Origin of the sequence: Actinomadura verrucosospora, assembly GCF_039540335.1 — a bacterium.
GTDB lineage: Bacteria > Actinomycetota > Actinomycetes > Streptosporangiales > Streptosporangiaceae > Spirillospora > Spirillospora verrucosospora.
The window spans coordinates 113098-169345 of record NZ_BAABEV010000013.1; the positions used below are offsets into that span (position 1 = coordinate 113098).

The 56248-nt window shown below is 72.6% G+C and carries 50 protein-coding genes and 3 pseudogenes (2 of these 53 running past the window's edge); 26 read left to right on the forward strand and 27 right to left on the reverse strand.

Translation table 11 applies throughout. From position 1 onward, the window contains the following. On the reverse strand, nucleotides 1–335 hold the 5' portion of the coding sequence (edd, locus tag ABD944_RS17000) for a phosphogluconate dehydratase (protein WP_345177481.1). 1480 nt of this gene lie to the left of the window's left edge; 335 of the gene's 1815 nt are visible here — the first part of the coding sequence; its start codon is at nucleotides 333–335; its stop codon lies beyond the left edge, outside the window. Between the two features lie 150 nt (nucleotides 336–485). On the opposite strand from edd, the gene ABD944_RS17005 reads away from it, so the two are divergent. The 6 genes from ABD944_RS17005 to ABD944_RS17030 all read left to right on the forward strand — a co-directional run bounded on the left by ABD944_RS17005 (nucleotide 486) and on the right by ABD944_RS17030 (nucleotide 10607). Then, on the forward strand, nucleotides 486–1616 hold the full coding sequence (locus ABD944_RS17005; protein ID WP_345177483.1) for an ROK family transcriptional regulator: 1131 nt from the start codon (nucleotides 486–488) through the stop codon (nucleotides 1614–1616). A 500-nt stretch (nucleotides 1617–2116) separates the two neighbouring features. Continuing rightward, a complete protein-coding gene (gene lanL, locus ABD944_RS17010) occupies nucleotides 2117–4978 on the forward strand; it encodes a class IV lanthionine synthetase LanL (protein ID WP_345177486.1) in 2862 nt (953 codons plus the stop codon). Then, nucleotides 4975–6855, forward strand: a complete 1881-nt coding sequence (locus ABD944_RS17015; RefSeq protein ID WP_345177489.1) for an alpha/beta hydrolase family protein — start codon at nucleotides 4975–4977, stop codon at nucleotides 6853–6855. Before lanL ends, ABD944_RS17015 begins: the two co-directional genes overlap by 4 nt. Before the next feature lie 5 nt (nucleotides 6856–6860). Next, complete coding sequence (locus ABD944_RS17020) at nucleotides 6861–7016, forward strand: VenA family class IV lanthipeptide (RefSeq protein WP_345177492.1); 156 nt, start codon at nucleotides 6861–6863, stop codon at nucleotides 7014–7016. Between the two features lie 148 nt (nucleotides 7017–7164). Next, the gene (locus tag ABD944_RS17025) at nucleotides 7165–8901 is read left to right on the forward strand and encodes an ABC transporter ATP-binding protein (RefSeq protein ID WP_345177495.1); all 1737 of its coding nucleotides are present in this window, start codon (nucleotides 7165–7167) and stop codon (nucleotides 8899–8901) included. Beyond that, nucleotides 8898–10607 (forward strand): ABC transporter ATP-binding protein, encoded by a 1710-nt coding sequence (locus ABD944_RS17030; RefSeq protein WP_345177498.1) that lies wholly within the window; start codon nucleotides 8898–8900, stop codon nucleotides 10605–10607. Before ABD944_RS17025 ends, ABD944_RS17030 begins: the two co-directional genes overlap by 4 nt. On the opposite strand, the gene ABD944_RS17035 is transcribed toward ABD944_RS17030, so the two are convergent. Together ABD944_RS17035 and ABD944_RS17040 are read right to left on the reverse strand one after the other, a co-directional pair. Then, the gene (locus ABD944_RS17035; protein ID WP_345177502.1) at nucleotides 10584–10904 is read right to left on the reverse strand and encodes a hypothetical protein; all 321 of its coding nucleotides are present in this window, start codon (nucleotides 10902–10904) and stop codon (nucleotides 10584–10586) included. The genes ABD944_RS17030 and ABD944_RS17035 overlap by 24 nt on opposite strands. Then, nucleotides 10897–11457 carry an RNA polymerase sigma factor gene (locus ABD944_RS17040; RefSeq protein ID WP_345177504.1) on the reverse strand — a complete coding sequence of 187 codons (561 nt, stop codon included), beginning with the start codon at nucleotides 11455–11457 and terminating at the stop codon, nucleotides 10897–10899. Before ABD944_RS17040 ends, ABD944_RS17035 begins: the two co-directional genes overlap by 8 nt. Before the next feature lie 367 nt (nucleotides 11458–11824). Between ABD944_RS17040 and ABD944_RS42430 the strand changes: the two are divergent. After that, a pseudogene (locus ABD944_RS42430) lies at nucleotides 11825–12031 on the forward strand (DUF6879 family protein); the annotation flags it as partial. A gap of 34 nt (nucleotides 12032–12065) precedes the next feature. Here the strand turns inward: ABD944_RS42430 and ABD944_RS17045 are convergent. Then, nucleotides 12066–12737, reverse strand: a complete 672-nt coding sequence (locus tag ABD944_RS17045; protein WP_345177507.1) for an alpha/beta fold hydrolase — start codon at nucleotides 12735–12737, stop codon at nucleotides 12066–12068. A 151-nt stretch (nucleotides 12738–12888) separates the two neighbouring features. Between ABD944_RS17045 and ABD944_RS17050 the strand changes: the two genes are divergently transcribed. Continuing rightward, nucleotides 12889–13743 (forward strand): NAD(P)-dependent oxidoreductase, encoded by an 855-nt coding sequence (locus tag ABD944_RS17050; protein WP_345177509.1) that lies wholly within the window; start codon nucleotides 12889–12891, stop codon nucleotides 13741–13743. Between the two features lie 51 nt (nucleotides 13744–13794). Here ABD944_RS17050 and ABD944_RS17055 read toward each other — a convergent pair whose 3' ends face one another. Next, a complete protein-coding gene (locus ABD944_RS17055; protein WP_345177511.1) occupies nucleotides 13795–14400 on the reverse strand; it encodes a TetR/AcrR family transcriptional regulator in 606 nt (201 codons plus the stop codon). 93 nt (nucleotides 14401–14493) lie between these two features. Here ABD944_RS17055 and ABD944_RS17060 point away from each other — a divergent pair, with 93 nt between their 5' ends. Then, nucleotides 14494–15696 carry an MFS transporter gene (locus tag ABD944_RS17060; RefSeq protein ID WP_345177513.1) on the forward strand — a complete coding sequence of 401 codons (1203 nt, stop codon included), beginning with the start codon at nucleotides 14494–14496 and terminating at the stop codon, nucleotides 15694–15696. A gap of 92 nt (nucleotides 15697–15788) precedes the next feature. Here the strand turns inward: ABD944_RS17060 and ABD944_RS17065 are convergent, their stop codons facing one another. After that, nucleotides 15789–16286: a MarR family winged helix-turn-helix transcriptional regulator gene (locus ABD944_RS17065; RefSeq protein ID WP_345177514.1), complete on the reverse strand. Its 498-nt coding sequence runs from the start codon at nucleotides 16284–16286 to the stop codon at nucleotides 15789–15791. Nucleotides 16287–16378: 92 nt separating this feature from the next. On the opposite strand from ABD944_RS17065, the gene ABD944_RS17070 reads away from it, so the two are divergent. Next, nucleotides 16379–17329 carry an SMP-30/gluconolactonase/LRE family protein gene (locus ABD944_RS17070; protein ID WP_345177516.1) on the forward strand — a complete coding sequence of 317 codons (951 nt, stop codon included), beginning with the start codon at nucleotides 16379–16381 and terminating at the stop codon, nucleotides 17327–17329. Between the two features lie 182 nt (nucleotides 17330–17511). Then, entirely contained in the window at nucleotides 17512–18984 is a 1473-nt protein-coding gene (locus ABD944_RS17075; protein ID WP_345177518.1) for a metallophosphoesterase family protein, read from the forward strand. Between the two features lie 6 nt (nucleotides 18985–18990). On the opposite strand, the gene ABD944_RS17080 is transcribed toward ABD944_RS17075, so the two are convergent. Further along, the gene (locus ABD944_RS17080) at nucleotides 18991–19554 is read right to left on the reverse strand and encodes a DUF1349 domain-containing protein (protein ID WP_345177520.1); all 564 of its coding nucleotides are present in this window, start codon (nucleotides 19552–19554) and stop codon (nucleotides 18991–18993) included. Between the two features lie 286 nt (nucleotides 19555–19840). Here ABD944_RS17080 and ABD944_RS17085 point away from each other — a divergent pair. Further along, nucleotides 19841–20374 (forward strand): annotated as a pseudogene (locus tag ABD944_RS17085) (phosphatase PAP2 family protein); the annotation flags it as partial. Nucleotides 20375–20426: 52 nt separating this feature from the next. Further along, nucleotides 20427–21188, forward strand: coding sequence for a creatininase family protein (locus ABD944_RS17090; protein WP_345177523.1), 762 nt, complete (start codon nucleotides 20427–20429; stop codon nucleotides 21186–21188). Here the strand turns inward: ABD944_RS17090 and ABD944_RS17095 are convergent. The 9 genes and pseudogenes from ABD944_RS17095 to ABD944_RS17135 form a co-directional block, all read right to left on the reverse strand. Next, nucleotides 21183–22025 (reverse strand): annotated as a pseudogene (locus tag ABD944_RS17095) (lysylphosphatidylglycerol synthase domain-containing protein); the annotation flags it as partial. The gene ABD944_RS17090 and the pseudogene ABD944_RS17095 sit on opposite strands and share 6 nt — an antisense overlap. Next, nucleotides 21953–22750, reverse strand: coding sequence for an SAM-dependent methyltransferase (locus ABD944_RS17100; RefSeq protein ID WP_345177526.1), 798 nt, complete (start codon nucleotides 22748–22750; stop codon nucleotides 21953–21955). The gene ABD944_RS17100 and the pseudogene ABD944_RS17095, both read right to left, overlap by 73 nt. 26 nt (nucleotides 22751–22776) lie before the next feature. Next, entirely contained in the window at nucleotides 22777–23850 is a 1074-nt protein-coding gene (locus ABD944_RS17105) for a glycosyltransferase family 4 protein (RefSeq protein WP_345177528.1), read from the reverse strand. Further along, nucleotides 23847–24245, reverse strand: a complete 399-nt coding sequence (locus ABD944_RS17110) for a 6-pyruvoyl trahydropterin synthase family protein (RefSeq protein ID WP_345177530.1) — start codon at nucleotides 24243–24245, stop codon at nucleotides 23847–23849. Before ABD944_RS17110 ends, ABD944_RS17105 begins: the two co-directional genes overlap by 4 nt. Before the next feature lie 43 nt (nucleotides 24246–24288). Continuing rightward, nucleotides 24289–25260 (reverse strand): zinc-dependent alcohol dehydrogenase, encoded by a 972-nt coding sequence (locus ABD944_RS17115; protein ID WP_345177531.1) that lies wholly within the window; start codon nucleotides 25258–25260, stop codon nucleotides 24289–24291. After that, on the reverse strand, nucleotides 25217–26062 hold the full coding sequence (locus tag ABD944_RS17120) for a CDP-alcohol phosphatidyltransferase family protein (protein ID WP_345177533.1): 846 nt from the start codon (nucleotides 26060–26062) through the stop codon (nucleotides 25217–25219). Before ABD944_RS17120 ends, ABD944_RS17115 begins: the two co-directional genes overlap by 44 nt. Further along, on the reverse strand, nucleotides 26059–26706 hold the full coding sequence (gene ribA / locus ABD944_RS17125; RefSeq protein ID WP_345177536.1) for a GTP cyclohydrolase II: 648 nt from the start codon (nucleotides 26704–26706) through the stop codon (nucleotides 26059–26061). The genes ABD944_RS17120 and ribA overlap by 4 nt, the downstream gene beginning before the upstream one ends. Nucleotides 26707–26819: 113 nt before the next feature. Then, nucleotides 26820–27566: a nucleotidyltransferase domain-containing protein gene (locus ABD944_RS17130; protein WP_345177538.1), complete on the reverse strand. Its 747-nt coding sequence runs from the start codon at nucleotides 27564–27566 to the stop codon at nucleotides 26820–26822. Continuing rightward, nucleotides 27563–28264 (reverse strand): nucleotidyltransferase domain-containing protein, encoded by a 702-nt coding sequence (locus ABD944_RS17135; protein ID WP_345177540.1) that lies wholly within the window; start codon nucleotides 28262–28264, stop codon nucleotides 27563–27565. Before ABD944_RS17135 ends, ABD944_RS17130 begins: the two co-directional genes overlap by 4 nt. Nucleotides 28265–28473: 209 nt before the next feature. Between ABD944_RS17135 and ABD944_RS17140 the strand changes: the two genes are divergently transcribed. The 11 genes from ABD944_RS17140 to ABD944_RS17190 all read left to right on the forward strand — a co-directional run bounded on the left by ABD944_RS17140 (nucleotide 28474) and on the right by ABD944_RS17190 (nucleotide 40834). Next, nucleotides 28474–29775, forward strand: a complete 1302-nt coding sequence (locus ABD944_RS17140) for an ABC transporter substrate-binding protein (RefSeq protein ID WP_345177541.1) — start codon at nucleotides 28474–28476, stop codon at nucleotides 29773–29775. Continuing rightward, nucleotides 29772–30797: a carbohydrate ABC transporter permease gene (locus ABD944_RS17145; RefSeq protein ID WP_345177544.1), complete on the forward strand. Its 1026-nt coding sequence runs from the start codon at nucleotides 29772–29774 to the stop codon at nucleotides 30795–30797. Before ABD944_RS17140 ends, ABD944_RS17145 begins: the two co-directional genes overlap by 4 nt. Then, nucleotides 30794–31624: a carbohydrate ABC transporter permease gene (locus ABD944_RS17150; protein ID WP_345177546.1), complete on the forward strand. Its 831-nt coding sequence runs from the start codon at nucleotides 30794–30796 to the stop codon at nucleotides 31622–31624. The genes ABD944_RS17145 and ABD944_RS17150 overlap by 4 nt, the downstream gene beginning before the upstream one ends. 31 nt (nucleotides 31625–31655) lie before the next feature. Then, entirely contained in the window at nucleotides 31656–33302 is a 1647-nt protein-coding gene (locus ABD944_RS17155) for a glycoside hydrolase family 13 protein (protein ID WP_345177550.1), read from the forward strand. A 10-nt stretch (nucleotides 33303–33312) separates the two neighbouring features. After that, nucleotides 33313–34359 carry a LacI family DNA-binding transcriptional regulator gene (locus tag ABD944_RS17160; RefSeq protein WP_345177553.1) on the forward strand — a complete coding sequence of 349 codons (1047 nt, stop codon included), beginning with the start codon at nucleotides 33313–33315 and terminating at the stop codon, nucleotides 34357–34359. Nucleotides 34360–34536: 177 nt separating this feature from the next. Beyond that, on the forward strand, nucleotides 34537–35835 hold the full coding sequence (locus ABD944_RS17165; RefSeq protein WP_345177556.1) for an ABC transporter substrate-binding protein: 1299 nt from the start codon (nucleotides 34537–34539) through the stop codon (nucleotides 35833–35835). Between the two features lie 108 nt (nucleotides 35836–35943). Next, nucleotides 35944–36933: a carbohydrate ABC transporter permease gene (locus tag ABD944_RS17170; RefSeq protein WP_378188956.1), complete on the forward strand. Its 990-nt coding sequence runs from the start codon at nucleotides 35944–35946 to the stop codon at nucleotides 36931–36933. Further along, nucleotides 36930–37832: a carbohydrate ABC transporter permease gene (locus ABD944_RS17175; protein ID WP_345177558.1), complete on the forward strand. Its 903-nt coding sequence runs from the start codon at nucleotides 36930–36932 to the stop codon at nucleotides 37830–37832. The genes ABD944_RS17170 and ABD944_RS17175 overlap by 4 nt, the downstream gene beginning before the upstream one ends. Then, entirely contained in the window at nucleotides 37829–39253 is a 1425-nt protein-coding gene (locus ABD944_RS17180; RefSeq protein WP_345177562.1) for a GH1 family beta-glucosidase, read from the forward strand. Before ABD944_RS17175 ends, ABD944_RS17180 begins: the two co-directional genes overlap by 4 nt. Before the next feature lie 31 nt (nucleotides 39254–39284). Further along, complete coding sequence (locus ABD944_RS17185) at nucleotides 39285–40295, forward strand: LacI family DNA-binding transcriptional regulator (RefSeq protein ID WP_345177565.1); 1011 nt, start codon at nucleotides 39285–39287, stop codon at nucleotides 40293–40295. Nucleotides 40296–40351: 56 nt separating this feature from the next. Beyond that, on the forward strand, nucleotides 40352–40834 hold the full coding sequence (locus tag ABD944_RS17190) for a nucleoside deaminase (RefSeq protein ID WP_345177568.1): 483 nt from the start codon (nucleotides 40352–40354) through the stop codon (nucleotides 40832–40834). Nucleotides 40835–40852: 18 nt separating this feature from the next. Here ABD944_RS17190 and ABD944_RS17195 read toward each other — a convergent pair whose 3' ends face one another. Both ABD944_RS17195 and ABD944_RS17200 read right to left on the reverse strand, forming a co-directional pair. Then, complete coding sequence (locus ABD944_RS17195; RefSeq protein ID WP_345177571.1) at nucleotides 40853–41176, reverse strand: hypothetical protein; 324 nt, start codon at nucleotides 41174–41176, stop codon at nucleotides 40853–40855. A gap of 70 nt (nucleotides 41177–41246) precedes the next feature. Further along, on the reverse strand, nucleotides 41247–41639 hold the full coding sequence (locus ABD944_RS17200) for an SSI family serine proteinase inhibitor (protein WP_345177573.1): 393 nt from the start codon (nucleotides 41637–41639) through the stop codon (nucleotides 41247–41249). 281 nt (nucleotides 41640–41920) lie between these two features. On the opposite strand from ABD944_RS17200, the gene ABD944_RS17205 reads away from it, so the two are divergent. After that, nucleotides 41921–42400: a nuclear transport factor 2 family protein gene (locus ABD944_RS17205; RefSeq protein ID WP_345177574.1), complete on the forward strand. Its 480-nt coding sequence runs from the start codon at nucleotides 41921–41923 to the stop codon at nucleotides 42398–42400. Here the strand turns inward: ABD944_RS17205 and ABD944_RS17210 are convergent. Next, entirely contained in the window at nucleotides 42388–43113 is a 726-nt protein-coding gene (locus ABD944_RS17210) for an SDR family oxidoreductase (protein WP_345177577.1), read from the reverse strand. The two genes, ABD944_RS17205 and ABD944_RS17210, sit on opposite strands and share 13 nt — an antisense overlap. A 104-nt stretch (nucleotides 43114–43217) precedes the next feature. Between ABD944_RS17210 and ABD944_RS17215 the strand changes: the two genes are divergently transcribed. Then, nucleotides 43218–44048, forward strand: a complete 831-nt coding sequence (locus ABD944_RS17215) for a helix-turn-helix transcriptional regulator (protein ID WP_345177578.1) — start codon at nucleotides 43218–43220, stop codon at nucleotides 44046–44048. Nucleotides 44049–44075: 27 nt separating this feature from the next. Here the strand turns inward: ABD944_RS17215 and ABD944_RS17220 are convergent, their stop codons facing one another. The 8 genes from ABD944_RS17220 to ABD944_RS17255 all read right to left on the reverse strand — a co-directional run. Next, on the reverse strand, nucleotides 44076–47063 hold the full coding sequence (locus ABD944_RS17220; RefSeq protein ID WP_345177580.1) for a glycoside hydrolase family 3 C-terminal domain-containing protein: 2988 nt from the start codon (nucleotides 47061–47063) through the stop codon (nucleotides 44076–44078). A gap of 106 nt (nucleotides 47064–47169) precedes the next feature. Continuing rightward, nucleotides 47170–48177 carry a LacI family DNA-binding transcriptional regulator gene (locus tag ABD944_RS17225; protein WP_345177581.1) on the reverse strand — a complete coding sequence of 336 codons (1008 nt, stop codon included), beginning with the start codon at nucleotides 48175–48177 and terminating at the stop codon, nucleotides 47170–47172. Nucleotides 48178–48240: 63 nt separating this feature from the next. Continuing rightward, nucleotides 48241–49605, reverse strand: coding sequence for a GH1 family beta-glucosidase (locus tag ABD944_RS17230; protein WP_345177583.1), 1365 nt, complete (start codon nucleotides 49603–49605; stop codon nucleotides 48241–48243). After that, the gene (gene yicI / locus ABD944_RS17235) at nucleotides 49605–51896 is read right to left on the reverse strand and encodes an alpha-xylosidase (protein WP_345177585.1); all 2292 of its coding nucleotides are present in this window, start codon (nucleotides 51894–51896) and stop codon (nucleotides 49605–49607) included. The genes ABD944_RS17230 and yicI overlap by 1 nt, the downstream gene beginning before the upstream one ends. Further along, nucleotides 51896–52789, reverse strand: a complete 894-nt coding sequence (locus tag ABD944_RS17240) for a carbohydrate ABC transporter permease (protein ID WP_345177588.1) — start codon at nucleotides 52787–52789, stop codon at nucleotides 51896–51898. Before ABD944_RS17240 ends, yicI begins: the two co-directional genes overlap by 1 nt. Beyond that, entirely contained in the window at nucleotides 52786–53700 is a 915-nt protein-coding gene (locus ABD944_RS17245) for a carbohydrate ABC transporter permease (RefSeq protein ID WP_345177591.1), read from the reverse strand. Before ABD944_RS17245 ends, ABD944_RS17240 begins: the two co-directional genes overlap by 4 nt. Then, nucleotides 53697–54980 carry an ABC transporter substrate-binding protein gene (locus tag ABD944_RS17250; protein WP_345177594.1) on the reverse strand — a complete coding sequence of 428 codons (1284 nt, stop codon included), beginning with the start codon at nucleotides 54978–54980 and terminating at the stop codon, nucleotides 53697–53699. The genes ABD944_RS17245 and ABD944_RS17250 overlap by 4 nt, the downstream gene beginning before the upstream one ends. A gap of 162 nt (nucleotides 54981–55142) precedes the next feature. Further along, nucleotides 55143–56248: the 3' portion of a protein kinase domain-containing protein gene (locus ABD944_RS17255; RefSeq protein WP_345177596.1), read on the reverse strand. 241 nt of this gene lie beyond the right edge of the window; 1106 of the gene's 1347 nt are visible here — the last part of the coding sequence; its start codon lies beyond the right edge, outside the window; the stop codon is at nucleotides 55143–55145.

The window sequence follows — 56248 nt, forward strand, 5'->3', positions numbered from 1 at the left end:
GCGGGGACGCCCCCGGCGAACTGGGCCGTGCCGCCCCCCGCGCGGATCGCGGACTTCAGGATGTCGGGGTAGTCCTGGAGCGGCTGGTGCGCGGACAGCATGTCGTTGTACGCCGACACGATCGCGATGTTCGGCGTGGCGTCGCCGCGCAGCCACAGCTTGTCCTGGACGCCGCAGGCGGCGAAGCCGTGCGCGAGGTTCGCGCACCCCATCCCGCTGCGCACCGGGCCCTGGGAACGGGCCTCGCCGATCCGCTTCAGGTACGCGCCGCGGGGTCCGGCGCTCCGCTCGACGACGCGCCGGGTCACTGCCGCCAGCACGGGATGCACAGCCATCAGATGCTCCAAGACCAGGGGGGATCGCTCGATCACCAAACTAGCGAGACATCGGTCACCTGTTCAACCGTACTTATGAACTTCAGATGACAAAAGTTCGGATGTTCGTCGAACTGGACGCACGAAAGCCCCGGGTGCTTGACTGGCCGGATGCCCCGCCCCGTCACCCGCCCGGCCACCGGCGGCGACATGCTGCGCCTGATCCGCGAGGACGGCGTGGCCACCCGCGCCGAGCTCGGCCGCATCACCGGGCTCTCCCGGCCCGCCGTGGCGTCCCGCGTCGCGGCCCTGATCCGGCGCGGCCTGGTGGTCGAGCGCGCCGACGGGCCCTCCACGGGCGGGCGCCCCCCGGCCCGGCTGGAGTTCAACGCGGCGGGAGGCTCCGTCCTGCTCGCCAACCTCGGCCAGTCCCGGGGCCAGCTCGCCGTCTGCGACCTCGCCGGCACGACCCTCGCCCGCGCCGACGGGCCCCCGGCGGAGGTGAGCCCGGGCAGGACGCTCCCGCGCCTGTTCGAGCAGTGGGAGGCCCTCCTCGCCGAGTCCGGCGCCGACGCGTCGAGCATCCGCGGGGTCGGGCTCGGCGTCCCCGACGCCGTCGAGCACGTGGCCGGGAGCTGGGACGCGATGGAGATCGGCGCCCCCATCTCCGAGCGCTTCGGCGTCCCCGCCTACCTCGACAACGAGGTCAACGCCGCCGCCCTCGGCGAGCACCAGGCCCACCCCGGCGTCGGCGACCTCCTGTTCGTGAAGGTCTCGACCGGGATCGGCGCGGGCATCATCGCGGGCGGCCGCATCCAGCGCGGCGCCCTCGGCGCGGCCGGGGAGATCGGCCACATCCCCGTGCCCGTCCCCGGCGAGGCCCCCTGCCGCTGCGGCAACGTGAACTGCGTCGAGGCCGTCGCCGGCGGCACCGCCCTGCTGGCCCGCTCCCCCGCCGAGGACCTGCCCGCCCTGGCGGCGCTGGCCCGCTCCGGCGACCCGGCGACCGTCGCCCTGCTCCGCGACGCCGGCCGCCGCATCGGCGAGGTCGTCGCCACCGCCGTGAACCTCCTCAACCCCGCGGTCGTCGTCCTGGGCGGCGACCTCGCGGGCGCGGACGAGCCCCTGATCGCGGGCGTGCGCGAGATCGTCTACCAGCGCGCCACGGCGCTGGCGACCCGGGACCTGCGCATCGAACCGAGCCGCCTGGGCGAGAGCGCGGGCCTGACCGGCTGCGCCGCCATGGTCCTGGATCGCATCCTGTCCCCCGACGCCGTCGACGCGGCCGCCGCCGGCGCCTGAGAAGCACCAGGCCTGAAGCACGGGCCTGAAGCACGGGCCTGAGAAGCGCGGGCCGTGCGGGAAGGGCGCCCGCGCTTTCGTGCGCGACGCGGCGTTAGCACACCCGGGCGACGGGTCGCCACCGGGCGACGTGGCAGCCATCGGACATGACACGCCAAACCACGCCCTTGACCCAATGGGCAAAGCGATCATGTTTTCTAGTGACGACAAACTCGACATTTCCCCAGATTGTGGAATGACGAGCGGCGATCATTGTCACTCTCCGCACAGGGACGACGCGTACATCCCCCGCCAGGTAAGACTTTTCTACCGGCCGCGAATAGGTCCGACTAAAGAGATTGACTGGCGTTTCCGGGGGATTCGTGGTTACCGTGTCCTTGCTCAATGAAAGCAACATCCGATCGTTCTTTGACTTTTGACCCCAAAAGACAAAAACGATCAATAACTCCGCCCGGGCGGTCCAGGCGGTCCGGGGCGGAAAAGGGAGAGTGCGAGCGGGGATGGCGGACTTCCATTTCAGTGTCCTGTCCGGGGCGGCCGCCGCGGAGAGCGACGACACCCGCCTGCTCGACGTCCTCGACCGGGCGCTCGGCGCGGCGGCCGGCCCGCTCCGCTGGAAGTCGCTGCGCAGCGGGATGTGGGCCCACGTCCGCCCCGAGAACGGCGAGTGTCCCCAGCAGGGCTGGAAGCTGCACGTCTCCGCGACGCCGGCTTCGGCCCAGGACGTGCTGGCCCGCTCGCTGCCCGTGCTGCTGGCGGGCCGTTCCATGTTCAAGTTCGCCGCCACCCGCGACCATGTCGCGGCCATGAACGCGCGCAACACCTCGCGCGGCCATTCCGGGAAGTTCATCACCGTCTACCCGGTCGACGACGACGAGGCCGTCCGCCTCGCGGCGGAACTGCACGTGGCGACCGCGGGCCTGCCCGGGCCGCGCATTCTGTCCGACCGCCCCTACGGGCCGGGCAGCCTCGTGCATTACCGCTATGGAGCGTTCGTCGAGGTGCGCCGCATCACCAACGACGGATTCTACGCGTGGATGATTCTCGACCCGGACGGCAATCCCGTGGAAGACCGCCGCGGTGCGACGTACACGCCGCCGCCCTGGGCCGCCTGCCCATTCCCCCAGGACGTCCCGCCGACGGAAAAGCAGAACGACACAGACGCGGGCGATAGCACCGAAAGCACCCGGAAGAGCACCACCGAGAATGGCGCCGTCCGAAACGGAAAAGGCGTTCGGATCGGGTCGCGGTTCACCGTCCACGAGGCGATCCGCCACACCAACAAGGGCGGCGTGTACCGGGCGACGGACACCGAGACCGGCGAGGCGATCGTCATCAAGGAGGGCCGCCCGCACGTGGACGTCGACGCCAAGGGGCGCGACACCCGCGACCGGCTGCGGACGGAGGCCCGCGTGCTGGAGGCTGTCGACGCCCTGGGCATCGCCCCGCGCCCGGTGGCGCTCTTCGCCCAGGCGGGCCACCTCTTCCTGGCGGAGGAGATGATCCCGGGCACCTCCCTGCGGCAGTGGATCGCCGACGTGATCGGCGACGCCGGGTGGGGCCCGCACGTGCCCCCCGTCCTGGAGATGTGCGGGCGCCTGGCCGATCTGATGGCGAAGGCGCACGAGGCCGGGCTCATCGTGCGCGACTTCAACCCGAGCAACATCATGGTGCGCCCGGACGGCGCCCCGGTGATGATCGACCTGGAGCTGGCCCTCACCGCCGACGACGGCGAGCGGGAGGGGATGCGGGTGGGCACCCCCGGCTACAGCGCGCCGGAGCAGATGTCCGGCGCCGCACCGGACCCGGCGGCGGACTACTTCGCCCTCGGCGCGACGCTCTGCCACGTCCTCACCGGCGGGCCGCCCTACTTCCTGGACGAGAGCCCCGCGGCCAGGCCGCTGAGCGAGCGCCTGGCGGAATGGCTGGCCGCCCGCACCCTGGACCTCGACCTGCCCGGCTCGCTGGCCCCGCTCCTGCTCGGCCTGATGGCCGACGAGCCCGGCCGTCGCTGGACCCCGCACCGGGCACGGGAGGCCCTGGCCCGGATGCGCCCGGATCACGCGGCGGGGAGCCCCGGGACGCAGCGCGGCCCGGTGGAGCCGGACGGCGGCGCATCGCGGGCCGCCCGCCCCCCGTCGCTGCGGCAGCAGTGCCGGCTGTCCGTCGCCGGGATCGTCGACCAGCTGATCACCACCATGGACCCGGAGTCGGCCGAGACGCTCTGGCCCGCCTCGTGCGTCCACGGCGCGCCCGACCCGTGCTGCCTCCAGCACGGGGCCGCGGGAACCCTGGGCGCCCTGACCCGGTGCTACGAGGTCGAGGCCGAACCGCGCCTGGCCGAGGCCATCGCCGGCGCCGGCCACTGGATCCTGCGGCGGCTGGACGAGGACGGCGGCCGTCCCCCCGGGCTGTACTTCGGCACGGCGGGCGCCACGTGGGCGGTGCTGGACGCCGGCCTCGCCCTGGCCGACGCCGACCTCGTCGAGGGCGCTCTCGCCGTCGCCGACCGGCTTCCGGAGGCGGTCCCCAGCCCGGACGTGACGCACGGGACGGCGGGCCTCGGGTTCACGGCCCTGCACCTGTGGTCCCGCACCGGGCGGGCGCGGTTCGCCGAGCGCGCCCGCGCCGCCGCCGACGCCCTCGCCGAGACCGTCCAGGAGCAGGAGGGCGGGCTCGACTGGAGCACGCCCGCCGAGATCGAGTCCAAGCTCGCCGGCCGGCGCTACTACGGGTTCGCGCACGGCGTCTCGGGCGTCGGATCCTTCCTGCTCGCCTGCGCCGGGTCGGTCGGCGGCGACGCCCACCGGGCGCTCGCCTCCCGGGTCGGGGAGACGCTGCTCGACACCATGATCGACACTGGGCGGTCGGCGATGTGGGCGGCCAGCTCCGGCGACATCGCCACCGCGCCGTACTGGTGCCACGGCTCGGCCGGCATCGGCGGCTTCCTCGGCCGCCTCGGCCGGGCGACCGGTGACGGGCGCTTCCTGCGGGCCGCCGAGATGTCCGCCCGCGCGGTCATGGACAACCGCTGGCGCGCGATCCTCGGGCAGTGCCACGGCCTGGCCGGCAACGGCGACTTCCTGCTCGACATGGCCGCGCTCACCGGCGCCGAGCGGTACCGGGACGACGCGTGGCGGCTGGCCCAGGTCATCCTGGCCAACCGGGCGCACCGCGGCGGACGGGTGGTGTTCCCCGACGAGCAGGGCGGCGTCTCGACCTCCTGGGGAGACGGCCTGGGCGGCATCCTCGGCTTCCTGGTGCGCCTCCAGCACGGGACGTCGCGGCTGTGGACGGCCGACGACGCCGCCGCGCACCCCGCCGATGGCGCCGAACCGTCGATCGCGGGGCGGGTGTCATGACCGAGACCCTTCCGGATCTTCCGCCCGTGCCGAGCCGCTTCGGCTTCGCCTTCTCCGCCGACGGCCGCTGGGCCACCTGCCTGCGGTCCGCGCAGGACAGCGTCGTCCTGGAGCGCTGGGACCTGACCTGGCCGCGGCCGTCCCTTCGGACGCTCGACGACGCCGCCCTCCCGGGCCGGACCGAGGAACGGATCATCGATCGCGGCACCGGGGCGCTGCCGCTGAACGACGGCCGCGTCCTGGTCGTGCGGCCCGCGGTCGGCGAGCACGGGGAGCCCGCGGGCCACGGAACCCTCGCCGCCGCCGAGCCGACCCCCGCCGGACTCCGGATCACCCGGTCGTGGCCGGTGCCGCGGATGCTCGCCGGGTTCCTGCTGGCCGCCCCGGGGCAGGCGCAGGTCGCGGTGCTCGTGGTCGTCGAGAACGAGCGGCACTCGCGGATCTGGCGGGTCTCGCCCGCGTCCCCCGTCCTGGAGCCGGTGCTGCGGATCCCCGGCGTGCTGTCGGGGGGCGTCTGGGCCGACGAGGGCCGCGTCCTCGCCCTCGACCGCGACGGCGCCGGCCAACGCACCGAGGGCATCCTGGTCGACCTGCGCGAACGCGGCTGGCGGCCCTTCTGGTCGGTCTCCGACACCACCGCCGACCGGATCGCGGCCTACAGCCCGCGCTCGGGCGTCCTCGCGGTGACCACCACCCTGCCGGGCGCGCAGCAGCGGGGCGCGCCGCAGATCGGGCTGCGGCTGCCCGGCGGCGGGCCCGTCCGCTTCCCCGAGGCCCTCAACCGGTCGGCCGCCCACCGGACGCCCCTGGCCTTCGACGCCTCCGGCGAGCGGCTGCTCGTCCGGGAGATCGCCGGCGCGACCGCCCGCCTGGCCGTGTACGCCACCGGCAGCGACCGGATCACCCCGGTCCCCGGCCCGCCCGGCATGCTCTGGCCGCCCGCCCACTGGGCCGGGGACGGCCGGATCCACGTCCGCTTCTCGGCCCCGCACCAGCCGCCGACCCTCGCGACGGTGCGGAGTCCCGCGCGCTCCGGCTGGGACATGGCCGCGCACCCCTCCGACGGCGCGGCGGCCTGGCGGCACGCCGAGCTCGTCGAGCTGCCCGGCCCGGTGGGGCCCGTCGAGGCGATCGTCTACGGCGGCCCCGGCTGGCGCGACCGCCCCCGGCTGGTGCTGGCCCTGCACGGCGGGCCGCTGTCGGCGTGGCGGTACGAGTTCGAGCCGCTCTTCCAGTACCTGGCCGCCGCTGGCGCCTCCGTCGTGGCCCCCAACTACCGGGGCAGCACCGGATACGGCGACGACCACCTGCGTCCCGTCCTCGGCGACTGGGGCGGCCCCGACCTGGACGACGTCGTCCACCTCGGGCACGCGATCGCGCACGGCCGCGGCACCGCGCTGCCGCGCCCCGTCGTGCTCGGCGCCAGCTACGGCGGGTTCCTCGCGCTGCTCGCGGCCTGCCGCGCCCCGGACCTGTGGACCGGGTGCGTCGCGCTCGCGCCGTTCACCTCGGCCTCCGGCCTCCACCGCACCACCACCGGGATGGTCAGAGACCGCGTGTCGCGGCTCGGCCTCGCCGCTGCCGGCGACGACGAGGACGCCCGGCGCGACGTCCTGCGGGCGTGCGAGACGCTGACGGCGCCGCTGCTGGTGGCGCACGGCGTCCGGGACGAGGCCGTCCCGGTCGAGCAGTCCAGGGCGCTGCGCCGGCGCCTCCTCGAACTCGGCAGGACCGAAGGAGTCGACTTCGACTACCTGGAGACCGCCGACGACCACAACGGGGTCGTCCAGGCATGGTCCCCGGTCCTCCGCCAAGCGGTGGTCCGCTTCTGCCTCACGGCGGGGCGGACCTTGGCCCTCGACAACGAAAGGAGGTGAATCGCATGAACACGTTCGACGGTGACCTCGTGGCCGCTCTGCAGGAGCTGCCCGAGACCGACCCCGTGGAGATCGACGGCATCCAGCTCGGCGGTACCTGCGCCTGCGTCGGTCTGCTCACGCTGCTGAACACCGTGTGCATCGGCATCTCCTGCGCCTGATGCCGCGCATCCCATGCGGTACCCGGGACCCCTGAGAAGAACCCCGGCCCGCAGAACCCCGGTCACGGACCGGCCACGAGCCGGTCCGTGACCGGACCCACTCGCGAGTGTAGAAGACTTCCCCCGAGCGTGAACGGAGTCGTGGCGCGTGGCCCTCACCGGCACCCCGGGCGACTCCGCGGCGCTGCGCGCCGGCGGCCGGCGGCTGCTGCGCGGCGCCATGGCCCGCTTCCGGCCGGCCATGGGCGTGCTCGTCCTGCTCACGATCGTCCGCGTCGCCGCGACGCTGGCGACGCCGGTCATGCTGGCCCGCGCGGTCGACGCGGCCCGCGCCCAGCAGGACGCCGGCGCCGCCGCCGCGTGGCTCGCGCTCGTCCTGGCCGCGGCGGCCGCCGCCACCACGGCCGAGGACGTCCTCGGCTCCTACTGCGGCAGCGACATCACCGCCTGGCTCCGGCACCGGCTCCTCGGGCACGTGCTGGCCCTCGGCCCGGAGGGGCGGCGGCGCTTCCCCGCGGGGGACGTGCTGTCGCGGCTCACCGAGTCCGCGGCGGGCCCGGCGGCGTTCCCCGTCCTGCTGCTGTCGGCCGCCGCCACGCTGGCCACCACCGTGGGCGCGCTGGCCGGCCTGGCGCTGATCGACTGGTGGCTCGCCGCCGCGTTCGCGGCCGGGATGCCGCCGCTGCTGGTCGCGCTGCGCGTGTTCGTCGTCCGGGCCACCGATCCGTTCGCCCGCTACCAGGCGTGCCAGGCGGCGATCGCGACGCGGCTGCTCGACGCCCGGCAGGGCATCCGGACGATCCGGGCGAGCGGGACCGCTGCCGCCGAGGTGCGCCGCATCCTCGCGCCGCTTCCCGGCCTCGGCCGGGCGGGCCGGGAGACCTGGGCCGTGCAGGGCAGGGTCAGCCGGCGGCTCGCGCTGCTGGCCCCCCTCACCCAGGTCCTGGTCGTCGGCGTCGCGGGCGTCCGCCTGGCCGCCGGCGAGATCACCACCGGCCAGCTCGTGGGCGCGCTGTCCTACGCCGCCATGGCCGCCGCGTCGGCGTCGGTGTTCGACACCGTCGTCGCGCTCCTCAACTGCCAGGTCGGCGCCGGGCGGATCGGCGAGATCCTCACGGCCGTCCCGGCGGTGCGGCCCCCCGCGCGGCCGTCGCGGCTGCCGGACGGGCCCGGCGAGCTGCGGCTGCGCGGCGTCACCGTCCGGCTCGGCGGCCGCGCCGTCCTCGACGGGCTCGACCTCGACGTGCCGCCCGGGACGACCGTCGCGGTCGTCGGCACGTCCGGCACGGGCAAGAGCGTGCTGATGTCGACCGTCGGGCGGCTCCTCGACCCCGACGAGGGGGTCGTCGAACTCGACGGCGTCCCCGTCACCGAGGTCCCGCTCGCGGAGCTGCGCCGCGCCGTCGCCTACGCCTTCGAACGCCCCGCGCTGCTCGGCGCGACCGTCCGCGAGACGATCGCCTACGCCCGCCCCGCCGCGACGCGCGCCGAGGTGCACCGCGCCGCCCGCGACGCCGTCGCCGACGCCTTCATCCGGGCCTTGCCGGACGGCTACGACACCCCGCTCGACCGCGCCCCGCTGTCCGGCGGCGAGCTGCAGCGGCTCGGCCTGGCCCGCGCCGCGCTCGCCGACGCCCGGATCGTCCTCCTCGACGACGCCACCAGCAGCCTCGACACCGCCACGGAGCTGAAGGTGACCCAGGCCCTCCGGCAGATCCTGGCCGGACGGACCAGCCTGGTGGTGGCGCGGCGCCCGGCCACGGCCGCCCGCGCCGACCTCGTCGCCTGGCTGGACGCCGGACGCGTGCGGGCGCTCGCCCCCCACGCGGACCTGTGGGCGGACCCGGCCTACCGCGCCGTGTTCTCCACCCGGGCGGCCTCATGACGGCGCCGCCGGCCGCGCGCCTGCTGCACCGCCACCTGCGCGGCCAGTGGCCCGCGATGCGCCGCCTCTCCGCCTGGTCGGCCGTGGAGTCCCTGCCGATGTTCGCGTCCGGCCTGCTCCTGGCCCGCGCCGTCGACCACGGGTTCCTCGCGGGCCGCACCCTGACGGGCCTCGGCTGGCTCGCCGTCCTCGCCGCCCTGTACGCCGTCGGCGCGGTCGCGACCGGGCGGGTCTACCCATGGCTGGCCGCGACCGTCGAACCGCTGCGCGACTCCCTGGTCACCGAGGTCGTCGCGGCGGCCCTCCGCCGGATGGCCGACCGGACCCCGGACGCGGCCGGCGCGGGCGTCTCCCAGGTCACCGAGCAGGCCGAGGCCGTCCGGGCCCTGGTGGGGACCGCGCTGCGCAACGTCCGCCAGCTGGTCTCCGCCGGCGCCGCCGCCCTCGTGGGCCTGGCGCTGCTGTCGCCCCTCCTGGCCCTCGTCATCTGCCTGTCGGTGGCGCTCGCCCTGGGGGTGTACGCGGCGTTCGTGGGCTTGCAGATCCGCCGCTACCGAGCGGTCATCCGCCAGGCCGAGCGCATCGGGGAGGCCGCCGCCACCGTCGTGCACGGCGTCCGCGACGTCGCCGCCTGCGGCGCCGAGGACCGCGCCGCCGCCGCGGTGGGCGAGGTCGTGGACACGCAGGCGGAGGCCCTGCGCGCCTACGCCCGCACCCGCTGGGTCCGCCTCCCCGTCCTGGCCCTGGGGGTGCACCTCCCCCTGCTCGCCCTGCTCGTGCTGTCGCCTTACCTCACCGCCCACCACGGGCTCACCGCCGGGCAGATCGCGGGCGGCGCGGGCTACCTGGTGACCGGACTCCAGCCGGGCATCACCGTCCTGGTCGACGCGGGCGGCACCCTCCTGCTCAGCCTCGCGGTGGTCCTGGGCCGCCTCGCCGAGGTCTGCGCCGTCCCCGAGGCCCCGCCGCCCGGCACGGCGACGGCCGAGTCGTCCGGCATCGAGGCCGACCACGTCACCTTCGCCTACTCCCCGCACGCCGCCCCCGTCATCGAGGACCTCTCGCTCCCCCTCCCCGAGGGCACGCACCTGGCCGTCGTCGGCCCCAGCGGCACCGGCAAGTCCACTCTCGCGAACCTGCTCACCGGCCTCCTGGAACCCCAGAAGGGCAAGATCACCCTGGGCAAGGTCCCCCTCCCCCACCTGGACCCGGCGGACCTGCGCTCCTCGATCACGCTGATCCCGCAGGAGAGCTACGTCTTCGCGGGCAGCCTCCGCGACAACCTGACCTACCTGAACCCGGAGGCCGGCACCCGCGACCTGGACGAGGCCGCGGCCGCCGTCGGGCTCCCGGACCTCGTCGAACGCCTGGGCGGCTACGAGACCGACATCCCGCCCGGCGGCGGTGACCTCTCCCAGGGCGAACGCCAGCTCATCACCCTGGCCCGCGCCTACCTGTCCCCGGCCAGAGTGATCGTCCTGGACGAGGCCACCAGCCACCTGGACCCCGCGGCCGAGGCCCGTGCCGAACAGGCCCTGGCGACCCGCGGCGGCACGCTGATCGTCATAGCCCACCGCATGACCTCGGCCGAACGGGCCCAGCAGGTCCTCCTCCTGGACGGCCCCGTCCCCCTCCTGGGCACCCACGAGACCCTCCAGGCCCGCAGCCAAACCTACGCAGCCCTAGTGGGCCACTGGCACACCTGAGTCACCGGGCCGGCTTTCGCTGTGCTGATGCGACGCAGGTCGGGCGACGGTCAGTTCGCACACGCCGTCCTTGCAGGAGCGCTGCAACCGGCCCATGGAGACGGTCTGCACCAGCCCGATCGCCCAGCAGGCCGGACACCCGCGCAGCGCGAGGAGGCCGATCGGCGCGAGCAGGAGGCTGCCGGGTCCGAGCACCGGCAGCAGCGCGAACGCCCCGATCAACGCCCCGAAGCCCGTCGCACCGCGGAGAAGGTGCCGGGGAAGCGACGTGCTCGCGAAACTCTGCTTGTCAGTCATCGCCGTCTCCTGAAACCGAGTGGGGTGCGCCCCGCAGCGTCTGATGGACCGACGCGCGGGCGCGATGCAGCCGCGACTTCATCGCGGGCAGGCTCAGACCGAGAGCATCGGCGACCATGCGCCCGCTGTATCCCTGGATGTCGCGCATGATGAGGACGCGTCGCTGGTCCGCCGGCAGATCGGCGATCGCCGCCGCGATCCGGCCGGCCTCCAGGCGTCGCAGGACCTCGTCCTCGGCCGAGACCACGCTGACGTCCGGAACCTCGTCGTAGTGCGGCGGCCTCAGTCGCGCCCGCCGCAGGCACTCGTTGCGGACGATGCGGAACATCCACGACGCCAGCGCGCCGGACGCCCGCAGCGTACCGATCTTGCGGTACAGGATGATCAACGCTTCCTGCGCGGCGTCCTCGGCGTCCTCGGGTGACGCGCACAGGGTCCGGGCGAACCGGCGCACGTGCGGGTGGGAGCCGGACACCAGCGCGGCGATCGACTCCAGATCACCGCCCTGCGCGGCGGCGACCATCCGCTCCCCGGGCCAGGTCCGCTCAGCCACGCGAGCGCCCCCGCCTGCGCAGCACGGTGACACTGCACGCGCACACGAGCACGGCCACACCGATCACGGCAGCACCAACGATCATGACAACCTCCCGGTCGAGTTCCCTGTCGGCGCTCCGGCCGACACCCCTAAGAGAGGCAGGAACCCACCCAAAGGATTCACCCCACCCCCGGTCTGAAGACCCGCATCCAGTCTCCGCACGTCAGAAAACGAGCCGCCAGCCTGCCGCCAGGCAGCGAGCCGCCGTCCACCCCACCCCAGCGGAGTCAGGCAAACCCGCCCTCACCTGGCCGCCACAAGCACGCCATGTCCCCGCCACCGGCGCCTACCGTGACCGCCTGCCTCCGGGTGTGAGCGTCGGCAGGCGTTCAGTGCTGGCGACCGGCGACGCGCCCTCGACCTGCTGGAAGAAGAACGCATGGCCGTCCGGACCGAGGCCGACGACAACCGTCGGCAAGGCTTGAAGATCAGACGGGTTCGCGTCGTCGAGCGCCCCTTGAACCGCAGGGGCGAGCCATTGCTCCGCTTCTTCGAACGGGAAGTAGCCCCGCTACCCGCACCGGCTGTCTGAACTATCGGTCGCCCGCCCACTCATCGCGTCATGATCATTCGCCCAGCAGCAGGATCTCCAGGAACTCCTGCGGCGCGTCCCTCCAGACGTCGTGGCCGCTGTCCAGCGTGTGAACCCGCCAGGCCGGGTCGTCTGCCAGCCGGTCGCGGACGGCGGTGAACGGCGTGCCGTCCCACCCGGACAGGTACACGTAGTCCCGGGTCTTGACGTCGCGCAGGCCGGCCGCGTCCAGCCGGATTCGCTGGAGGAAGGAGGCCAGCGGATGCGCTGTCACGCGCGGGTCGCGGCCCGGGGGCGGCTGGACCGCGTACCCGTCCCCCGCCGCGCCTTCCAGGAACAGGCTGCGGTAGGCATCGGTGGTCAGGTCCCAGCAGGACTGGCCGTCCTCGGGTACGTAGGCGTCGCAGTAGACCAGGCGGCGCACCACGCCGGCGGGGGCGCGGTCGGCGGCACCGGTGATGACCATGCCGCCGTAGCTGTGCCCGACGAGAACGGCGTCGCCGACCTCCTCGGCGGCGAGCAGGGCGAGCACGTCGTCGACATGGGTGTCCAGGTTGACGGTCGCGGAGTTCAGGTGGGCGCGCTCTCCGACGCCGGTGGGTGTCACGGTCAGCGCCCGGTGTCCGGCGGCGCGGAGTCGTTCGGCCAGGTCGGAGAAGTACCATCCCCCGCGCCAACCGCCGGGAACGAGGACGAAAGCTGTCATGCGGGGCTCAACGATGCCTTGATCGCAGTGATTCCTTCCCCGGTCATGGGTGGTCCTCTGCTTGACCTCGTGTTTGGTTGAGGTTTTAGCGTGGCGGCTCCTGGTGTTTTCGGAAGGGGGCGTTGTGGGTTCTGGTGATGGGGCCGTTGGCGTGGCGGTGCTCGGGCTCGGGGAGATGGGGGGCGCGCTGGCGGGAGCGATTCTGGACGGCGGGCATCCGACCACCGTGTGGAATCGCACTGCGGGGCGGGGTGACGCGCTGGTCGCCAAGGGGGCGCGGCAGGCCGACGGCGTCCGCGATGCCGTCGCCGCCGGGCAGGTCGTGGTGGTGAACGTGAAGGGGAACTCCGTCGCTCGTGAGCTGCTGGAGGCGGCGGGGGACGTCCTGCGCGGGCGGGCCGTCGTCAACCTGACGGACGGGACGTCGAGCGAGGTCAGGGAGGTGGCCGCGGTGGTCGCCGAGCGCGGCGGGGAGTACCTGCACGGGCAGATCATGACCATCGCGCCGGGCGTCGGGCATCCGGACGCGACGGTCTTCTACGGCGGGTCCGCGGACGTCCACGAGCGTCACCGGAAGGTGCTGGGGCTTCTCAGCGGGCAGGCACCGCTGGTGTCCGAGGATCCCGGCGTCGCGGTGCTCTACGGCATGGCCGTCCACGGGACGATGTGGGGGCTCCTCAACGGGTTCCTGCACGCGGCCGCGGCGCTCTCGGGCGCGGGGGTCGAGGTCGGGCGGTTCCTGGAGGAGGCCAAGGGTCCCCTCGCGTCGCTGTCGGCCTTCCTGCCGTCGATCGCCGAGGAGGTCGACCGGGGCCGTTTCGCGACGCCGTACGGGGCGCTGCGCCACCATCTGCCCTCGATCGAGGATCTCGCGCGGGAGAGCCGGGAGCGGGGCATCGACGACGAGTTCCCCGAGTACTCCCGGGCACTCGTGGCGGCGGCGGTCGAGCGGGGGCACGGCGACGACAGCTACTCCAGGCTCGTCGAGCACTTCCGCAAGGCGTAGAAGTACCAAGGTGGTCTGAAAGGCGATGCCTCGGCTCGACACCTTCCCGCGTCAGGCGGATTGCGCGGATGCGGCGCCAAGAGCTCGGATCGCGAGATCGATCGCGGTGGTCAGGCGCTCCAGATCGTGACCAGCGCGCTCTCGTACCCGTAGGCCGAGCACCGTCGTGAACAGCGACTCCACGGCTCCGTCGATGTCGAGGTCGGCGGACAGCTCGCCTCGCTCCCGCCCCTCGGCCAGCACCGCCTGCAGGGCCTGCCGGGTGACCGTGAACGCGGCCTCGATCCGCTCAAGGACCTGGTCATCAGTGGTGCCGAGTTCGGTGGCGGTGTTGACCACGAAGCATCCGCGGCCGGTCGTGCCGCCGGCCGGGCAGGTCACCAGCCACAGCATCCATTCCCGCAGCACCTCGCGAACCGGGCGGTCACTCGCATCCAGACGCCGGCGGGCCTGCGTCGACTCGGTGGCCCGGTAGTGGTCGAGCGCGCGCAGAAAGAGCGTGTGCTTGTCCGTGAACGTCCGGTACAGGCTGCTGGGCGTGAGCTTCAGCTCGTCGCCCAGGTCGCGCACCGAAGTGGCGTGGTAACCGCGTCGCCAGAACAGCTCGGTCGCCGAGGTGACCGCTTTCTTCTCGTCGAACTGCCGGGGTCGTGCCATGGGTTCACCGTACCCAACTTGTGGAGCGATCGCTCCCATACTAGGGTCCCCAATTCGGGAGCGATCGCTCCCGAATTGCTGGAGGAGGATCCGTTGACGACCGCTGAGCAGACCCCCACCCAGAGACAGGAGCCAGGGACCCCGGACAAGAGTCGCTGGCCGGCGGTCTGCGTGGTGGCTCTGGGCACCTTCCTGCTGGTGACCGCCGAGCAGCTGCCGATCGGGCTGCTGACCTCCGTGGAGTCCGCGCTGTCGGTCTCCGAGGGGACGGCGGGACTGATGGTGACGGTGCCCAGCATCGTCGCCGGGTTCGCGGCACCGCTGGTCCCGATGGTCGTCAGGTCGCTGGACCGCCGCATCCTGCTGGTCGGGCTGATGACCCTGATGACCGTCGCGAACCTGGGCTCCGCCCTGGCGCCGACCTTCGCGGTGCTGGTGGGCTCCCGGGTGCTGGTCGGCATAGCGATCGGCGGCTTCTGGGCGGTCGCCGCCGGCCTGGCGGTCCGGCTCGCCGCCCCCGCGGACGTGCCTCGCGCCACAGCGGTCATTTTCGGTGGCGTCGGGGCCGCGAACGTTTTCGGCGTCCCCCTCGGCACCCTGGTCGGCGACCTCACCGGCTGGCGCATCGCCTTCTCTTCGCTCAGCGCCCTGGCGCTCGTGACCCTGATCGCCCTGCCGGCGGTACTGCCGAGGCTGGTCGCCTCCCAGGCCGTCCGGCCCGAGCTGCTGATGGAGCAGCTCCGCAACCCAGGCGTACGCGTCGGCATCATCGCGACGATGCTCCTTGTGTTCGGCGACTTCGCCGCTTACACGTTCGTGAGCCCGGCGCTGCAGAAGCTGTCGGGGATCGACGAGCGCTATGTCGGTCCGCTGCTGTTCGGGTTCGGTGCGGCCGGCATGATCGGCAACTTCGTCGCCGGTTCGGCGCTCTCCCGCCGCGTGCACCGCAGCGTGCTGACGATCGCAGTAGCCATGACGGCCGCGATGCCGCTTTTCCTGCTGCTGGGTCGGACCGCGGTCGGCGGCGCCCTCCTGCTGATCGTCTGGGGTCTGGCCTTCGGCGGTGTGTCCGTGGGCCTCCAGACTTGGATGATCAAGACCGCTCCGCAGGCCGTGGAAGCCGCCTCCTCTCTGTGGGTGGCGGTGTTCAACCTGTCCATCGGTTTTGGCGCGCTGGCAGGCGGCGTCATCGTCGACACGCTCACGCTTCAGGGCGTGCTCTGGCTCGGTGGCGCCTGCGCCTTGCTCGCCGCCCTGGCGATCTGGACCGCCCGTGGCAACCGAGCCCTGCGATAACCGAGATCCACTCGGGTCGCCTGGGCACCGGAGAAGGACCTCCAGTGCCCAGGCAGCCGTACTTCCAGAACAACAAGCCGAACAGGCGCCGGCTACGGCTGGTCGCCGAGGCTGAGAAGGAGGGTGCGGAGGGTTTCGGCCAGGGCGTCTTGTTCGTGCTGGTCCAGGGCGGCGAGGAGGCGGCGTTCGTTGTCGAGGTGGGCGGCGACGGCGCGGTCGATGAGGTCGCGGCCGGCGGGGGTGAGGGCGACGAGGACGGTGCGGCGGTTGGCGGGGTCGAGGTCGCGCGTGACGTAGCCCTTGGCGACGAGCCGGTCCAGGCGGTTCGTGACGGCGCCCGAGGTCACCATGGAGGAGCGGGCCAGCACGCCCGCGGTGACGCCTTGGGGAGCGTCCGCGCGGCGGAGGGTGGCCAGGACGTCGAACTCGCCCCGTTCCAGCCCGAACTCGGCGAACAGGGCCTTGAGCTCGCGCTCGGCGATGCGGGTCAGCCGGGAGAGGCGGCCCAGGACCCGCATGGGGGACGCGTCGAGGTCGGGCCGGGCGCGAGCCCACTGCTCGACGATGAGGTCGACGGCGTCACGCTCCACGATTACCTCTCAACGTTGAACTGTTTGACATCAAGGTAGCATCCGGCCTACCGTCCTCAACGTTAAACACTTCAACGTTGAGAGGTTGCTTCATGCGACGTCGGACGATCTCTGCCGTGCTGGTGTTCGGGCTGGCCGCCGCGACCAGCGCGCCTGCCCAGGCGGCGGACGCCGGGGGCGGGACGGTGTACCCGACCACGATCCGGCTGCCGGACGGGTTCCAGCCCGAAGGCATCGCGATCGGCCCCGGGCCGGTCGCCTATGTCGGCTCCATGGCCGATGGGTCGGTCTACCGCGCCGACCTGCGCACGGGGGCCGGGGCCGTCCTCGGCCGGGGGCCGGGCACGCAGGCCCTCGGGCTCAAGAGCGACGGGCGCGGACGGCTGTTCGTGGCGGGCGGCACGGGTGGCGACGCCCGCGTCCTCGACGCCCGGACCGGACGGGTGCTGGCGTCCTACCGGCTGGCCACCGGCCCGTCGTTCGTCAACGACGTCATCATCACGCAGGGCGCCGCGTGGTTCACCGACTCCACCGACCCGGTGCTCTACAAGCTGCCGCTCGACGGTGGACGGCTCCCCGCCGCCGCGGTCCGGATCCCCCTGACCGGCGACCTGGTGTACCAGGGCAGTCCCGACAGTCCCGGCAGCGCGGGGTTCAACGCCAACGGCATCACCCCTACACCGGACGGGCGGGGACTGCTGGTGGTGCAGTCGAACACCGGCGGGCTGTTCCGCGTCGAGCCGACGGGCGAGACCCGCCGGGTGAACCTGCACGGCGAGTCGCTGCCGGAAGGCGACGGGCTGCTGCTGCGGGGCCGGACGCTGTACGCGGTGCAGAACCGGCTCAACACCGTGGCCGTCGTGCGACTGGACGCGGACGGGACCGACGGCCGCGTCGTTCGGCGGGTGACGGATGCCCGGCTCGCCCTGCCGACGACCGTGGCCGCCTTCGGCTCGCGGCTGTACCTCCCCAACATCCGGTTCTTCGCCACGGGACCGACGCCGGACGTCTCGTACAACGCGGTCGCCATCCCCCGTCCGTAGCCCGATTCGCGTTTTACCCGGAGGCGCGGGCGGGGTTGGAATGAGCCGGGCATAACTTGAACAACACCGCACGCGGCGGCGGACATGGCGGCGGACAACCAGGGCAGATCGACCGGCGTCGGGCACTAATGGAAAGGCGTCCGAATAGTCCATTTCTCTTGATCTGATGGGATACCTGGTTAATGTCGCGAATAGCTGCGGCGGTGGCGGCCGTCGTGGGCCTGCTGGTCGCCGTGATGTCCGGGCTCGCGCAGTCCGCTCCGAGCCCGTCTCCGAAGCCCACGCCTCCCGGTGCCGGGAAGAACGGCGAGGCGTGGGCCTGGACGCAGTTGGTGAACGGGACGAGCCACACGACCGAGGTCCGGTTCGCCACCACCGAGAAGCCCGCCGGGAACTGCCCCACCCTCCAGTACACCCTGGGAGGCAAGACGCAGACGGCGGTGCTGAGGAAGGTCAGCGATCCTTTCGTCACCGGCGGCGGGCTCCAGCAGTTCCCGACGACCTTCTGCGTGGCGCCGGTCCCCGACGGGGCGAGCAACGCGCTGATCGAGCCGTCCACGACCAATGCGGCCACCGTGCATCCGGGGAACCTCCAGCTTCCGCTGCCCGAGTGGCCCGTGAACGGGCGTCCCCGGAGCGTCGCGGTGATCGGTGACGCGGGGTGCGAGGTCGTCTCGCCCACGGTCGGCGCCCCGAAGAACCAGGACTGCCAGAAGAACTGGCCGCTGGAGCCGCTCTCGGTGCACGCGGCGGCGCAGTCCCGGCCGGACCTGGTCGTCCACGTCGGCGACTACATGTACCGGGAGACGCCGGAAGGCGCGAACGACGCCACGCCGGGGTGCGACACGCAGGGGCAGGCCGCCGACTGGAGCTGCCTTATCAAGGACTTCCTGCGGCCCGCGCAGGCCCTGCTCGCCGAGGCGCCGTTCATCTTCGCGCGGGGCAACCACGAGGTCTGCACGCCTCCGAAAGTGGGGCGGGGCGCCGAATGGTTCCGCTATTTCGCCGCGGTTCCGCAGAAGGACAACGAGTGCTTCTCCCTGCCGCAGACGCAGGCCGAGCCCGTCCAGATCAATGCGGGCACGCTGCATTTCATCCTGTTCGACTCCAGCTCGGCGAGTGAGAGGAACAAGCCGGACCAGGCCCAGGCCGCCCAATACGCGAAATGGTTCGACGAGGTGAACGCCCTGGCCGCCAACCATCCGACGCACGACTACTTCCTGATCACCCACAAGCCGCTGTGGATGGTCAAGCAGGCCTCGTCCACCGCCGTGACGTGGATCAACCCGACGCTGGCTAACGCGGTCGGGCAGACGGCGAAGGGGGCGCTGGCCGGCAACATCGACCTGGTGATGTCCGGGCACGTGCACCTCTACCAGATGCTCGACTTCCTCAACAGCTCGCGTCCGCCGCAGCTGACCGTGGGCTCGTCCGGGACGACGCTCGACACGCCGCCGGACGACAGCAAGGTGATGGGCAAGACCGTCGACGGCGAGACCGTGCAGCACTCGGTCTCACGGGGCGTTCACGGCTACGCGCTGCTGCGCGACACGGGCGGCCGGTGGCATCTCACCTTCCACGGGGTCTCCGGTCAGGCGTGGCCGCTGGACTGCGCTCTGAGCACCGGGGCCACCAAGGAATTCGACTGCAAATAGGCGGCTTCATGGATGCAGGGCCGCGTCGGGCCGAGTTTCGGCGACGCGGGTGAAGCGGACGGTCAGGCCGTCGCGTTCGGGGGCGCAGCAGTAGGGGCCCGCGGCGGCCATGACGCCGGGAGGGAAGGGCGCCAGGCGGATCATCCTCCAGGGCTCGTCGCCGGCGCGGGCGCGGACGGTCACGGCGTCGCCCGAGCGGCTGGCGCGGATGGTCACCTCGCGGCCCTGCCACGGCACGGGCGCCGAGGACCAGTCGGACACGCCGTGGGTGACCACCGCGCCCAACTGGAGGGCGCCGTCGCAGTACTCGGCGCCCGCCTTGATCCAGGTCGTCGCGGAGAGGCGGACGAGGAGGCCGGCCTGGTCGAACTGGTGGTCGTAGGCGGCGACGAAGGAGACCTCGATCGCGGCCTCGGGGCCGAACGGGGACAGCAGGGCGTGCCCGCTGTCGCGGTCGTAGCCGTAGGACGTCGTGCGCCAGAAGTCGCCGCCCCGCGCCGCGGTGACGACGAGGGCGGGGCCGTCGGGCGTCGCGGACGGCGGCGGGTTGAGCCATTCACCGGTGATCATAGGTCGGAAATCTACGTCAGGGGGTGGAGTCAACCCCACCACCAGGGGTGGGTTTTACCTCCCATGATCGGGTAGCTGAACCCAGTGTCTCCGGAAATGTCAGACGCGAGGGTTGAGATGGACGGGGACGACCGGGCTGGGAGGCACGATGGTGAGCGGAGCGGCAGTAGGCGGGGCGGTGCGCGGCCGGATGCGGCCGCTGCTCACCGAGGTGGGGCTGCTGGCGGTCCTGTTCGCCTTCTACAAGTGGGGCCGGACGCTGATCGAGGGCGGCCCCGGGCAGGCGATGGCGAACGCGCACGGGCTGTGGCGGTTCGAGCGGGAATGGCTGCCGAGCGAGGTCGGATTCCAGCATTGGGCGCTCGGATGGGACCACGCGGCCTTCCTCGCCAATGTCTATTACGTGAGCGTCCATTTTCCCGGAACGGCGTTGCTGCTGATCTGGCTTTATGTGCGGCACAGGTCCGCCTATGCCAGGGTCCGCAACGAACTGGTGGCGCTGACGGCGGCCGGCCTCGTGGTGCACACGATGTTCCCGCTGGCGCCGCCCCGGCTGGCGGGGATCGGGGCCGTCGACACGATGCTGACCGTGGGGCCGTCGGCCTATCCGGCGGCGGCCGACGGGATCGCCAACCAGTACGCGGCCATGCCGTCCCTGCACATCGGGTGGGCGATCCTGGTGGCCGTGGCGGTACTGCGGGTGTCGCGGAGCCGGTGGCGGTGGGTCGTCGCGCTGCACGCGCCGCTCACGGTCCTCGTGGTGGTGGTGACGGCCAACCACTACTGGACGGACGGGATCGTCGCCGCGCTCCTGCTGGCCGGCGCCATGGCGCTGGTTTCCCTGGCCGGACGGATGCGGCAAGCTGTGGGTCATGCTGCCGACGCACACGAGTCCCGAGGTCCCGGACGTCCCCGTGGCTGTCCTGCCGATCGGGAGCCACGAGCAGCACGGCCCGTTCCTTCCCCTCGCGACGGACACGGTGATCGCGTGCACGATCGCGGCGGAGATCGCGAAGGCGTACCCGGTGCGGACGCTCCCGCCAGTGACGATCTCGTGCTCGCATGAGCACGCGGACTGGCCCGGGACGGTGAGCATCTCGGCGGCGACCCTGTACGCGGTGGTCAGGGACGTCGCCGAGTCGCTGCGCCGGGCCGGCGTCCCCAAGCTCGTGCTGGTCAACGGGCACGGGGGCAACTACGTGCTCGGCAACGTCGTGCAGGAGGCGCACGGCGACATGGCCCTGTTCCCCGCGATGGAGCACTGGGAGGCGGCGGAGAGGGCGTCCGGCGCGGAGACGTCCGCGGTCAGCGACATGCACGCCGGGGAGCTGGAGACCTCCATCCTGCTGCACGCCCATCCGGAGCTGGTCCGGGACGGGTACCGGACCGCCGACCATCTGGCCGACGACCGGCGGCACCTCCTGACGACGGGGATGGCGGCCTACACGACGTCGGGCGTGGTCGGGCGGCCGTCACTGGCCAGCGCCGACAAGGGCCGGGAGACGCTGCGGAGCTTCGTCGCGTCGTTCGGGGACGTCCTCGCGGTGCTTCAGCAGCAGGGCGGCCGCGCCGGGCAGGGACGCGACGAAGGTGAGAACCCCGTACACGACGGCGACGGTCAGGCCCTGCGCTGAGCCGAGCCCGGCCGCGCCGAACGCCAGGGCGAGCACGGCCTCGCGCGGTCCCCAGCCGCCGACGTTCACCGGCAGCACCATCACCAGGAGCGCCAGCAGGAGCAGCGGCAGGAGGGTGAGCAGCGGGGCCGTCGCGCCGGCGAGGCGGGCGGCGACCACGAACAGGGCCAGGTGACCGGCCAGCGCCGCGGCCGACAGGCCCACGATCGCGGGCCAGGCGCGCAGGGCGGCGCGCACGTCCGCGAACGCCGGCGCCAGCGCGCGGCGCCGCCACCGTGCGAGGACCAGCACCGCGGCCAGGACGGCTCCCGCCGGGACCAGGGCGGGCGCCAGCGCCGACACGAGCGCGGGGTGGGCGAGCAGCGCGGCGGCGCCCGCGGCGATCGCGACGCCCTGACCGGCGACGCGTTCGAGGAACACGGCCCGCACGCCGCGCGCGACATCGCCCGACCGGTTCCCGTGGCTCACCGCGCGGTGCACGTCCCCGAGCACGCCCGCGGGCAGCACGGCGTTGAGGAACTGGGACCGGTAGTAGTCCGCGACGGCTCCGCCCAGCGGCAGGTGGAGGCCGAGCCGAAGCGCGACCAGCCGCCAGCGGGCCGCGCTGAGCACGGTGGTCAGCAGGCCCAGAGCGAGCGCCGCCGCCACGGCCCCGGCGTTCACGGCGTGGAGCGCGTCCACGAACGCGTCCGTGCTGTGCCACCACAGGAGCGCGGCGAGGATGCCCAGCCCGGCGAGCGGGCGCAGCCAGGGCAGGAACTTCGTCACGGGGCGCTCCCGGGGAGGACGAGGAGGTCGACGTGGTGGACCTCGGCGGTGAGGCGCCCGGCGGCGCACTCGGTGAGGCGGCGGCCGAGGTAGTCCTCGGTGAAGGGGGCCAGGTCGGGCCGCTGCTCGACGGCGGCGGCGACCCAGCCGCGCAGCCACTGAGCGGTCAGCGCGGCCTGGCCGGGGCCGAGCCGCCACGGGCTCGGGCGCGCCTGGACCGACGCGCCGCGGCGGCCGAACGCCCGGGTCGCGGCGGCGACGGCGTCGGGCCCGAGTCGGCCGCCGCCGCGCTGGTGGGCGTCGAAGGCGGCGGCGAACTCAGCGTCGAGCGGCTCGGGCGGGGAGAGGCGGACGCGCCCGACGACCGACAGGGTGAGCAGCGCCGGGCAGGCGACCGCGGCGGCGATCGCCTCGACCTCGGCGGCGGTGAGCACGTCCAGCAGCGCGGACGCGGTGACCAGCGACGCGCCCACCAGGTCGGACGCGCGGAGCGCGCCGATGCCGCCCGCGCGCGTCTCGACCGTCGCGGGCGTCCCGTCGGCGGTCGCGTACTCGCTCGCGCGGGCGCGGTCGAGCAGGCGCGGATCGGCGTCGTGCAGGATCCAGTGCTGAGGGCCGCGCAGCCGCCCGGACAGCCAGCGCCCCTGGGAGCCGGTGCCGCACCCGAGGTCCCAGATGACCAGCGGCCCGTCCGCCGGGAGCGCGGCGCGGAGCGGGTCGAGCAGCTCCGTGGCCCGCGCCGTCGCGTCCGCGCCCTCGCGCAGCTCCAGCCAGGATGGATCGAACTCCGTCACAGCGCCTCCTCGCGCCTCGACCCCCGTCATGGCGCCTCCCTTCGCAGCTTCGACAAGACGGTTCCCATGCGGCGGGCGGTGTCGTCCCAGCCGGGCAGCGTGCCGCGCCGCAGCCGGGCGGAGGCGCGCAGCCGGTCGCGCAGCTCCGGTTCGACGAGCCAGCGGCGCAGCGCCGCGCCCAGCGCGACGGGGTCGTCCGGCGGCACGAGCATGCCGGGGACGGCCCCGGACGGATCCCAGCCCAGCGTGTCCGGGACCCCGTCCACCGAGGTCGCGAGCACCGGGACGCCGCGCGCCAGCGCCTCGGTCACCACCATCCCGAACGTCTCCGCGCGGGACGCCAGGACGAGCAGGTCGGCACCGGCGTAGGCGTCGTCCAGCCGCTTGCCGGTCAGCGGACCCGTCAGCTCGACGCGCCCGTCGAGCCGGTGCCCGCCGATCAGCCGCCGGACCCGCGCGACGTGTTCCGGGTCGCCGCCCAGCGGCCCGACGCACTCGCAGTCCCAGGACAGGTGCGCGATGGTGGCGAGCGCCTCCACGAGGACGTCGTGCCCCTTGCGCGGGGTCACCGACGCCACGCACAGCAGCCGCGTCGCGCCGTCGGTGCCGGACGCGAGCGGCGCCGGGTCGGTGCCCGGGGCGACGGCGTGGACGCGGGACGGCTCCAGGCCGTGGTGGGCGATCAGGTGGTCCCGGGCCCACGGGCTCGTCGCGACGACGGCCCCGGCCGCCTCCAGCACCTCGCGTTCGCCCGCGTTCAGATCGCCCTGCCCGGGTTCGTCGGCGAGCGGGAGGTGGACGAGGACGGCGAGCCGCAGCCGCGCCGCCTCCGGGACGACGATCTCCGGGACGCCGCACGCCACCAGCCCGTCCATGAGGACGACGGACCCGCCGGGCAGCGCGGCCAGCGCGCGTCCCAGACCGGCGCGGGCCGCCCGGTCAGGCCGCGGCCAGGCGCCGGGCACCGCCACCTCCCGGACGGGGCGCCCGGACGCCGCGAGCTCCTCGCACAGCCGCCGGTCGTAGCGGTTGCCGCCGCTCGGGGCGGCGGCGTCGTCGACGCCGGCCGGGACGACCACGCACACCTCGCGGGACGTCACAGTTCACGCTCGTAGCTGGCCCAGGCGACGTGCGACTCGTGCAGCGTCACCGTGATGCCGGCCAGGCCGGCGGCGTTGGCGCCGAACGCGCCGGCGCGCACCCGGTCGGCGAGCCGGTCGGCGATGACCTTGGCGAGGAACTCCGTCGAGGTGTTGACCCCGGCGAAGTCCGGCTCGTCGTCCAGGTTGCGGTAGTTCAGCGCGCCCAGGACCTCGCCGAGCTCGCTGGTGGCGAGCCCGATGTCGACGACGATGCCGTCCGGGTCGAGGTCGGCCCGGCGGAAGGTCGCGTCCACCACGAACGTCGCGCCGTGCAGGTGCTGCGCGGGCCCGAAGACCTCGCCGCGGAAACTGTGCGCGATCATGACGTGGTCGCGGACGGTGATGGCGAACAACGAACGTCCTCCTCGGTAAGCAGGCTCGGCGGGCGGTCCCGCCTCAGTAGGCGATCCGGTGGCACAGGGCGGGCTGCTCGCCGCCCGCGAGGCGCGGCATCAGCCGCGGCAGCTCGGCGAACGGGCTCTCCCCGGTGATCAGCTCGCCGAAGGCGGGGTCGGCGAGCAGCCGCAGCGCGAGCGCGATCCGGTCGGCGAAGCCGCGGCGCGACCGGCGGGACGGCGGCACGGCGCCGACCTGGCTGCCCCGGATCGCCAGCCGCCGCGAGTGGAAGAACTCCCCGAGCGGGACGGTGACCCGCCGGTCGCCGTACCAGCTCAGCTCGATCACCTCCCCCTCCGGTGCGAGCAGCTCCAGCGACCGGGCGAGCCCGGCCTCGGACGCGCTCGCGTGCACGACCAGGTCGCAGCCGCCCTCGGCCTGGTCGGGATGGGCGAACCCGACGCCGAGCGCCCGCGCGACGTCCGCGCGGGACGGGTCGGTGTCGACCAGCTGGATCCGGCATCCCGGGAAGCCCGCGAGCACGCCGGCGACCGAGCAGCCGACCATCCCGGCGCCGACCACGGCGATGCGGTCGCCGACGAGCGGCGCCGCGTCCCACAGCGCGTTCACGGCCGTCTCCACCGTCCCGGCGAGGATCGCCCGCTCCGGCGGCACGCCGTCCGGGACGGCGCTGACCGCGCTCGCCGGGACGACGTACCGGGTCTGGTGCGGATAGAGGCAGAACACCGTGCGGCCGGCCAGCTCGGCGGGGCCGTGCTCGACCACGCCGACGTTGAGGTACCCGTACTTGACCGGGCCGGGGAACGCCCCGTCCTGGAACGGCGCCCGCATGACGGCGTGCTGGTTCGGCGGGACGCCGCCGCGGAACACGATCGCCTCGGTGCCGCGGCTCACGCCCGAGAAGAGCGTCCGGACGAGCACCTCCCCCGGCCCCGGTTCGGGGAGGACGACATCGCGGATCTCGCCCTCACCTGGCGACCGGATCCAGAAGGCGCGCGCGTCGCGCTCCATCCGTGCCCCTTCCCCGAATCGTCCGGTTCTCCTGAGTTCCTTGCGCCTCTCCGGTGGCGGTCACACGATCCGCCGTGCGCCGCCGCTTCGCCAGCCACGCCACGTCCCGTCCGAAGGACCACACCAGCAGCGCCAGCGCCGCCGCCACGAGCGCGCCCGAGTGCGGCACGACGCCCGACGCCGCGACGACCAGCGCCACCCCCTGCACCACGGCGACGGCCTTGCGCGCGATGCTCGGCCGCAGCTCCGCGCGCAGCCACGGCGCCGTCCAGGCCGCCGCGCCGAACGCGTACCGCATCGCCCCGATCGCCAGCACCCACAGGCCCGCCGTCCGCGCGACCTCGACGCTCAGCACCAGCACCAGGACCGCGTCGGTCTCCATGTCGAACCGCGCCCCGAGCCTGGACACCGTCCCGGTGCGCCGTGCGACCCGACCGTCGACGCCGTCCAGCACGAGGGCCGCGGAAGCGGCCGCGACCAGCGGCCAGAGGCCGGCGTCACCGGTGAGATGCCCCGCGACCAGCGCCGCGACACCCCCGGTGAGGACCACCCGCGCCAGCGTCACGTGATCGGCCGGCCCCAGCGCCCGCCGCCGCCGGAACGCGGCGGTCAGCAGCGCCCACGAGGCCAGCGCGTACCCGACGCCCACGGCCAGGCCCGCGTGGCCGGGACGGAGCAGCGCCAGCAGGGCGAGCTGGGCGGCGACGGCCGCGGCCAGCTCCGGTCCCCTCGTCAGGCGGGGACGGCGCGGGGCCGGGAGCCCGGCCGGCGCCGGGCGCGGCAGCGCCGTCGGCCGCGTCATCGCCGCACCTCGCCGAGCGCCCCGGCGGGGGCGTCGAGCTGCGGGAGGTCGTGGCCGAGCCGGTCGCGCTTGGCGGTGAGGTAGCGGACGTTGTCGGCGCTGACCGGGACGAGCAGCGGGACGCGCGCCGCGACGGCGACCCCGTAGGACTCCAGCGCGCTCACCTTGACCGGGTTGTTGGACATCAGCCGCACCGACCGGACGCCGAGGTGCCGCAGGATCCGGGCGGCCGGGCCGTAGTCGCGCACGTCCACCGGCAGCCCGATGGCCGTGGCGGAGTCGACGGTGTCCAGTCCCTGGTCGTCCTGCAGGATGTGGGTCCGGACCTTCGCCACCAGCCCGATCCCGCGGCCCTCGTGGCCGCGCAGGTAGACCAGTGCACCGGCGCCCTCGCGGGCGATGGCGTCCAGGGCGGCGCCGAGCTGGTCCCCGCACTCGCAGCGCGTCGCGCCGAAGATGTCGCCCGTCATGCACTCGGAGTGCATCCGGACGAGCACGTCGTCGCGCCCCCGCACCTCGCCCCGCACCAGCGCCATGTGCTCGTGCCCGTCGACCGGGTCCCGGAACGCGACGGCGCGGAACACACCGCGCCGGGTTCTGAGGTCCGCCTCCGCGATGTCCTTCTGGTCGATGCCCTCGTCCATCGCTCCCCTTCCCTGGCTACACAACCACCCCTGGTACGTCGCGAACGCCCGAGGTGGTTGTGTCCCAAAACGGTCCGTACAACCGATGGCACGCAGGGGAGGCGCCTCAGGGTTCAGCCCAGGCGGACGCGGACCACCAAGTCGTGGAGGGCGCGGCGGTTCGCGGGTGCCTCGGGGAGGGCGCTGCGGTCGCGTTCGCTTTCCAGAAGGACGCTGAGAGCGGCGACGTCGTCCTGCAGGCGGGCCGGGTCCGGCGCGTCGTCCGGCAGCGCGGCGTGCTCGGCGGCCCGCTTCGCCTCGATCAGCTCGGGCAGGTAGGACGGCCCGTCTCCGGCGAGCCGGGTCAGGTCGGCCTCGACCTCGCCGGTCCGCATCAGGTGGACTCCCGTCAGCAGCACCCGGAACGTGTAAAGGAGCGGTTTGAGCTCCCGCGAGCGCTCGAAGAGCTTCCACTGGGACCGCGCGAACCCCAGGTAGTGGTGCGCGTGGTTGAAGGTGACCAGCCCGGGGACGAGGGACTTCAGCTCCGCGTGCACGGGAGAGGTGGCCACGACCAGGGGCGACATGACCTGCTCCAGGACGTAGCCGTTGCGCCGCATGAGCAGCGTGCAGAACTTGGCCAGTTCGTGGGTGACCGCGTCGGCCTCCACTCCGGCGTGGTCCCACATCAGCGTGACGGTCTCCTCCCCCGTCTCCAGGCCGACGACCTCCTCCAGCGGCAGCAGGTGGACGCCGCGCAGGTCGACGTCGGAGTCCCGCGACGGGAACCCGTACAGGTGCGCGCCGCTGACGGTGAGGAACGCGCGGGGGTAGGGGTGGTCGGCGGCGAGGCGGTCGGCCATGCCCTCGGGGAGGTTCACCAGGTCACACTCCTACGTCGAACGGAGACCAGCAGTTCCTCGACCGCGGCGCGGTCGGGCTCGGGCGGCAGCGGGCTTCGGTCCAGGGCCTCGTCCATCGCGGCGCCGACGGAGGCGCGCCACGCGCCGATCTCGTCCCAGCCGACTTCGCCGCGGCGGACGGCGAGGAGCCGCTCGCGCAGGCCGCCGACCTCCAGCCGCGGCTCGCCGTGCCGGACGAGGCGCAGGCCGCTCTCCAGCAGCCGCAGCATGTGCATGACGTGCTTCCAGCGCGGCGCTCCGCCGTTGCGCAAGTCGCCGTCCAGCTTGCGGAACTGGGCCTCGGCGTAGCGGAGGAACGTGCGGTGCGCATGCCGGGACAGGAACGCCGGCCGCACGGCAAGCAGCTCCTCCCCGACCGGCGTGACCCGCTCGACCAGCGGCGACCACAGGCATTCGAGGACGGTCGGGTTCGCGGCCAGCGCCAGCTCGCAGAAGCGCTCCAGCTCCCAGGAGAACTGCTCGGGCAGCGGGCCGTCCAGATGCGTCGGCGGCTTGGTAAAACGCCAGAACAGGGGCGCCGGGGCCGCGTAGACGCCGCGCCGGTCGACGTCGCTCTCATCGGTGGCCAGTCCGTACGCGCGCGACCCGACCACGACCGACAGGATCGTGTGGTCGCGGACGAGGTCGAGCGCGCCGGAGGGGTCGGGGTTCGTCACGCGGGCAGCCTGGCGCAGGCCCCGCGGGCATGTCGACCGGATTGTCCGGTCTGTGCAAAACGGTTACAGATCGGCCACGAACTTGCTGAAAGTTTCTGCAAGTGATTTACGCGGCTGAAACGCGTTGCTAACGTCCCGGACCAGCCACCCCCAACTCTTGACCTGCGGGACGACGGCCCGGCGCGGGACGTCCCGCGAAGGAGGACACCATGCGGCGCACTCCCCTGATCGGCGGCACGGTCGTCTGCGCCGCCCTCGCGCTGTCGCTCTCCGCCTGCGGCGGCGACGACGACGGCGGCTCGAAGGGCGGCGCGGGCGCGGCGAGCCTGCAGGGCCGCGGTCCGATCACCTTCGTGACCGGCAAGGACCGCTCGGGCTACCTGCAGAAGCAGCTCGACGGCTGGAACACCGAGCACCCGAAGGAGCAGGTCCGCATCATCGAACTGCCGGACGAGCCGAACGACCAGCGGCAGCAGATGATCCAGAACGCCACGACCAGGTCCGACGCCTACTCGGTGCTGAACCTCGACGTGGTGTGGACGGCCGAGTTCGCCGCCAACCGCTGGCTCGCGCCGCTGCCCAAGGACGAGATCGACCTGTCCAGGATGCTGCCCGCGACCATCGCCACCGGGCAGTACCGCGACAAGCTGTACGCCGTGCCGTCCACGTCCGACGCCGGGATGCTCTACTTCCGCAAGGACCTGCTGGAGAAGGCCGGCATCACCGACCCGCCGAAGACCTACACCGAGATGTGGGACGACTGCGCCAAGGTCAAGAAGCTGCCCGAGGCGAAGGACGCCGACTGCTTCTTCACCGAGGTCAACAAGACCGAGAGCATGACGATCAGCGCCGTCGAGGCGATCGAGAGCGCCGGCGGCTCCATCATCGGCCCCGACGGCAAGCCCTCGCTGAACACCCCGCAGGCCAAGCAGGGCGTCGAGTTCCTCGTCGGCGCCAAGAAGGACCACATGCCGAAGGAGGCCGTCACCCTCGACACCGAGGGCGGCCGCCGCTACTTCCAGTCCGGCAAGCTGATCTTCCAGCGGCAGTGGCCGTACCAGTACGGGCTGGCGAACTCGGACGACGGCTCGTCGAAGGTGGCGGGCAGGTTCGCGGTCGCGCCGCTGCCCGGCCCGAACGGCCCCGGCGTCGCCAACCTCGGCGGCCACAACCTCGCGATCTCCGCGTTCGCCAAGAACAAGGCGACCTCGCTCGACTTCATCCGCTACCTCACCGGCGAGCAGGCCCAGCGCGCCAACCTCCTCGCGACCTCGCAGGCGCCCACCGTCGCGGCGCTGTACGACGACCCCGAGATGGTGAAGAAGTTCCCGTACCTGCCCGTCCTCAAGCAGGCCATCGCCAACGCCAGGCCCCGTCCGGTCGCCGTCAAGTACGGCGACGTCACCGCCGCGATCCAGGGTGAGATGTACGACGCGGTGACCGGGAAGAAGCCCGCCGACCAGGCCCTGACGGACCTGCAGGGCAAGCTCCAGCCGCTGACCGCGCAGTGAGCGGGACGACCACCGCCGAGAGCGCGCCCGCCGCCGGCACCGCCGCGGCGGGCGCGCCCCGCGGACGCGCGAAGTCCGACGTGCAGGGCACGCGGCGGCTCGCGGCGCTTCTGCTGTCGCCCACCCTCCTCGTGCTCGCCCTCGTGATCGGCTACCCGGTCCTCGCCGGGTTCCGCGAGTCGCTGTACGCGCGCGGCGAGGGGCTGGACGCCGACGGGTTCGTCGTCGAGGGCGACCGCTTCGTCGGCCTCGACAACTACACCGCGATCTTCCAGGGCGACCGCGCCGACGCCTTCTGGAACGCCTTCTCCAACACCACGTTCTTCACCCTCACCACGGTCGTGCTGGAGACGGTGATCGGCGTCGCGATGGCGCTGATCATGCAGCAGGCGTTCCGCGGGCGGGCGCTGGTGCGCGCGAGCATCCTCGTCCCCTGGGCGATCCCGACCGCGATCTCCGGGCTGCTGTGGCGGTGGATCTTCCAGGCAGACGGCGCCGCGAACGCGGTGCTGCGCCAGGAGATCCTGTGGACCGCCGACGGCTTCCCCGCCAAGGCGGCCGTCGTCATCGCCGAAGTGTGGAAGACCTCCCCGTTCATCGGGCTGCTCGTCCTCGCCGGGCTGCAGATGATCCCCCGGGACGTCTACGAGGCCGCCCGGGTGGACGGCGCCGGCCCGGTCCAGCAGTTCTTCCGCATCACGCTGCCGCTGGTCAAGCCCGCGCTGCTGGTCGCCGTGCTGTTCCGGATGCTGGACGTGCTGCGAATGTTCGACCTGCCCGCCGTGCTGATCGGCGTCAACCAGAAGTCCGTGGAGACGCTGACGATGATCGCCTGGTTCGAGGCGTCCAACCTGCGGTACGGGTCGGCGGCGGCATACGCGACCGTCCTGTTCCTGTACATCGCGCTCATCGCCTACCTGTTCGTGAAGCTGCTCGGCGCCGACATCATCGGCGAGGCCCGGCGGACCAGGCGCCCGCGCGCCGTCCGGACGCCGCGCGGCGGAAGGAGGGCGGCGGCATGACCGGCTCAGTGGTGAAGCGGACGCTGTCCTCCCTCGGGTTCGCCGCCGTGGCGGTGTACTGCCTCGCGCCGTTCTACTGGATGGCGGTCTCGGCGTTCCGCCGGCCGCAGGACCAGTTCGACAACTCGCCGGTCCCGGCACGGTGGTCGTGGGAGAACTTCTCCGCGGTGTTCTCCGGCGACAACGGCTTCGGCCGCGCCCTGCTGAACAGCGTCATCGTGGCGGGCGCCACCACCGTGCTCACCCTGCTGGTCGGCACGTTCACCGCGTACGCGCTGGCCCGGCTGGACTTCCGGTTCAAGAACGCGGTGCTCGGGCTGATCGTCGCGACGACGATGTTCCCGGGAATCTCGCAGCTGGTCCCGCTGCTGAAGCTCTTCACCGACATCAAGTGGATCAACACCTACCAGGCGATGGTGCTGCCCAGCCTCGGGTTCGCGCTGCCGCTGTCGGTGTGGCTGCTCACCGCGTTCTTCCGGCAGCTGCCGTTCGAGCTGGAGCAGGCGGCGATGGTGGACGGCTGCACCCGCGGCCAGGCCTTCCGCAAGATCATCGTGCCGCTGGCGGCGCCCGGGGTGTTCACCACGGCGATCCTGACCTTCATCGCCGCGTGGAACGAGTTCCTCATCGCGCTGTCCATGGTCAACAAGAAGGAGATGCAGACCGCGACCGTCGCGATCTCCAAGTTCACCGGCGTCTCCGGGTTCGACCAGCCGTTCGGCACCCAGATGGCGGCCGGGGTGATCGTGACCGTCCCGCTCATCGCCGTGGTGCTGGTCTTCCAGCGCCGGATCGTCGCCGGCCTCACCGCCGGCGGCGTCAAGTAGCACCCGACAGCTCCCGACAAGAAGGATGTTCATGACCCAGGACACCCTGCTCGTCCACACCGCCGGCGACCGCGCCGAAGGCGGAGGCTGGTGGCGCGACGCCGTCATCTACCAGGTGTACGTGCGCAGCTTCGCCGACTCCGACGGCGACGGTGTCGGCGACCTGCCGGGCATCCGGTCCCGGCTGCCCTACCTGGCCGGCCTCGGCGTGGACGCGCTGTGGCTGACCCCGTTCTACGTCTCGCCGATGGCCGACTTCGGCTACGACGTGGCGGACTACCGCGACGTCGACCCGCTGTTCGGCACCCTCGCCGACGCGCGCGGCCTCATCGCGGACGCGCACGCGCACGGGCTGCGGATCATCGTGGACGTCGTGCCGAACCACACCTCCGACCGGCACGCCTGGTTCCGGGCCGCGCTCGCCGCTGCCCCCGGGTCCGCCGAGCGCGACCGCTACGTCTTCCGGGACGGGAGGGGATCGGACGGCGCCGAACCCCCCAACGACTGGGAGTCGGTGTTCGGCGGCCCCGCCTGGACGCGGGTGCCGGACGGCCAGTGGTACCTGCACCTGTTCGCGTCCGAGCAGCCCGACCTCAACTGGGAGAACCCAGAGGTCCACGCCGAGTTCGCCGACGTCCTGAGGTTCTGGCTCGACCTCGGCGTGGACGGCTTCCGCGTGGACGTCGCGCACGGCATGGCCAAGGCGCCGGGCCTGCCCGACGTGGGCCACCCGAACCAGACGGAGATGCTCGGCACGGCCGTCCTGCCCTACTTCGACCAGGACTCCGTCCACGACATCCACCGCGCGTGGCGCCGCCTGCTCGACTCCTACGGCGGGGAGCGGATCGCCGTCGCCGAGGCGTGGGCGCCCACGCCGCAGCGGCTCGCCGACTACACCCGTCCCGACGAGCTGCACCAGGCGTTCAACTTCCACTACCTGACCGCGCCCTGGGAGGCCGGCGGGATGCGGGCGGTGATCGAGGAGTCGCTGCGCACGGCCGGGGCCGTCGGTGCGCCGGCGACCTGGGTGCTGTCCAACCACGACGTGAAACGCCACGTCACGCGGTACGGCGACGGCGAGACCGGCCTGCGGCGCGCCCGCGCGGCCGCGCTGCTGACGCTCGCGCTGCCCGGCTCGGCCTACGTCTACCAGGGCGAGGAGCTCGGCCTGCCGGAGGTCCTGGACCTGCCGGAGGAGTTCCAGCGGGACCCGCAGCGGCTGCGCGCCGAGGGCGCCGGCCGCGACGGCTGCCGCGTCCCGATGCCGTGGGAGGGCGAGGAGCCCCCGTTCGGCTTCGGCGCGGGCGGCGCGTCCTGGCTCCCGATCCCCACCGCGTGGCGCGACCTGACCGTCGCCGCGCAGGACGGCGACCCCGGCTCGATGCTCGCGCTCTACCGCGAGGCGCTGCGGATCCGCCGCGGGCATCCGGCACTCGGTGACGGGGATTTGTACTGGAATGCCAGCTCACCCGGCACACTGGTCTTCGTGCGTGCGGCCGGGGGCGGGAACGGGCGGCTCGCGTGCGCGGTCAACATGGGCGGCGCGACCGCGCGCGTCCATGTGCGGGGGACCCCGCTCCTGGCGAGCGGGCCGGTCCGCACCGACGGCCTCGCGGACGGCGGAGACGTCGACCTGCCCCCGGACACCGCACTGTGGTGGGACGTCGAGGAGGGATGACTTGAAACCTATGACGACGCGCCTGGCGGACATCGCGGCACACGCCGGGGTGAGCGAGGCGACGGTGAGCCGCGTGCTCAACGGCAAGCCGGGCGTGTCCCCGACCACGCGCCAGGCGGTGCTGACCGCCCTGGACGTGCTCGGATACGAGCGCCCGGCCCGGCTGCGCCAGCAGCGGGCCGGGCTGATCGGGCTGATCATCCCCGAGCTGACCAACCCGATCTTCCCGGCGTTCGCCGAGGTCATCGAGAGCGCGCTGGCCCGGCACGGGTACATGGCGGTGCTGTGCTCGCAGACGCCGGGCGGCGTCGCCGAGGACGACTACATCGAGATGCTGCTGGAGCGCGGCGTCGCCGGGATCATCTTCGTCAACGGCCTGCACGCCAACGCCAACTCCGACCGCGCCCGCTACGCGCGGCTGCTCGAACAGGCCCTGCCGATCGTCCTGGTCAACGGTTACCGCCCCGACATCGACGCGCCGTACGTCTCCAACGACGACGTGGCGTCGATGGAGGCGGTCGTCGCGCACCTGGCCGCAATGGGCCACCGCCGGATCGGCCTCGCGATCGGCCAGGACGTGTACGTGCCGACGCGGCGCAAGACCGAGGGGTTCCGGCGCGGGATGGCCGCGCACACCGGGCTCGCCCCGGACGAGGTGGACGAGCTGGTCGTCAACACCATGTACACGGTCGAGGGCGGGCAGGCGGCGGCCGCGAAGCTGCTCGACGCGGGCTGCACGGCGATCTGCGGCGGCAACGACATCATGGCGCTCGGCGCGATCCGGGCCGCCCGGTCGCGCGGCCTCCAGGTCCCCGAGGACGTGTCGGTGACGGGCATGGACGACTCGCCGCTCACCGCCTACCTCGACCCCCCGCTGACCACGGTCCGGCAGTCGGTGCGGGAGATGTCGATGGCCGCGGTGAGCACCGTCCTGGACGAGATCCGGGGCACCCGAGCGCCCCGCACCGAGCTGCTCTACCGGCCCGAACTCGTCGTCCGGCGGTCCACGGCCCCTGCCCCGGCGGCGGCCCGGCTGACCCCCGTCAAGGAGGGCTGACCCGGACCTGACGGGGTGTCGGACCAGGCCTGACCCGGCTGCCGCGGGAGCCAGGTTCTTGTAACGGTTATGTTTCGGCACATTGACAGTGAGCCGGGTCACGGTCTTTTATCCGTGGGAGCGCTCCCACACCGATGCACCACCACAACCTGAGAGGGGTCCGCCATGAGGGCCATCATGCGGCGCGGACTGAGTACGGCGATGGCGGCGGTACTCGTCGGCGGCCTCGCCGTCGCGTGCGGCGGCGACGGCGACGACGACAAGGGAGGCTCCGACAGCGGGCCGGTCGAGCTGACCGTCGACGTCTTCGGCGAGCCGGGCTACGACGCGCTCTACAAGCAGTACGAGCAGTCCCACCCCAACGTGAAGATCAAGCAGCGCAAGGTCTCCACCCTGGACGAGTACAAGCCGCGCATCCAGCAGTGGATGGCGACCGGCAGCGGCGCGGGCGACGTCGTGATGCTGGAGGAGGGCATCCTGCCGCTCTACATGCAGCAGAAGGCCAAGTTCCTCAACCTGTTCGACTACGGCGGCAAGGACCTGGAGAAGAACTTCCTGCCGTGGAAGTGGCAGGCGGGCGTCACCCCCGACGGCAAGCAGCTCATCGGCCTCGGCACCGACGTCGGCCCCCTCGCCATGTGCTACCGCACGGACCTGTTCAAGAAGGCGGGCCTGCCCACCGACCGCGCCGAGGTCGGCAAGCTCTGGCCGACGTGGGACGCGTTCCTGTCCACGGGGCAGAAGTTCCAGGAGAAGGTGCCCGGCAGCAAGTGGCTGGACGGCCCCACCGCCGTGTTCCGCGCCACCGTCCTGCAGAACGCCGGCACCGGCCCGGGCTACAGCTTCTTCGACAAGAGCGAGAACCTCGTCTTCGACAGCAACCCGGCGGTCCGGCAGGCGTTCGACACGTCACTGAAGTTCGAGCAGAGCAAGCTCACCGCCGACATGTCGATCTTCACGCCGCCGTGGCAGACCGCTCTCAAGCGCGACACCTTCGCGACCCTGCCGTGCCCGTCCTGGATGCTCGGCGGCATCGAGGAGTTCTCCGGCAAGTCGGGTAAGGGCAAGTGGGACGTGGCCACCACGCCCGGCGGCTCCGGCTACTGGGGCGGCTCGTGGCTCGCGGTGCCCAAGCAGACCAAGCACGCCAAGGCCGCCGCCGAGCTCGCCGAGTTCCTGACCTCCCCCGAGGGCCAGGTCGGCGCGTTCAAGGCCGCGAACGTCTTCCCGTCCTCGCCGCAGGCCGCGCAGGACCCGGCGGTCGCGGGCGCCAAGAGCGCGTACTTCAACGACGCCCCGATCGGGCAGATCTTCGGGCAGCTGGTGGCCGCGGTGAAGCCGGTGCACCTCGGGCCGAAGAACGAGGACGTGCGCGCCGCGGTGGAGAACGTCCTGATCTCCGTGGGCCAGGGCCGGCAGAAGCCCGACCAGGCCTGGACCAAGTCCGTCGACGAGGCGAAGAAGGCCGCCAGGTAGCCGGCGGTCCCCCGACCACGGCGGCGGCGCCGGGCCGTACCTCCCCGCCGGCGCCGCCGCCGTTCCCCTCCCCCGCTTCGTCCCGTCCTCGGAAAGGAGGCGCACGACGTGACCACCGATCTGCGCCCCAGCCGGAACGGCCCGCCGGCGGCCTCGCCCGCGGCGGCGCGGCCGGAACCGGGCCGCACCTGGCGCGCACGGCTGGCCCGGCTCGACGTGAAGGGCGCCCCCTATGCCTTCATCTCGCCGTTCTACCTCGTCTTCCTGATCTTCGGCGCGTTCCCGCTCGTCTACACGCTCTGGGTCTCCCTGCACGACTGGGAGCTGGCGTCGGGGACCCGCAAGTTCGTCGGGCTCGACAACTACGACTACCTGCTGAGCGACGCCGACTTCTGGCACGCCACGGTCAACACCCTCGGGATCTTCGCCCTCTCGACCGTCCCGCAGCTGCTGATCGCCCTGCTGATCGCCAACACCCTGAACCGGCGGATGCGGCTGCCGACGCTGTTCCGGATCGGGATGGTCGCCCCGCTGGTCACCTCGACCGCCGCCGTCGCGATCGTGTTCACCCAGATGTTCGACAAGGACTGGGGCATGGTCAACTGGGCGATCGGGCTGGTCGGCATCGACCCGATCCACTGGTCGAGCAGCCGCGGCTGGTCCTGGGCGGCCATCGCGATGATGGTGGACTGGCGCTGGACCGGCTACAACGCGCTCATCTACCTGGCCGCCATGCAGGCGATCCCGAAGGACCTCTACGAGGCCGCGGCGATCGACGGCGCGTCCCGGCTCCGGCAGTTCTGGCAGATCACGGTGCCGATGCTGCGCCCCACCATCATCTTCACGGTGATCATCTCGACGATCGGCGGGCTCCAGCTGTTCACCGAGCCCGTGCTGTTCAGCGTCGGCACGCCGAACAAGATGGACGGCGGCCCGATGCACCAGTTCCAGACGATCACGATGTACATGTACGACAACGCGTTCGGCCATGACCGCTACGGCTACGGCGCGACGGTCGCCTGGGCGCTGTTCGTGATGATCATCGTGTTCTCCCTGATCAACTTCCTGGCCGTGCGCCGCACGGGAGGCACCAAGTGACCACGCTCCTCGCCGGCCCCGGTGGCCGGAACCCCGGCGGCCGGCGCGCCGCCGCGCATCCCGGCCGCTACCGCGGCCTGTGGAACGCCAGTCCGCTCACCTATCTCACGCTGGTCGTGGCGCTGGCCCTGTCGATCTTCCCGATCTACTGGATGATCATCGTGGCGACCCGCACGAACAGCGTGGTCGCCGACGTCCCGCCCCCGCTGCTGCCGGGCGGCCACGGCGGCGACAACGTCGGCCGGCTGTTCGACAACCCGGAGGCCTACTTCGCCAAGGGCCTGCTGAACTCCGCGATCGCCTCCGCGGCGGTGACGGTCTCCACGGTGTTCTTCGCCTCGCTGGCCGGGTTCGCGTTCGCCAAGCTGCGCTTCCGCGGCAAGAACGGGCTGCTGCTCACCATCATCGCCACGATGATGATCCCGGTGCAGATGGGCATCATCCCGCTCTACATGATCATGGTGAAGCTGGGCTGGCAGAACCACCTGCAGGCGGTCATCGTCCCGTTCCTGGTCACCGGGTTCGGGGTGTTCATGATGCGGCAGTACGCCGACCAGGCCGTCCCGGACGAGCTGATCGAGGCGGCCCGCGTCGACGGGTGCACCACGTTCGGCATCTACTGGCGGGTCGTGCTCCCCGCGCTGCGCCCCGCCGCGGGCGTCCTCGGGCTGTTCACGTTCATGCAGACCTGGAACGAGTTCATGTGGCCGCTGGCGGTGCTGAGCCCGGACAACCCGACGGTCCAGCTGTCCATCAACAACCTCGCGAACGCCTACTTCAAGGACTACACGCTCATGTTCGCCGGGACCAGCGTGGCGATCCTGCCGCTGCTCGTGGTGTTCATCGTTTTCGGCCGCCAGATCATCGGCGGGATCATGGAAGGTGCAGTGAAGGCGTGACCTCCCTCAAGGACGACACCAGCGCGGCTCCCGCCGCACCTTTCCCCACCGGCTTCCGCTGGGGGGCGGCCACCGCCGCCTACCAGATCGAGGGCGCCGCGGGCGAGGGCGGGCGCGGACCGTCCATCTGGGACACCTTCTGCCGCACGCCAGGCAAGGTCCTGCGCGGCGAGAACGGCGACGTCGCGGTGGACCACTACCACCGGTTCCCCGAGGACGTGGCCCTCATGTCCGACCTCGGGCTCACCGCGTACCGGTTCTCGATCTCCTGGCCGCGGGTGCAGCCGTCCGGGGCCGGGCCCTTCAACACCGAGGGCCTCGACTTCTACCGGCGACTCGTGGACGCCCTGCTGGAGGCCGGCATCGAGCCGTGGCCGACGCTCTACCACTGGGACCTCCCGCAGCCGCTGGAGGACAAGGGCGGCTGGCCCGACCGTGACACCGCGCACCGGTTCGCCGAGTACGCCGACCACGTGCACGCGGCGCTCGGCGACCGCGTCGCGCAGTGGATGACGGTGAACGAGCCGTGGTGCGCGGCGTTCCTCGGCTACGCCTCCGGCGACCACGCGCCCGGACGCGTCGACCCGTCGGCGTCGCTGCTGGCCGCGCACCACCTGATGCTCGGCCACGGCCTGGCCGTCGAGGCGATGCGGGCCCGCCGCCCCGGCAACCGCTTCGGCGCCGCCGTCAACCTCTACGCGGTGTCGCCGGCGACCGGCGACCCGGCCGACGTCGACGCGGCGCGCCGGATCGACGGGCTGCAGAACCGGCTGTTCCTCGACCCGCTGCTGCTCGGCCGCTACCCCGAGGACGTCCTCGCCGACACGGCCCGCTACGGGTTCACCCCGCCCGACGCGGACCTGGCGGTCATCAACCAGCCGCTCGACCAGCTGGGCATCAACTACTACTCGCGGCACACCGTCGCGGGGACGCCCGGCGAGGCGGCGCAGACCGCGTCGTCGCCGTTCGCGACGAACTCCCCCTGGCCCGGCAGCGGCCACGTCCGGTTCGTGCCGGCCGGGCGCCCGGTCACCGGGATGGGCTGGGAGATCGACGAGCGCGGCCTGCACGAGGTGCTGACCCGGCTGCACCGCGAGTACCCGTCCGTCCCGCTCTACATCACCGAGAACGGCGCCGGCTACGACGAGGTCCCCACCGAGGATGGCACGGTCCAAGACGCGGGCCGCATCGCCTACCTCGACGCGCACCTGCGGGCGTGCCACGACGCCATCTCCGAAGGGGTGCCGCTGCGGGGCTATTTCACATGGTCGCTGCTGGATAATTTCGAATGGGCTTGGGGCTACTCCAAGCGTTTCGGGCTGGTCCACGTCGATTACGCCACGCAGCGCCGGGTGCCCAAGGAGAGCGCACGGTGGTACGCCGGAGTGATCCGGCGGGGCGGGCTGCCCGAGCGGGGCTGACCCGGGCGACGGCACGGACGAAGGGGGCCAGATGACGGGCAGGAGCACGCGCCCGACCCTGGAGGAGGTCGCGGCGCGGGCCGGCGTGGGCCGCGGCACGGTGTCCCGGGTGGTCAACGGCTCGCCGCGGGTCAGCCCGCAGGCCCGCGAGGCGGTGCTGAAGGCGATCGAGGAGCTCGGGTACGTGCCGAACCGCGCGGCCCGCACCCTCGTCACCCGCCGCACCGACACCGTGGCCCTGGTCGTCGCCGAGTCCGACCAGCGGCTGTTCGGCGAGCCGTACTTCGCCGGGATCATCCGCGGGATCAGCAACGGCCTCGCCGACACCGGCCTGCAACTCCTGCTCGCCCTCGCCCGCTCCCCCGCCGAGTACGGCCGGCTGGAGGACTACCTCACCACCCAGCACGTGGACGGGGTGCTCCTCACCTCCCTGCACGCCGAGGACCCGCTGCCCGCGAAGCTGGAGGCCAACGGGGTGCCGACCGTCCTCGGCGGCCGCCCGCCCGGCCTGCACCCGGTCAGCTACGTCGACGTCGACAACCGCAGCGGCGCCCGCGAGGCCGTCGGCCACCTCATCGCGGGCGGCCGGCGGCGCATCGCGACCATCGCCGGCCCCCAGGACATGGGGGTCGGCATCGACCGGCTGGCCGGCTACCGGGAGGCGCTCGCCGAGGCGGGGCTGCCCGAGTACGTCGAGTACGGCGACTTCGGCGAGGCCAGCGGCATCACCGCGGCGGAGCGGCTGCTGGCCGCCGAGCCGTCCCTGGACGCGGTGTTCGCCGCCGACGACCCGATGGCGCTCGGCGCGCTGCGGGTCCTGCACCGCAGCGGGCGCAGCGTCCCCGGCGACGTCGCGGTGATCGGCTTCGACGACTCGGCCGCCGCCCCGCTGGCCGACCCGCCGCTCAGCACCGTCCACCAGTCGCCGGAGGAGATGGGCCGGGAGATGGCCCGGCTGCTGGTCTCCCGGATCCGCGGCGAAACCGTCGCCGACCCGGTCGTCATTCTGCGCCCCCACCTGGTGCTACGCGATTCCGCGTGAGAACCTCGGCTCCGCGCTTATGATCGTTCGAGTCGTCCCGGGCAAGGAGCACAGACATGGCCTACGAACCGACCGCCGCCGAGCGCGTCCACCTCGACCGCTGCGTGGAACTCGCGCGGGAGGCGCTGGAGGCGTCGGACGAGCCCTTCGGGACCGTGCTCGTGTCGGCGTCCGGCGAGGTCCTGTTCGAGGACCGCAACCGCACCGCGGACGGCGACCAGACCCGCCACCCCGAGTTCGAGGTCGCGCGGTGGGCGGCGAACAACATGGCGCCGGACGAGCGCGCGACCGCCACCGTGTTCACCTCCGGCGAGCACTGCCCGATGTGCTCGGCCGCGCACGCCTGGGTCGGCCTCGGCCGCATCGTCTACATCATGTCGTCCCGCCAGCTCGTGGCCCTGCGCACCGAGCTCGGCGCCGCGCCCGGGCCGGTCAGCGCCCTGCCGGTCCAGGAGGTGGCGCCGGGCGTCCCGGTGGACGGCCCGGTCGCCGCCCTCGAAGCGACGATGCGCGAGCTGCACACGCGCGCCTCCGCCTGAGGGCGGCGGTTCCGGGGCTCACCGCCCGGTCAGCGCCTCCAGCCGGTCGACGGCGCCGCGCCAGTCGGAGGGGAGCCAGCACCGGGTCGCCCGGTGCCCGCGGTAGTTGAGCGTGTAGGTGAAGTGGTCGGCCACCTGGCACCCCTCGGACGAGGACTCAGTGGTGACGACGCGGCTCAGCGCGTCCTTCAGACCGCGCATCTCCTCCGCGCCGAGCGCGACCTTCTCGTCATTGACGAGCGCCGTTCCCGCCATGTTCACCGTCACTTTCTGGTGAATTCCAGCGAATCCTCCTGAACGTTCGTAGGCGACCAGCACGTCCGGCCCGGTGTGAGCGAGCATGGGCATCTCCTTTTGCGCGGGCCGCCGGACAGCACCCCGCTCCCCATTCCGGCGGCCCGCAGATCGTGAGTTACTCGCTGAAAAGGATTCCACCGGTGGCGCGCACGGCGAGGCACCGGTTCGCATACGTCCGCGCGAAATGCCGGCCGGATCCGTGCCAGACGCCGTTCGCGATCACCGTGACGGGCGCGTGCTCCAGCGTGCAGGCGGTCGGCCGCGCCGGAACGCGCCCGACCTCGCCGTCGACGGCTTCGAGCTGGTCACAGGCCTGGGACGCGGCGGCGTGCGTCCCTCCGTCCGGGTCGCACCACAGGGTTCGCGTGGCGACGGGACCGCTCTGCGGCATCACCGTGAGCAGGTAGACGCCGACCGGGCCGTCCGCCCGGGCCGGCACGGCCGGGGCGGTCATCGCCATTCCGGCCAGAACGGCCGCCCACCGGAAACGGGCACGCGACATATACATGTCTTCCTCCCTGGATCGCCCACCGCGATCTGCGGCAATGGCCGGCGGGGCATCGAATTGTGGTGGATGTCCCGCCGCATCCAGACATTAGGTGCCACAAACTCCCTCGAACAAGGCCGATCTACGTCCCCAACCGGCCACCCGTTCATTCTTAAATCACGTCTGCCCGAATGTGCAATGCCGATAACTGGTGAATTGCCCGCCGGGTGTGCTATTCGCGCCGTCCCGTCCACCGGGACTCCGCCCGCCGCGCCGCGCGGGCCGTGGGCCAGGATCGGGCCATGCCCGCCGACCAGCCCAGCCACCAGGCCATCGCCAACCTCGTCTTCCGCTACGCCGCGTGCGTCGACGGCGCGGACTTCGCGGGCATCCGCGACCTGTTCGCCGACGCCTCGTTCACCGGCAGCGGCGGCACCCTAAGCGGCGGCGAGGCGATCGCGGCGATGTTCGAGCGGACCGTGATCGTCCACGCCGACGGCACCCTCGGCACCAAGCACGTCACCACGAACCTGGCCGTCGAGGTGGACGAGGAGGCGGGCACGGCGACGTCCAAGGCGTACTACACCGTCCTCCAGGCCGTCCCGGGCCTCCCTCTCCAGCCCATCGCCTGCGGCACCTACGACGACGCCTTCGCCCGCACCGGCGGCCGCTGGCACTTCACCGCACGCCGCATCACCCTCGACCTGGCCGGCGACCTGACCCACCACCTCCGCCGCCCCGGGAACCTCCCGTCCCGCACTTCGCCACCTCACCAGGGATAGGTGCCGCCGTTCTCGTTGAGGAAGACGCCCGTCGTCTCCTCCGCGAGCTGCCTGGCTATGTGGGCTCCGCCCTCCTCCGCGCTCAGCACGCCCGTGTGGCCGTTGAGGTCGGTGGCACAGAAGCCGGGCGAGAGCGCGTTGACCCGGATCCCGGAGTCCCGGAGGGCGTGGGCGTAGATGAGCGTGACGGCGTTGAGCGCCGCCTTGGACGAGTTGTAGCCCAGGAGCGTCGCGTACCGGGCGAACCCTTCGTCCGGATCGCTCAGGAAGGCGAAGGTCCCGAGCCCGCTGGAGACGTTCCCGACGTAGCCGGACGGCGACCTGCGCAGCAGCGGCAGCATGGCGTTGGTGACGGCGACGACGCCGAACACGTTGGTCTCGTAGACCTCGCGCAGGTCGTCGACGGGCATCTCGGCCGGCGGGCGGGACCCGTCCCGGGTGGTGACAGCGTTGTTCACCAGGACGTCGAGGCGGCCGTACTCGGCGTCGACCAGTTCCGCGGCCGCCGCGATCGTCGCCGGATCGGTCACGTCCAGCCGGACGTACCGGACGTCGAGCCCCTGCCCGGCCAGGCGCGCGGCGGCGGCCGTCCCGCGGCCCTCGTCCCTCGCGCCCAGCAGCACCGTGTGCCCGGCCCGCGCCATCGCGCCGGCGGTCGCGAAGCCGATGCCCTTGTTGGCGCCCGTGATGAGAACGATCAGTTTGGTCGTCATGGGACGCAACCCTGGCCTCCCGCCGCCGCGGGCGGGAGAGCACCGCCGAGGCTGGTACCGGCGGTCCCATGGTGGCCGCGCGGCCGGGCGGTCACACTGGAGCCATGCAGCACGGGGACCGGGCGGAACTGGCCGCCTTCCTGCGGCGGCGACGGGCGCGGATGCAGCCGTCCGAGGTCGGGCTGGAGCGGGGACGCCGCCGCACGCCCGGCCTTCGCCGCCAGGAGGTCGCGAATCTCGCCGGGATGTCGGTGGACTACTACGTCCGCCTCGAACAGGGCCGGGGGCCGCGGCCGTCGCGGCAGATGCTCGCCGCGCTCGGGCGGGCGCTGCGGCTGACCGACGACGAGCGGTCCCATCTCCACTACCTGGCCGGGGAGGTGCCCGCGCCGCCCGCGACACCGGTGCGCGAGGTGCGGCCGGGCCTGCTGCACCTGCTGGAACGGCTCGTCGACACCCCCGCGCTCGTCTGCGACGCCAAGTACGACGTCCTCGCCTGGAACCCCATGGCCGCCGCCCTGTTCGGCGACTTCTCCGCTGTTCCGGAAGACGAGCGCAACGTCGTCTGGCGCTTCTTCGCCCGCCCGCAGGCCCGTGACCGCCTCGATCCCGGCGACGCCCGCCGGTTCGCCCGCGAGGCCGTGGCCGATCTGCGCGCGGTGGCCGGCCGGTACCCGCGCGACCCCGGGGTGCGCTCGCTCGTCGAACGGCTGCTGGCCGCCAGTCCCGAGTTCGGGGCGCTGTGGGCCGAGGGCGACGTCCGGCTCCGGCGCTCGACGCGCAAGCTCATCCGGCACCCGGTGGCGGGCCTGCTCGACCTCCAGTGCGAGGCTCTGCACGACCCGAGCCGCGACCAGTGGACCGTCTTCTACACCGCCGCCCCCGGGTCCCCCACCTCCGACGCCCTCCGGGCGCTGAGGGGCGCGAACCTGTGAGGTCGCGCCCCTCGCGCCAGGAGTGGGTCAGGGGGTCAGGGAGAAGGTGCTCAGGCGGGTCTCGCCCTTGAAGACCAGGTAGACGTCGCGGTTTCCGCGGGCTCCGGCCAGGGGTGCGGTGATCTCCTTGTAGGTGTAGGCGTCGGCGGTGGACGGGACGGTGAGGGTTCCGGCGCGGGGGCCGTCCGGACGGTCGAGGCGGACCTCGACGGTGGTCGCGGAGGTTCCCGCCACGCGGGCGGTGACGCGTCCCGCGGACGAACCGAGGGCGGCGTCCGCGAACTTCAGCCACGAGCCGGACGCGCCGGCCACCGCGTCCCCGGACGCCTTCGTCTCGTCGACCAGGCTGATGCCGTTCTGGTCGTCGAAGTCGGCGGCCCGGGTCGGCTCGGCGAGGTCGCGGGCGGGGATCGTCTCGCCGCGCACGTCGAGGACCGCCCGCCGCCGGATGTCGGTGGACGAGGAGCCGATGAGCAGGTCGTGCTCCGACTTCTCGACCGCCCACCTGCCGCGGGTCACGTCCCAGACGGCGAGGTCGGACGCGTTCAGCCGGAGTCTCGCCGTCACCGTCCGCCCCGGGGCCACGTGGACCTTGGCGAAGGCGCGCAGCCTCTTCACCGGCTGCTTCACCCGCGACGTCCGCTGGTGCGTGTAGAGCTGGACGACCTCGTCCCCGGCCTTCTCACCGGTGTTGGTGACCGGGACGGTGACGGTCACCGTGCCGTCGCGTCCGATGGAGCGGGCGCTGAGCCGCGGCTCGCCGTACCGGAACGTGGTGTAGGACAGGCCGTGGCCGAACGGGTAGAGCGGCTTGCCCTTGAAGTACTGGTACGTCCGGTCGGACTTGATGATGTCGTAGTCGAGGATGTCGGGCAGATCCGCGCCGGAGCGGTACCAGGTCTGCGGGAGCTTGCCCGAGGGGCTCTCGTCGCCGAACAGGAGGGACGCCAGGGCGTTGCCCGTCTCGGCTCCGGCGTGGCTCGTCCACAGGATCGCCGGGACGTTCTCCTGCTCCCAGTCGAGCGTCGTCGGATAGCTGTTCTCCACCACGACGACCGTGTTCGGGTTCGCCCTGCGGACGGCCTTGACGAGCTCGGACTGCCCTTCGGCGAGCGCCATCGTGGTGCGGTCGTGGTCCTCGCGGCCGTTGATGAACGGCATGCTGCCGACCACGACGACGGCGGCTCCGGCGCCCCTCACGGCCTTGACCGCCGAGTCCACGCCGCTGCTGACGACGTCCTTGGAGAAGCGGGACGCCTCGGCCTTCGTGGTGAGGGCGAGCGTTCCGTCGTCCTGCGCCTTCACATAGGTCTTCGCCGGGTCGGCCCAGTCGTAGGCCTTCTCGTAGCCGGCGTAGCGGAGCAGGTAGTCGCCGCCGTCTTGCTTCTCCAGCGCGAACATCTGCTGGACGAACCAGCCGTTCGGCTGGTCCTGGTCATTGGCGAAGGTGTCGCCCCAGTTGTGGCGGCCGACCGTCTTGCCGTTGGCGGCGCTGCGCAAGGTCACGATGCCCTGGCCCCAGTCGAACACGTCGAACTGCGTCGTGGCGTCGGAGGACGAGGCGGGCCCGGTCCTCAGGACCGCGCCGGAGCCGGTTCCCCCGGCGATGTACTTGCCGGTCTTCACGTCCTTGAGGGCGATGCGGTCGACGCCCTCGCTGGAGGCCACCGCGCCGGCGCGCTTCCTGATGCCGTCCAGCGGCGTGACCTCGTAGGGCAGCGAGCCGGAGTACCAGTCGGTGTAGAGGGTGTTCGACAGGGGCCCCACGACCGCGACCTTCTGCCGCGAGAGCGGCAGCGTGCCGCGCTGGTTCTTCAGCAGCACCATCTGCTCCGCGGCGGCGGTGCGGGCCAGCGCCCGGTGCGCGGGGCTGTCCACCGCGTCCTTGGTGATCTTGGCGTAGGGGCCGCCGCCCGGGTCGAACTCGCCGAGCCGCACCCGGACGCTCAGGATGTGCCCCGCCGCGCGGTCGATGTCGGACTCGGCGAGCAGCCCGCGTGACAGCGCCTGCTTGACCGCGTTCACGGTGATGGCCGAGTTCGTGTCGTCGGTGGTGAGGCTGTCCACGCCCGCCTTGAGGATCGCCGCGTCGCCGGTGGCCAGGTCGGGGTGGTACTTCTGGGAGCCGACGAGGTTGTTGGGGGCGCCCGCGTCGGTGACGTTGAACAGCGTCCGGTCCGACCAGGAGCGGACGAGCCCGCCGGCGTCGGGGGTGACCGTGGCGGGACGGCCGTTGACGAGGTTGTAGGACGTCATGATCCCGGTCGCGGCGTCGCGGGCGAGCGGCATCTGGAACGGGACCTCGTCGTACTCCCGGCGCACCCGCGGCGGCAGGCTGGAGGACGTCTGGTCGCGCCGGACCTCGTTGTTGTTGGCCATGTAGTGCTTGAGGACCGGCGCCGCCTTGAGGCGCTCGGGGTCGTCGCCCTGCATGCCGCGGCCGTAGGCGGTGGCGAGCAGGCCGGTGAGCAGCGGGTCCTCGGAGTAGCCCTCCTCGTTGCGCCCCCAGCGGGGGTCGCGGAGGAGGTTCACGACCGGCGCCCACAGCTGCAGGCCCCAGACGTCGGGGTTCTCGCTGTTGTACCCGCGGGCCTCGTCACCGACGGCCGAGCCGATCCGCTTCATCAGGGCCGGGTCCCAGGTCGCGCCGAGCCCGACCGACTGCGGGAACACGGTCCCCTTGGCGGTCACGACGGCGCCGCCGTCGTGGACGTCGGTGGACCACGCGACCCCGTGCAGCGCCTCGGTGCCGGTCTTGAACCGGCCGATGCCGAGCCGCGGGATCGCGGGCTGGTACTGGTGCAGCAGCGAGATCTTCTCGTCGAGCGTCAGCCGCCCGACCAGGTCGTCCACGCGGGCCTGGACGGGCAGTCCCGGGTCGCGGAACGGGTAGGACTCGCGGGCGGCGGCGGGCGCCGTCCACGCGAGGGGGGCCGCCAGCGCGGCGGCGAGGACGAGGGTCAGCGACCGGTTGCGCCGGCCGGGGGAACGGGGATCGCGACGGAATCTGGGCAACGGTTCTCCTTCTGGAAGATCCCCCGAGCGGTGTGTCGAAGCGCTTCGATAACGGGCCGGGCGACGGCCCCTCTCCTCCTTCGGCAGGGTGGCGGGATTCGGCCTCTCAGCGGGGCGCGGGCGCGCTGCTGGCCCGCGGGGTCAGGGTGGGCGGGAGCAGGGTCGCGGCGGGCACGGGCACGCCGTCGAGCTTGGACATCAGCAGTTCCACGGCGCGCCCGCCGACCTCCTCGGCGGGGATCGCCACCGACGTCAGGGGCGGCTCGGCGTGCTCGGCCATCTCGTCCGGGCACAGCGCGACGACGGACACGTCCTCGGGGACGCGCCGGCCGGCCGCGCGCAGCGCCCGCACCACGGGGCCGACGACCGGCTCGTTGTGGACGAGGACGCCGGTGAGACCGGGGCGCTCGGCGAGCAGCCGGGCGACGAGCGCGCGGGCCGCGTCCGCGGTCGCCTCGCACGGGTGGACCTCCCCGGTCAGCCCGTGCTCGCCGACCGCGGCGGCGAACCCGTCGGCGACCCGCTGGGCGTAGCCGGTCTGCCGCGCGTACACCTCCGGCGGCGAGCCGATCAGCGCGATCTCCCGGTGGCCGAGCCCGGCGAGGTGCTCGACGCAGACCGCCCCGGCCGCGTGGAAGTCGAGGTCGATGCAGGTGAGGTCGCCCGCGTCGGCGGGGAAGCCGATGAGCACGCTCGGCCGGTCCAGGGAGCGCAGCAGCGGCAGCCGCGGGTCCCTCATCTGCACGTCCATGACGATCAGCGCGTCGACCAGGGCGCTGTCGGCGACGCGCCGCAGGCCGTCCTCGCCCTCCTCCTGGGTGAGCAGCAGGACGTCGTGGTCGTGGCGGCGCGCGGCGGTGACGACGGAGACGGCGAACTGCATGACCACGGGCACGGCGATGCCGGAGCGCAGCGGGATCATCAGCGCCAGCACGTTGGAGCGGCTGCTGGCGAGCGCGCGGGCGCCCGCGTGCGGCCGGTAGCCGAGCTCGCGGATGCTCTCCCGGACGCGCCGCCGGGTCTCCTCGGAGATCGAGCGCTTCCCGCTCAGCACGTAGGAGACCGTGCTCGGCGACACCCCCGCGTGCCGCGCCACGTCAGTGATCTTGACCACGGACCGTCCCGTCGTGCTCGAAGCGGTTCAGAGTGCGAATGATCGTAACCCCGCGCGCGGGCCTCACGAGGGGCGGCGGGCGATGGCGTCGCGGTACCAGTGGGCGCTGTCCTTCCAGGTGCGGTCGCCGGTGGCGTAGTCGACGTGGACGAGGCCGAAGCGCTTGGAGTAGCCGTAGGCCCACTCGAAGTTGTCCAGCAGCGACCAGGCGAAGTAGCCGCGGACGTCGGCGCCCGCCTTGCACGCCCTCTCGACCGCGGCGATGTGGTCGCGCAGGTAGGCGATGCGGCGGTCGTCCCGGACGCGGCCGTCCCCGTCGACCGCGTCGTCGAACGCGGCGCCGTTCTCGGTGACCATCAGCGGCGTGTCCGGGTACTCGCGGTGCAGCCGCAGGAGGAGCTCCTCCATGCCGGTCGCGTCGATCGGCCAGCCCATCTCGGTGGAGGGGCCGGGCTGTTCGGCGAACTCGACGGCGTCGCAGCCGACGAACGGGCTGGCCGCGCCCCTGCGATGGCCGTCCGCGTGGGCGCGCGGCGCGGCGCCGTCCCAGTCCCGGACGAGGGTGGGCGAGTAGTAGTTGACGCCCAGCACGTCGAGCGGCGCGGCGATGATGTCCGCGTCCCCGTCGCGCAGGAAGCCCCAGTCGGTGAGGGACGCCGTGTCCTCCAGCAGGTCGGCGGGGTAGCCCCTGCCCAGCATCGGGTCGAGGAACACGCGGTTGGCGACGGCGTCCACCCGGCGGACCGCCTCCGCGTCGCCGCGCAGGTGGTGCAGGTTCAGCGTGACCGAGTGCCGCGCGGACGGCGACACCACGCCGCGCAGCGCGCGGACCGCCAGGCCGTGCGCGAGGTTCAGATGGTGCGCGGCGGTCAGCGCGGCGACCGGGTCGGCGCGGCCGGGGGCGTGCACGCCGGACGCGTAGCCGAGGAACGCCGAGCACCACGGCTCGTTCAGCGTGGTCCAGGTGTGGACGCGGTCGCCGAGGACGCGCCCGACGCGCTCGGCGTAGTCGGCGAACCGGCGGGGCGTGTCGCGGTCCGGCCAGCCGCCGGCGTCCTCCAGGGACTGCGGCAGGTCCCAGTGGTAGAGCGTCGCGACCGGGGCGATGCCGTGGTCGAGCAGCGCGTCGACCAGGCGGGAGTAGAAGTCCATGCCCTTCGGGCTGGGCCTCCCGTCCGGCAGGACCCGCGACCATGAGAGGGAGAACCGGTAGGCGCCGATGCCGAGCTCGGCCATCGTCGCGACGTCCTCCTCCCAGCGGTGGTAGTGGTCCGTGGCGACGTCGCCGGTGTCGCCGTTCAGGACCTTGCCGGGGGTGTGGCTGAACGTGTCCCAGATGGACGGCGCGCGGCCGTCCTCCTGGGCCGCGCCCTCGATCTGGTAGGCGGCGGTGGCCGCTCCCCACAGGAACCCTTCCGGGAACCCCATCAGCTCTCCTCTTCCATGGTGACGACCACTTCGCCACCGATCGCCCTGACGAGGACGCCGTGCGGATGGTCCGACGGCTCTCCGCCCTCGACCGCGGCCACGCGCGCGTTGACGAGAAGGACGTTCCATGTCCCCTCGCCGGTCACGCGCAGGTTTTCACCGTTTCTCACCGTGGTGAAAACGGTGTCGCCGACCTGGGTGACGACGGTGGCCCCGTCGGCGGGCTCGTAGACGCGCAACGTGACGCCGTCAGCATGGTCGTAGTCGGGACGGTCGTCCACCGCTCCCTCGGGAAAGACCGCACCCGGACGGACGAGCAGCGGCACGCTGTCGAACCCGTGCCGTTCGCGGACCCAGCGGCCGCCCGCGACCCGCTCGCCGGTGAGGTAGTGCGTCCACACGCCCTCCGGCACGTAGTAGGCGACCTCCCCGCCGGAGGAGAACACCGGCGCGACGAGCAGATCGTCGCCGAGCATGTACTGGCGTTCCAGATGCGTGCAGGCGGGGTCGTCCGGGAAGTCGACGACCATCGCGCGCATCATCGGCAGCCCTTCCCCGTGCGCCTGGCGGGCCGCGCCGGCCAGGTAGGGCATCAGCCGCATCTTCAGGCGGGTGAAGTACCGCAGGACGTCCACCGACTCCTCGTCGAACAGCCACGGCACCCGGTAGGAATGGCTGCCGTGCAGGCGGCTGTGCGAGGACAGCAGCCCGAACGCGATCCACCGCTTGAACAGCGCCGGATCGGGCGTCCCCTCGAAGCCGCCGATGTCGTGGCTCCAGTAGCCGAACCCCGACATGCCCAGGGAGAGGCCGCCGCGAAGGCTCTCCCCCATCGCCTCGAACGTCGACTCGGCGTCGCCGCCCCAGTGCACCGGGAAACGCTGCCCGCCGGTCGTGGCGGACCGGGCGAACACCACCGCCTCACCCTCGCCGCGCTTCTTGCGGAGCAGGTCGAAGACGGTCTGGTTGTAGAGATAGGTGTAGTAGTTGTGCGCCCGCTCCGGGTCGGATCCGTCGTGGTAGACGACGTCGGTGGGGATGCGCTCGCCGAAGTCGGTCTTGAAGCAGTCGACGCCCATGTCGAGCAGCGCTTCCAGCTTCCCCGCGTACCAGTCCCGCGCCTCGGGGTTGGTGAAGTCGACGACGGCCAGGCCGGGCTGCCACTTGTCCCACTGCCATACGTCCCCGTCCGGCCGCACCAGCAGATAGCCGCGCGAGCGCCCCTCCTCGAACAGCGGCGAGCGCTGCCCGATGTAGGGGTTGATCCAGACGCAGATCCGCAGGCCGCGGTCCCGCAGCCGGCGCAGCATCCCCTCCGGGTCGGGGAACACCCGCGGGTCCCACTCGAAATCGCACCACTGGAACTCGCGCATCCAGAAGCAGTCGAAGTGGAAGACGCTGAGCGGCAGGTCGCGCGACGCCATCCCCTCGATGAACGAGGTGACGGTGTCCTCGTCGTAGGAGGTCGTGAACGAGGTCGACAGCCACAGCCCGAACGACCAGTCGGGCAGCCGCGCGGGCCGTCCGGTGAGCGCCGTGTACTTGCGGAGGATCTCCTTCGGCGACGGCCCGTAGATGACGAAGTAGCGCATCGACTGGCCCTCGACGCTGAACTGCGTCCGGGCGACGGCCTCCGACGCCACCTCGAACGAGACCCGCCCGGGATGGTCGACGAAAACGCCGTACCCCGCGTTGGTCAGGTAGAACGGCACGTTCTTGTACGCCTGCTCGCTCGCCGTCCCGCCGTCGGCGTTCCACACGTCCACGGCCTGGCCGTTCTTCACCAGCGGCCCGAACCGTTCCCCGAGCCCGTAGACGAAGTGGTCGACGCCCAGGTCGAGCTGCTCCCGCACGTAGTGGCGGCCGTCGTCGGTGTCGATGACGGCCTGCGCCTTGGGCGCGCTCCCGGTCAGGCGGCGCCCGTCCGCGAGGAAGTCGACGCCCCACTCCCCCTTACGCCCGACCCGGACCGACAGGGCCCCGGACGTCAGCGTCGCCGCCTCCTCGTCCACGGACACCTCCCCCGTGGGGTCGGCGGCCAGCTCGAAGTCCGGGCCGCGGCGCCTCTCCCCCGCGAAGTGGGTGAGGGTGACGCCGATGACGTCCGGCATCGGCGACTCGCACGTCACCGTCACCACCGGCCCCTTGAGCAGGTCGCCCCGGTGCCGGATCCGCTGCACCGGCGCGTGCACCGTGAACGTGCCCGGCCCGGCGTCCACGTCGAGGACCTCCACCGGATGCGACGCCCGCACACCTTCGCGCAGCATCCAGTAGCCGTCGCTGAACTTCATTACTTGACAGCCCCCGCCGTGAGTCCGCGCGCAAGGGTGCGCTGGAAGATGAGGAAGAACGCGACGGTCGGCAGGAGGCCGAGGAGCGACGCGGCGCTGGACATGGTGGCGTCCATGAGGCGCTGCCCCTGCAGCACGCCGAGGGCGACCGAGACCGTCTGGTTCTCGTTGGAGATGAGGAAGACCATGGGGATCAGGAACTCGTTCCAGGTCCACACGAAGAAGAACACGAGCAGGACCGACATGGTCGGCCGGACGACCGGGACGACGACCCGCCACAGCACCTGCCACCGGCCGGCGCCGTCGATCCGCGCCGCCTCCAGCAGCGGGCGCGGGAACGCCGCCATCACCGACGACAGCAGGTACGTGCCGAACGCGCTCTGGATGACCGTGAACACGATGATCACGCTGATCCTGGTGTCGTACAGGCCGACCTGCTTCGACATGTAGTACAGCGGGTAGACGAGCGCCTCCTGCGGCAGCGTGTTGGCCAGCAGCAGCACGGCCAGCACCCACATCCGCCCCTTGATCCGGCCGATGCCGAGCGCGTAGGCGTTGAGCACCGACAGCAGCACGGCGAGGACGGCGACGGAGCCGCTGATGACCGCGCTGTTCAGCAGGACGTGCCCGAAGTCGACGCGCTCCCAGAACTGCCGCACCCCGTCCAGGTGGAACCCGTCGGGAGGGGACAGCGGGCCGCTCGACGAGTACTCCTGCGGCGTCTTCAGCGCGTTGAAGACCACCACGACGAACGGGATCAGCATCACGCCCGCGAGCGCGACCAGCGCCACCAGCACCGCGTAGGCGGACGGGCCGCGGCGGCGGGCCCGGCGGGGCGCGCCCCGCCGGTCGCGCGGCGGCGCGCCCGTCTTCCTCGTCAGCGTCGCGGTCATCGCCCCTCCCCCAGGTCACGGCCCTGCAGGCGCAGGAAGACGACGGTCAGCGCGACGATGACCAGCGTCAGCACTGTCGCGATCGCCGAGCCGTAGCCGACGTCGGACTTCTCGAAGAAGTTGACCCAGGAGTAGTAGGACGGCACGTTCGTCGCCCCGCCCGGGCCGCCCTTGGTCAGCACGAAGATCTGCGGGAAGGCCTTCAGCGCGGCGATCGTCGTCCACAGCAGCACGACGAAGATCTCCGGCCGGATCTGCGGGACCGTGATGTGCCGGAACCGGCGGCCCCACGAGGCGCCGTCGATCTCGGCCGCCTCGTACAGCGAGGGGTCCACCCGCTGCAGACCCGACATGAAGATCACCAGCGGGAAGCCGATCTGCATCCAGACCATGACGCCGACGACGCTCCACAGGGCGGTGGCCGGGTCGCCGAGCCAGTCGTGCGCGAGGGAGCCGAGGCCCACGGCGTCCAGGAACGCGTTGACCGCGCCGTTCTCCGGGGCCAGCAGCCAGCTCCACACCACGCCCGCGATGACGACCGGCAGCACCTGCGGCAGGTAGACGCAGGCGCGCAGGACGCTCGCGGTGCGCGGCCCGAAGTGCCGGTCGACCAGGTCGGTCAGGGCCGCGGCCAGCACCAGGCCGATCAGCGTCGGGACGATCGCCATCCCGACGATGATCAGGACGTTGTGCCGGAACGAGGCCCAGAACTCCCCGTCCTTCACGAGCTCGCGGTAGTTGCCGAGCCCGATCCACTCCGGGGTGCCGACGCCCGTCCACTCGGTGAAGCTCGTCCCGATGTTCATAAGGAACGGCACCCCGATGACGGCGGTGAACAGGAGCAGGCCGGGGAGCAGGTAGGGCACGTAGCCCCACTGCTCCCGCGACCGGCCGCGGCCTGGCGTCGTCACTTCGGCAGGCCGCCGTCGTAGGTCTTCTGGATGCCGCCGAGGACCTCGCCCGGCGCCGCGCCGTTCATGAGCTTCTGCGTCTGGGCCACCCAGGCGTCGTAGAAGCCGGCGACCGGCCAGTCCGGGTAGTAGGCGAGCCCGTCGGAGCGGGACAGCCCGTCGAAGTCGGCGATGAGCTTCTTGGCCTTGGCGTCGGTGATGGCGGCCGGGTCCGCCGCGACCGGCACGCCGCCCGCGTTGCCGAGGGTGGTCTGCGCCTGCTTCTTCATCGTGATGTCGATGAAGTCGTAGGCGAGCTGCTTGTTCTCCGACCCCTTGGGGACGACCCAGAGGTTGCCGCCCGAGCCGAGCGTCATCTTGGCGCCGGGCCAGACGGCGGTCTCCCAGTCGAACTTCGCCTCAGCGGCGACCCGGCCGAACCACCAGCTCCCGGAGAACATCATGGGGAACTTGCCGCTCATGAACGCGACGCCCGCGTCCTCCGCCTTGAGGCTGACGGAGTTCTTGGCGATGTAGCCCTTCTTCACCCAGTCGGCGAAGGTGGTCGCCCCGTAGGTCCAGGCGGCGTCGTTGAAGTTCGTCTTGCCGGTGTAGCGCTGGAAGGCGTCCACCCAGGCGCGGTCGGCCTTGTCCAGGGCGAGCTGGTAGACGAACTGGTGCGCCATGTACTCGGCGCCCGCGTTGGTCATCGGCGTGACGCCCTTCGCGACGAACTCGTCCATCGCGGCGGTCAGCTCGGCGAACGTCCTCGGGATCTCGACGTCGTTCTTCTTGAACAGGTCCTTGTTGTAGTAGACCTGCACGTACTCCGCATAGTCCGGAACGCCGTACCATTTGTCGCCGCCCATCGTGCCCTTGGCGTCGTACTTGGCGGTGACCTGGACGTTCGGGCTGATCAGCTTGTCCCAGCCCCGCTTGGTGACCTCGGGGGTGAGATCGGTGAGCAGACCCTGCCTGGAGAGCAGGCCGGCGGTCGCGTTGCCCTTGTTGTACTCCATGACGTCGGGGGCGTCCTTGGAGTTCAGCACCATGGGCGCGGTCTTCTGGATCTGCTCGAAGCCCTTCTCCTCGAACTTCACCTTGACGCCCGGGTGGGTGGCCTCGAACTCCTTGACCGCCTCGTCCCACGCCTTGCCCATGGCGCTGTCCGGGGCCTCGTAGTGCCAGAGCTTCAGCTCCTTGCCGCCGGAGCCGCCGTCGTCGCCGCCGCACGCGGTGAGCGACAGCGCCGCCGCGGCAAGGGCGGCGAGCACCGCCGCGCTCCTGCCTGCCTTGATCATGGGTCTTCCTCCGGGGTGGGACCGAGCGCCTGTCGAAGCGCTTCGATTGCGGGGATGCTAAGCCCTCGCTCGGCCGCGACACAATAGGACGACCTACACCAATTCGGCTACGAGCCCACTGACCTGCGCCGACGACCTGGGAGCGCTCCCATGTGCGGGGGGTTAGCTACGGCACTCGGCGCCGTTCAGGGTGAATCGCGAGGGGGTTCCGTTGGCGCCGTCCTGACTCCCGAGGAAGCCGAACTCGGCCGCCCCGTGCGGCGGGATCGACCGGTTCCACTCCGCCGCCGTCACCGTGACGGACGTACCGTCCTGCGACCTGCTGCCGTTCCACAGCTGGGTGATCGACTGGCCGTCCGGGAAGGCGAAGCCCAGGGTCCAGCCGTCGATCGCGCCGTCTCCGAGGTTGGTGATGCGGACGGTGGCCTGGAAGCCCCGCGGCCACGTCCCGTCGACGCGGTAGGACACCGAGCACGCGGTCGCCGCCGTCGTCCGGCCCGCCGGGGGCGTCGACGGCGGTCGCGCACCGGCCCGGTCAGAGGAGCCGGGCGCCAGGGCGGCCACCAGCGCGGTCAGCGCCCCGGCCGCGACCCCGGCGACCAGCAGCGGCCGCCGCGCGGGCCCTCGCCGGGACGGTCCGGGGTCGTCCAGGACGCGGGTCGGGTTCCGCGGCCGGTCCGGCGGCGGAGGGTCGGCGGGGGCGGCGGCGCCGGGCACCTGGAGCCGGACGCCCGAGGCGCCTGACAGGACGCGGGCCGCTTCGGCGGCGGTGGGGCGCGCACCGGGGTCCGGGGACAGGCAGCCGCGGCAGAGGGCGGCGACCTCGTCCGGTGTGCCCTTCCGGAAGGCGGACGAGGGCGTGGGCGGCGCGCCGGTCAGGCACTCGTGCAGGACGACGCCCAGGGAGTAGACGTCGGCCGCCGGGGTCGGGGGCGTCCCGCTCACCAGTTCGGGCGCCATGTAGGCGGGCGTGCCCATCACCGGTCCGCCCGCCGTGCCGGTGAACGCGATGCCGAAGTCGAGGACCTTCACCTCGACCGGGGTGAGGTAGACGTTGCCGGGCTTGATGTCGCGGTGCACGATGCCGGCGTCATGGGCGGCGGCCAGGGCGTCGGCGACCCGGGCGCAGATCCCGGCCGCCTCGCGCCAGGGCAGCGGGCCGCGCGCCAGGCGCACGGCCAGGCTCTCCCCGTCCAGCAGCTCCATGACCACGTACGGGATCCGGCGCGGCTCGCGCCACGGGGCCCCCTCCGAGCCGACGCGGTGCT

Bases quoted from the DNA above. Each gene is read 5' to 3' on its own strand.
- ABD944_RS17005 (WP_345177483.1), top strand. From the start codon at position 486: ATGCCCCGCCCCGTCACCCGCCCGGCCACCGGCGGCGACATGCTGCGC.
- lanL (WP_345177486.1), top strand. From the start codon at position 2,117: ATGGCGGACTTCCATTTCAGTGTCCTGTCCGGGGCGGCCGCCGCGGAG.
- ABD944_RS17015 (WP_345177489.1), top strand. From the start codon at position 4,975: ATGACCGAGACCCTTCCGGATCTTCCGCCCGTGCCGAGCCGCTTCGGC.
- ABD944_RS17020 (WP_345177492.1), top strand. From the start codon at position 6,861: ATGAACACGTTCGACGGTGACCTCGTGGCCGCTCTGCAGGAGCTGCCC.
- ABD944_RS17030 (WP_345177498.1), top strand. From the start codon at position 8,898: ATGACGGCGCCGCCGGCCGCGCGCCTGCTGCACCGCCACCTGCGCGGC.
- ABD944_RS17035 (WP_345177502.1), bottom strand. From the start codon at position 10,904: ATGACTGACAAGCAGAGTTTCGCGAGCACGTCGCTTCCCCGGCACCTT.
- ABD944_RS17045 (WP_345177507.1), bottom strand. From the start codon at position 12,737: ATGACAGCTTTCGTCCTCGTTCCCGGCGGTTGGCGCGGGGGATGGTAC.
- ABD944_RS17055 (WP_345177511.1), bottom strand. From the start codon at position 14,400: ATGGCACGACCCCGGCAGTTCGACGAGAAGAAAGCGGTCACCTCGGCG.
- ABD944_RS17070 (WP_345177516.1), top strand. From the start codon at position 16,379: ATGCGACGTCGGACGATCTCTGCCGTGCTGGTGTTCGGGCTGGCCGCC.
- ABD944_RS17075 (WP_345177518.1), top strand. From the start codon at position 17,512: ATGTCGCGAATAGCTGCGGCGGTGGCGGCCGTCGTGGGCCTGCTGGTC.
- ABD944_RS17080 (WP_345177520.1), bottom strand. From the start codon at position 19,554: ATGATCACCGGTGAATGGCTCAACCCGCCGCCGTCCGCGACGCCCGAC.
- ABD944_RS17090 (WP_345177523.1), top strand. From the start codon at position 20,427: ATGCTGCCGACGCACACGAGTCCCGAGGTCCCGGACGTCCCCGTGGCT.
- ABD944_RS17115 (WP_345177531.1), bottom strand. From the start codon at position 25,260: ATGGAGCGCGACGCGCGCGCCTTCTGGATCCGGTCGCCAGGTGAGGGC.
- ABD944_RS17120 (WP_345177533.1), bottom strand. From the start codon at position 26,062: ATGACGCGGCCGACGGCGCTGCCGCGCCCGGCGCCGGCCGGGCTCCCG.
- ribA (WP_345177536.1), bottom strand. From the start codon at position 26,706: ATGGACGAGGGCATCGACCAGAAGGACATCGCGGAGGCGGACCTCAGA.
- ABD944_RS17140 (WP_345177541.1), top strand. From the start codon at position 28,474: ATGCGGCGCACTCCCCTGATCGGCGGCACGGTCGTCTGCGCCGCCCTC.
- ABD944_RS17150 (WP_345177546.1), top strand. From the start codon at position 30,794: ATGACCGGCTCAGTGGTGAAGCGGACGCTGTCCTCCCTCGGGTTCGCC.
- ABD944_RS17155 (WP_345177550.1), top strand. From the start codon at position 31,656: ATGACCCAGGACACCCTGCTCGTCCACACCGCCGGCGACCGCGCCGAA.
- ABD944_RS17160 (WP_345177553.1), top strand. From the start codon at position 33,313: ATGACGACGCGCCTGGCGGACATCGCGGCACACGCCGGGGTGAGCGAG.
- ABD944_RS17165 (WP_345177556.1), top strand. From the start codon at position 34,537: ATGCGGCGCGGACTGAGTACGGCGATGGCGGCGGTACTCGTCGGCGGC.
- ABD944_RS17185 (WP_345177565.1), top strand. From the start codon at position 39,285: ATGACGGGCAGGAGCACGCGCCCGACCCTGGAGGAGGTCGCGGCGCGG.
- ABD944_RS17190 (WP_345177568.1), top strand. From the start codon at position 40,352: ATGGCCTACGAACCGACCGCCGCCGAGCGCGTCCACCTCGACCGCTGC.
- ABD944_RS17195 (WP_345177571.1), bottom strand. From the start codon at position 41,176: ATGCTCGCTCACACCGGGCCGGACGTGCTGGTCGCCTACGAACGTTCA.
- ABD944_RS17200 (WP_345177573.1), bottom strand. From the start codon at position 41,639: ATGTATATGTCGCGTGCCCGTTTCCGGTGGGCGGCCGTTCTGGCCGGA.
- ABD944_RS17205 (WP_345177574.1), top strand. From the start codon at position 41,921: ATGCCCGCCGACCAGCCCAGCCACCAGGCCATCGCCAACCTCGTCTTC.
- ABD944_RS17210 (WP_345177577.1), bottom strand. From the start codon at position 43,113: ATGACGACCAAACTGATCGTTCTCATCACGGGCGCCAACAAGGGCATC.
- ABD944_RS17215 (WP_345177578.1), top strand. From the start codon at position 43,218: ATGCAGCACGGGGACCGGGCGGAACTGGCCGCCTTCCTGCGGCGGCGA.
- ABD944_RS17230 (WP_345177583.1), bottom strand. From the start codon at position 49,605: ATGGGGTTCCCGGAAGGGTTCCTGTGGGGAGCGGCCACCGCCGCCTAC.
- yicI (WP_345177585.1), bottom strand. From the start codon at position 51,896: ATGAAGTTCAGCGACGGCTACTGGATGCTGCGCGAAGGTGTGCGGGCG.
- ABD944_RS17240 (WP_345177588.1), bottom strand. From the start codon at position 52,789: ATGACCGCGACGCTGACGAGGAAGACGGGCGCGCCGCCGCGCGACCGG.
- ABD944_RS17250 (WP_345177594.1), bottom strand. From the start codon at position 54,980: ATGATCAAGGCAGGCAGGAGCGCGGCGGTGCTCGCCGCCCTTGCCGCG.